At 38.5% G+C, this 57,671-nt stretch carries 58 protein-coding genes and 7 pseudogenes (2 of these 65 running past the window's edge); 18 read left to right on the top strand and 47 right to left on the bottom strand.

From position 1 onward, the window contains the following. Window positions 1-997 carry the 3' portion of an FG-GAP-like repeat-containing protein gene (locus QFZ72_RS14430; protein ID WP_307434379.1) on the top strand. 263 nt of this gene lie to the left of the window's left edge, so the window shows 997 of its 1,260 coding nt (coding positions 264-1,260); the start codon falls outside the window, past its left edge; its stop codon occupies window positions 995-997. Window positions 998-1,066: 69 nt separating this feature from the next. Here QFZ72_RS14430 and QFZ72_RS14425 read toward each other — a convergent pair whose 3' ends face one another. The 3 genes from QFZ72_RS14425 to QFZ72_RS14415 all read right to left on the bottom strand — a co-directional run bounded on the left by QFZ72_RS14425 (window position 1,067) and on the right by QFZ72_RS14415 (window position 3,665). Beyond that, window positions 1,067-1,912, bottom strand: coding sequence for a hypothetical protein (locus tag QFZ72_RS14425; protein WP_307434377.1), 846 nt, complete (start codon window positions 1,910-1,912; stop codon window positions 1,067-1,069). A 201-nt stretch (window positions 1,913-2,113) separates the two neighbouring features. Beyond that, on the bottom strand, window positions 2,114-2,407 hold the full coding sequence (locus QFZ72_RS14420; protein WP_307434374.1) for a hypothetical protein: 294 nt from the start codon (window positions 2,405-2,407) through the stop codon (window positions 2,114-2,116). Window positions 2,408-2,411: 4 nt separating this feature from the next. Next, window positions 2,412-3,665 (bottom strand): glycosyltransferase family 4 protein, encoded by a 1,254-nt coding sequence (locus tag QFZ72_RS14415; protein WP_307434371.1) that lies wholly within the window; start codon window positions 3,663-3,665, stop codon window positions 2,412-2,414. 235 nt (window positions 3,666-3,900) lie between these two features. On the opposite strand from QFZ72_RS14415, the gene QFZ72_RS14410 reads away from it, so the two are divergent. Together QFZ72_RS14410 and QFZ72_RS14405 are read left to right on the top strand one after the other, a co-directional pair. Next, window positions 3,901-5,199, top strand: a complete 1,299-nt coding sequence (locus QFZ72_RS14410; RefSeq protein ID WP_307434367.1) for a nucleotide sugar dehydrogenase — start codon at window positions 3,901-3,903, stop codon at window positions 5,197-5,199. Continuing rightward, window positions 5,196-6,158: a GDP-mannose 4,6-dehydratase gene (locus QFZ72_RS14405; RefSeq protein WP_307434364.1), complete on the top strand. Its 963-nt coding sequence runs from the start codon at window positions 5,196-5,198 to the stop codon at window positions 6,156-6,158. The genes QFZ72_RS14410 and QFZ72_RS14405 overlap by 4 nt, the downstream gene beginning before the upstream one ends. Window positions 6,159-6,291: 133 nt before the next feature. Here QFZ72_RS14405 and QFZ72_RS14400 read toward each other — a convergent pair. From QFZ72_RS14400 to QFZ72_RS14335, 13 genes and pseudogenes are all read right to left on the bottom strand, one after another. After that, window positions 6,292-7,012, bottom strand: a pseudogene (locus QFZ72_RS14400) (LutC/YkgG family protein). Continuing rightward, window positions 6,999-8,432: a LutB/LldF family L-lactate oxidation iron-sulfur protein gene (locus tag QFZ72_RS14395; protein WP_307434362.1), complete on the bottom strand. Its 1,434-nt coding sequence runs from the start codon at window positions 8,430-8,432 to the stop codon at window positions 6,999-7,001. The pseudogene QFZ72_RS14400 and the gene QFZ72_RS14395 overlap by 14 nt, the downstream one beginning before the upstream one ends. Window position 8,433: 1 nt before the next feature. Continuing rightward, a complete protein-coding gene (locus tag QFZ72_RS14390) occupies window positions 8,434-9,156 on the bottom strand; it encodes a (Fe-S)-binding protein (RefSeq protein ID WP_307434359.1) in 723 nt (240 codons plus the stop codon). A gap of 274 nt (window positions 9,157-9,430) precedes the next feature. Continuing rightward, window positions 9,431-10,126 (bottom strand): ribose-5-phosphate isomerase RpiA, encoded by a 696-nt coding sequence (gene rpiA, locus QFZ72_RS14385; RefSeq protein ID WP_307434357.1) that lies wholly within the window; start codon window positions 10,124-10,126, stop codon window positions 9,431-9,433. A 230-nt stretch (window positions 10,127-10,356) separates the two neighbouring features. Next, window positions 10,357-11,178 carry an SPL family radical SAM protein gene (locus QFZ72_RS14380; RefSeq protein ID WP_307434353.1) on the bottom strand — a complete coding sequence of 274 codons (822 nt, stop codon included), beginning with the start codon at window positions 11,176-11,178 and terminating at the stop codon, window positions 10,357-10,359. A 12-nt stretch (window positions 11,179-11,190) separates the two neighbouring features. Then, window positions 11,191-11,904 carry a 2OG-Fe(II) oxygenase gene (locus QFZ72_RS14375; RefSeq protein ID WP_307434351.1) on the bottom strand — a complete coding sequence of 238 codons (714 nt, stop codon included), beginning with the start codon at window positions 11,902-11,904 and terminating at the stop codon, window positions 11,191-11,193. Further along, complete coding sequence (locus tag QFZ72_RS14370; RefSeq protein ID WP_307434349.1) at window positions 11,897-12,430, bottom strand: methylated-DNA--[protein]-cysteine S-methyltransferase; 534 nt, start codon at window positions 12,428-12,430, stop codon at window positions 11,897-11,899. Before QFZ72_RS14370 ends, QFZ72_RS14375 begins: the two co-directional genes overlap by 8 nt. Then, the gene (locus QFZ72_RS14365; protein ID WP_307439770.1) at window positions 12,420-13,013 is read right to left on the bottom strand and encodes a bifunctional transcriptional activator/DNA repair enzyme AdaA; all 594 of its coding nucleotides are present in this window, start codon (window positions 13,011-13,013) and stop codon (window positions 12,420-12,422) included. The genes QFZ72_RS14370 and QFZ72_RS14365 overlap by 11 nt, the downstream gene beginning before the upstream one ends. Window positions 13,014-13,115: 102 nt before the next feature. After that, complete coding sequence (locus tag QFZ72_RS14360; RefSeq protein ID WP_307434346.1) at window positions 13,116-13,415, bottom strand: hypothetical protein; 300 nt, start codon at window positions 13,413-13,415, stop codon at window positions 13,116-13,118. A gap of 938 nt (window positions 13,416-14,353) precedes the next feature. Continuing rightward, window positions 14,354-14,947 (bottom strand): YdeI/OmpD-associated family protein, encoded by a 594-nt coding sequence (locus QFZ72_RS14355; protein ID WP_307434343.1) that lies wholly within the window; start codon window positions 14,945-14,947, stop codon window positions 14,354-14,356. An 82-nt stretch (window positions 14,948-15,029) separates the two neighbouring features. Continuing rightward, complete coding sequence (locus QFZ72_RS29490) at window positions 15,030-15,692, bottom strand: metalloregulator ArsR/SmtB family transcription factor (RefSeq protein WP_373464554.1); 663 nt, start codon at window positions 15,690-15,692, stop codon at window positions 15,030-15,032. Window positions 15,693-16,019: 327 nt separating this feature from the next. Beyond that, window positions 16,020-16,399, bottom strand: a pseudogene (locus tag QFZ72_RS14340) (cupredoxin domain-containing protein). Between the two features lie 104 nt (window positions 16,400-16,503). After that, window positions 16,504-17,115: an FMN-binding negative transcriptional regulator gene (locus QFZ72_RS14335; protein WP_307434340.1), complete on the bottom strand. Its 612-nt coding sequence runs from the start codon at window positions 17,113-17,115 to the stop codon at window positions 16,504-16,506. 147 nt (window positions 17,116-17,262) lie between these two features. Here QFZ72_RS14335 and pdxR point away from each other — a divergent pair, with 147 nt between their 5' ends. Next, complete coding sequence (gene pdxR, locus QFZ72_RS14330; protein ID WP_307434338.1) at window positions 17,263-18,642, top strand: MocR-like pyridoxine biosynthesis transcription factor PdxR; 1,380 nt, start codon at window positions 17,263-17,265, stop codon at window positions 18,640-18,642. A 264-nt stretch (window positions 18,643-18,906) separates the two neighbouring features. On the opposite strand, the gene QFZ72_RS14325 is transcribed toward pdxR, so the two are convergent. Then, on the bottom strand, window positions 18,907-19,179 hold the full coding sequence (locus QFZ72_RS14325; RefSeq protein ID WP_307434336.1) for a hypothetical protein: 273 nt from the start codon (window positions 19,177-19,179) through the stop codon (window positions 18,907-18,909). Between the two features lie 209 nt (window positions 19,180-19,388). Continuing rightward, on the bottom strand, window positions 19,389-20,393 hold the full coding sequence (locus tag QFZ72_RS14320; RefSeq protein WP_307434333.1) for a LysM peptidoglycan-binding domain-containing protein: 1,005 nt from the start codon (window positions 20,391-20,393) through the stop codon (window positions 19,389-19,391). Window positions 20,394-21,176: 783 nt separating this feature from the next. Here QFZ72_RS14320 and QFZ72_RS14315 point away from each other — a divergent pair. After that, window positions 21,177-22,037, top strand: coding sequence for a LysM peptidoglycan-binding domain-containing protein (locus QFZ72_RS14315; protein WP_307434330.1), 861 nt, complete (start codon window positions 21,177-21,179; stop codon window positions 22,035-22,037). Between the two features lie 191 nt (window positions 22,038-22,228). Next, the gene (locus QFZ72_RS14310; RefSeq protein WP_307434326.1) at window positions 22,229-22,519 is read left to right on the top strand and encodes a helix-turn-helix domain-containing protein; all 291 of its coding nucleotides are present in this window, start codon (window positions 22,229-22,231) and stop codon (window positions 22,517-22,519) included. Here the strand turns inward: QFZ72_RS14310 and QFZ72_RS14305 are convergent. The 3 genes and pseudogenes from QFZ72_RS14305 to QFZ72_RS14295 all read right to left on the bottom strand — a co-directional run. Then, window positions 22,461-22,946, bottom strand: a pseudogene (locus QFZ72_RS14305) (FMN-binding negative transcriptional regulator); the annotation flags it as partial. The gene QFZ72_RS14310 and the pseudogene QFZ72_RS14305 sit on opposite strands and share 59 nt — an antisense overlap. Window positions 22,947-23,011: 65 nt before the next feature. Continuing rightward, entirely contained in the window at window positions 23,012-23,530 is a 519-nt protein-coding gene (paiA, locus tag QFZ72_RS14300) for a spermidine/spermine N(1)-acetyltransferase (RefSeq protein WP_307434324.1), read from the bottom strand. 25 nt (window positions 23,531-23,555) lie between these two features. Continuing rightward, a complete protein-coding gene (locus tag QFZ72_RS14295; RefSeq protein WP_307434322.1) occupies window positions 23,556-24,008 on the bottom strand; it encodes a MarR family winged helix-turn-helix transcriptional regulator in 453 nt (150 codons plus the stop codon). 117 nt (window positions 24,009-24,125) lie between these two features. Between QFZ72_RS14295 and QFZ72_RS14290 the strand changes: the two are divergent. After that, window positions 24,126-24,332 (top strand): annotated as a pseudogene (locus QFZ72_RS14290) (DUF6198 family protein); the annotation flags it as partial. Here QFZ72_RS14290 and QFZ72_RS29485 read toward each other — a convergent pair. Next, entirely contained in the window at window positions 24,253-24,459 is a 207-nt protein-coding gene (locus QFZ72_RS29485; RefSeq protein ID WP_373464551.1) for a hypothetical protein, read from the bottom strand. The pseudogene QFZ72_RS14290 and the gene QFZ72_RS29485 overlap by 80 nt on opposite strands. Window positions 24,460-24,628: 169 nt before the next feature. Continuing rightward, window positions 24,629-25,030: a hypothetical protein gene (locus tag QFZ72_RS14285; RefSeq protein WP_307434319.1), complete on the bottom strand. Its 402-nt coding sequence runs from the start codon at window positions 25,028-25,030 to the stop codon at window positions 24,629-24,631. A gap of 166 nt (window positions 25,031-25,196) precedes the next feature. Between QFZ72_RS14285 and QFZ72_RS14280 the strand changes: the two are divergent. Continuing rightward, window positions 25,197-25,457, top strand: a pseudogene (locus QFZ72_RS14280) (DNA-3-methyladenine glycosylase family protein); the annotation flags it as partial. Window positions 25,458-25,697: 240 nt separating this feature from the next. Here the strand turns inward: QFZ72_RS14280 and QFZ72_RS14275 are convergent. The 14 genes and pseudogenes from QFZ72_RS14275 to QFZ72_RS14210 all read right to left on the bottom strand — a co-directional run bounded on the left by QFZ72_RS14275 (window position 25,698) and on the right by QFZ72_RS14210 (window position 44,411). After that, complete coding sequence (locus QFZ72_RS14275; protein ID WP_307434317.1) at window positions 25,698-27,479, bottom strand: L-lactate permease; 1,782 nt, start codon at window positions 27,477-27,479, stop codon at window positions 25,698-25,700. A 243-nt stretch (window positions 27,480-27,722) separates the two neighbouring features. Continuing rightward, entirely contained in the window at window positions 27,723-28,496 is a 774-nt protein-coding gene (locus QFZ72_RS14270) for an IclR family transcriptional regulator (RefSeq protein ID WP_307434314.1), read from the bottom strand. 74 nt (window positions 28,497-28,570) lie between these two features. Then, entirely contained in the window at window positions 28,571-29,347 is a 777-nt protein-coding gene (locus QFZ72_RS14265; protein WP_307434310.1) for a fumarylacetoacetate hydrolase family protein, read from the bottom strand. Window positions 29,348-29,362: 15 nt separating this feature from the next. Further along, entirely contained in the window at window positions 29,363-30,550 is a 1,188-nt protein-coding gene (locus tag QFZ72_RS14260) for an NAD(P)-dependent malic enzyme (protein ID WP_307434307.1), read from the bottom strand. 30 nt (window positions 30,551-30,580) lie between these two features. Further along, window positions 30,581-32,761, bottom strand: a complete 2,181-nt coding sequence (locus QFZ72_RS14255) for a malate synthase G (protein WP_307439768.1) — start codon at window positions 32,759-32,761, stop codon at window positions 30,581-30,583. A 117-nt stretch (window positions 32,762-32,878) separates the two neighbouring features. Beyond that, window positions 32,879-34,333 (bottom strand): FAD-linked oxidase C-terminal domain-containing protein, encoded by a 1,455-nt coding sequence (locus QFZ72_RS14250; protein ID WP_307434304.1) that lies wholly within the window; start codon window positions 34,331-34,333, stop codon window positions 32,879-32,881. Then, window positions 34,333-35,697, bottom strand: a complete 1,365-nt coding sequence (locus QFZ72_RS14245) for a (Fe-S)-binding protein (protein WP_307434302.1) — start codon at window positions 35,695-35,697, stop codon at window positions 34,333-34,335. Before QFZ72_RS14245 ends, QFZ72_RS14250 begins: the two co-directional genes overlap by 1 nt. Next, window positions 35,698-37,005, bottom strand: a complete 1,308-nt coding sequence (locus tag QFZ72_RS14240; protein ID WP_307434299.1) for an FAD-binding oxidoreductase — start codon at window positions 37,003-37,005, stop codon at window positions 35,698-35,700. Window positions 37,006-37,048: 43 nt separating this feature from the next. Next, window positions 37,049-37,759 carry a FadR/GntR family transcriptional regulator gene (locus QFZ72_RS14235; protein WP_307434296.1) on the bottom strand — a complete coding sequence of 237 codons (711 nt, stop codon included), beginning with the start codon at window positions 37,757-37,759 and terminating at the stop codon, window positions 37,049-37,051. A gap of 172 nt (window positions 37,760-37,931) precedes the next feature. Then, window positions 37,932-38,491 (bottom strand): annotated as a pseudogene (locus QFZ72_RS14230) (protein kinase family protein). A 184-nt stretch (window positions 38,492-38,675) separates the two neighbouring features. Next, window positions 38,676-39,812, bottom strand: a complete 1,137-nt coding sequence (locus QFZ72_RS14225; protein ID WP_307434294.1) for a GntR family transcriptional regulator — start codon at window positions 39,810-39,812, stop codon at window positions 38,676-38,678. Window positions 39,813-39,956: 144 nt separating this feature from the next. After that, window positions 39,957-41,102 (bottom strand): Gfo/Idh/MocA family protein, encoded by a 1,146-nt coding sequence (locus QFZ72_RS14220; protein WP_307434292.1) that lies wholly within the window; start codon window positions 41,100-41,102, stop codon window positions 39,957-39,959. Between the two features lie 928 nt (window positions 41,103-42,030). Further along, window positions 42,031-43,026, bottom strand: a complete 996-nt coding sequence (mgrA, locus tag QFZ72_RS14215) for an L-glyceraldehyde 3-phosphate reductase (protein ID WP_307434290.1) — start codon at window positions 43,024-43,026, stop codon at window positions 42,031-42,033. A gap of 131 nt (window positions 43,027-43,157) precedes the next feature. Continuing rightward, complete coding sequence (locus QFZ72_RS14210; RefSeq protein ID WP_307434288.1) at window positions 43,158-44,411, bottom strand: YeeE/YedE family protein; 1,254 nt, start codon at window positions 44,409-44,411, stop codon at window positions 43,158-43,160. 256 nt (window positions 44,412-44,667) lie between these two features. Here QFZ72_RS14210 and QFZ72_RS14205 point away from each other — a divergent pair, with 256 nt between their 5' ends. Next, entirely contained in the window at window positions 44,668-45,096 is a 429-nt protein-coding gene (locus QFZ72_RS14205; RefSeq protein WP_307434286.1) for a cell wall hydrolase, read from the top strand. 50 nt (window positions 45,097-45,146) lie between these two features. Here the strand turns inward: QFZ72_RS14205 and QFZ72_RS14200 are convergent. The 3 genes and pseudogenes from QFZ72_RS14200 to QFZ72_RS14190 all read right to left on the bottom strand — a co-directional run bounded on the left by QFZ72_RS14200 (window position 45,147) and on the right by QFZ72_RS14190 (window position 47,314). Continuing rightward, a pseudogene (locus tag QFZ72_RS14200) lies at window positions 45,147-45,686 on the bottom strand (GNAT family N-acetyltransferase). A gap of 65 nt (window positions 45,687-45,751) precedes the next feature. Further along, window positions 45,752-46,417 carry a GNAT family N-acetyltransferase gene (locus QFZ72_RS14195; protein WP_307434284.1) on the bottom strand — a complete coding sequence of 222 codons (666 nt, stop codon included), beginning with the start codon at window positions 46,415-46,417 and terminating at the stop codon, window positions 45,752-45,754. Window positions 46,418-46,429: 12 nt separating this feature from the next. After that, entirely contained in the window at window positions 46,430-47,314 is an 885-nt protein-coding gene (locus tag QFZ72_RS14190) for a carbon-nitrogen hydrolase family protein (protein WP_307434282.1), read from the bottom strand. Window positions 47,315-47,479: 165 nt separating this feature from the next. Here QFZ72_RS14190 and QFZ72_RS14185 point away from each other — a divergent pair, with 165 nt between their 5' ends. Continuing rightward, the gene (locus tag QFZ72_RS14185; RefSeq protein ID WP_307434280.1) at window positions 47,480-47,992 is read left to right on the top strand and encodes an ion channel; all 513 of its coding nucleotides are present in this window, start codon (window positions 47,480-47,482) and stop codon (window positions 47,990-47,992) included. A 26-nt stretch (window positions 47,993-48,018) separates the two neighbouring features. Here the strand turns inward: QFZ72_RS14185 and QFZ72_RS14180 are convergent, their stop codons facing one another. Both QFZ72_RS14180 and QFZ72_RS14175 read right to left on the bottom strand, forming a co-directional pair. After that, complete coding sequence (locus QFZ72_RS14180) at window positions 48,019-49,128, bottom strand: histidine kinase N-terminal domain-containing protein (protein WP_307434278.1); 1,110 nt, start codon at window positions 49,126-49,128, stop codon at window positions 48,019-48,021. Between the two features lie 410 nt (window positions 49,129-49,538). Beyond that, window positions 49,539-50,219: a cyclic nucleotide-binding domain-containing protein gene (locus QFZ72_RS14175; RefSeq protein ID WP_307434276.1), complete on the bottom strand. Its 681-nt coding sequence runs from the start codon at window positions 50,217-50,219 to the stop codon at window positions 49,539-49,541. A 90-nt stretch (window positions 50,220-50,309) separates the two neighbouring features. Between QFZ72_RS14175 and QFZ72_RS14170 the strand changes: the two genes are divergently transcribed. Both QFZ72_RS14170 and QFZ72_RS14165 read left to right on the top strand, forming a co-directional pair. Further along, window positions 50,310-50,732, top strand: coding sequence for a DMT family transporter (locus tag QFZ72_RS14170; RefSeq protein WP_307434274.1), 423 nt, complete (start codon window positions 50,310-50,312; stop codon window positions 50,730-50,732). Between the two features lie 13 nt (window positions 50,733-50,745). After that, on the top strand, window positions 50,746-51,195 hold the full coding sequence (locus QFZ72_RS14165; RefSeq protein ID WP_307434272.1) for a DMT family transporter: 450 nt from the start codon (window positions 50,746-50,748) through the stop codon (window positions 51,193-51,195). 14 nt (window positions 51,196-51,209) lie between these two features. Here the strand turns inward: QFZ72_RS14165 and QFZ72_RS14160 are convergent, their stop codons facing one another. Further along, complete coding sequence (locus tag QFZ72_RS14160) at window positions 51,210-51,692, bottom strand: CBO0543 family protein (RefSeq protein WP_307434270.1); 483 nt, start codon at window positions 51,690-51,692, stop codon at window positions 51,210-51,212. Window positions 51,693-51,817: 125 nt separating this feature from the next. Between QFZ72_RS14160 and QFZ72_RS14155 the strand changes: the two genes are divergently transcribed. Beyond that, the gene (locus QFZ72_RS14155) at window positions 51,818-52,060 is read left to right on the top strand and encodes a hypothetical protein (RefSeq protein ID WP_307434268.1); all 243 of its coding nucleotides are present in this window, start codon (window positions 51,818-51,820) and stop codon (window positions 52,058-52,060) included. Window positions 52,061-52,072: 12 nt separating this feature from the next. On the opposite strand, the gene QFZ72_RS14150 is transcribed toward QFZ72_RS14155, so the two are convergent. The 4 genes from QFZ72_RS14150 to QFZ72_RS14135 are packed head-to-tail and all read right to left on the bottom strand — an operon-like array spanning window position 52,073 to window position 54,887. Beyond that, window positions 52,073-52,549 carry a DinB family protein gene (locus tag QFZ72_RS14150; RefSeq protein ID WP_307434266.1) on the bottom strand — a complete coding sequence of 159 codons (477 nt, stop codon included), beginning with the start codon at window positions 52,547-52,549 and terminating at the stop codon, window positions 52,073-52,075. Beyond that, window positions 52,549-53,250 carry a Type 1 glutamine amidotransferase-like domain-containing protein gene (locus tag QFZ72_RS14145; RefSeq protein ID WP_307434264.1) on the bottom strand — a complete coding sequence of 234 codons (702 nt, stop codon included), beginning with the start codon at window positions 53,248-53,250 and terminating at the stop codon, window positions 52,549-52,551. The genes QFZ72_RS14150 and QFZ72_RS14145 overlap by 1 nt, the downstream gene beginning before the upstream one ends. Window positions 53,251-53,268: 18 nt before the next feature. Next, window positions 53,269-54,126 carry a DUF3307 domain-containing protein gene (locus tag QFZ72_RS14140; protein ID WP_307434262.1) on the bottom strand — a complete coding sequence of 286 codons (858 nt, stop codon included), beginning with the start codon at window positions 54,124-54,126 and terminating at the stop codon, window positions 53,269-53,271. After that, a complete protein-coding gene (locus QFZ72_RS14135) occupies window positions 54,123-54,887 on the bottom strand; it encodes a sigma-70 RNA polymerase sigma factor region 4 domain-containing protein (RefSeq protein WP_307434260.1) in 765 nt (254 codons plus the stop codon). Before QFZ72_RS14135 ends, QFZ72_RS14140 begins: the two co-directional genes overlap by 4 nt. A 281-nt stretch (window positions 54,888-55,168) precedes the next feature. On the opposite strand from QFZ72_RS14135, the gene QFZ72_RS14130 reads away from it, so the two are divergent. The 5 genes from QFZ72_RS14130 to QFZ72_RS14110 form a co-directional block, all read left to right on the top strand. Next, entirely contained in the window at window positions 55,169-55,378 is a 210-nt protein-coding gene (locus QFZ72_RS14130) for a hypothetical protein (RefSeq protein ID WP_307434258.1), read from the top strand. 65 nt (window positions 55,379-55,443) lie between these two features. Next, a complete protein-coding gene (locus QFZ72_RS14125) occupies window positions 55,444-56,223 on the top strand; it encodes a hypothetical protein (protein WP_307434256.1) in 780 nt (259 codons plus the stop codon). Continuing rightward, complete coding sequence (locus tag QFZ72_RS14120; RefSeq protein WP_307434254.1) at window positions 56,220-56,489, top strand: PqqD family protein; 270 nt, start codon at window positions 56,220-56,222, stop codon at window positions 56,487-56,489. Before QFZ72_RS14125 ends, QFZ72_RS14120 begins: the two co-directional genes overlap by 4 nt. Continuing rightward, window positions 56,479-56,922: a S24/S26 family peptidase gene (locus QFZ72_RS14115; RefSeq protein ID WP_307434252.1), complete on the top strand. Its 444-nt coding sequence runs from the start codon at window positions 56,479-56,481 to the stop codon at window positions 56,920-56,922. The genes QFZ72_RS14120 and QFZ72_RS14115 overlap by 11 nt, the downstream gene beginning before the upstream one ends. After that, window positions 56,919-57,671: the 5' end (the start) of an ABC transporter ATP-binding protein gene (locus tag QFZ72_RS14110; RefSeq protein ID WP_307434250.1), read on the top strand. 1,050 nt of this gene lie beyond the right edge of the window; only the first 753 of its 1,803 coding nucleotides appear in the window; its start codon is at window positions 56,919-56,921; the stop codon falls past the right edge of the window. The genes QFZ72_RS14115 and QFZ72_RS14110 overlap by 4 nt, the downstream gene beginning before the upstream one ends.

Raw genomic sequence — 57,671 nt, 5'->3', positions numbered from 1 at the left:
TGGTTATGCAGTCACACTTGGAGATATAAATGGTGATGGAGTTCAAGAAATAATGATCTCTTCCCCATATGAAGGAAATGAAGATTTAATAGAATGTGGGGCAGTTCGTGTTTTCTCAGGTGTTACAGGAAAACTAATAAACACGATCTATGGAAGTCAAAGTTACCAAAGATTAGGCTACACCCTGGCTGCTGGAGATATTAATCGAGATGGTATTGATGAAATTATCATAACGTCGTCTCTCTATGACGAAGAAGGAAAGAAAGATTCTGGTATAGTGGAGGTATATTCTGGCTTAGATTCTTCTTGCCTTTATTCATTTTCAATCAAAGAAAAAGAACAATTCGGGTATTCTCTTGCAGTTGCAGATATTAATATGGATGGTTATAAAGAGATTATTATCGGGGCACCTGAAGCATCAACAGAAGAAAAGATATGCTGTGGTAAAGTATATGTATATTCTGTAACGAATAGAGAATTATTGTTTCATCTCGAAGGAGTAAAATCAAGAGATCGCCTAGGGACATCTTTGGGAGCTTCTGACATGACCTTTTACAATAAAAGCCAAGCAGCTATTGTGATTGGAAGCGGTTTTGCAAGCTCTTATGGGTATATTCAAAATGGTCAAATTTCAGCCTATTCAGCTCAGGGTAAATTTTTATTTGGAATACATGGCGAATATCATCACGAATCATTAGGGAAAAAAATTGTCCTTTATGATATTGATGGTGATGGCATCAATGAAATTATCGGCGGAACCAATGGCAGTTATGTTATCATCCTAGATGGATCAACAGGTAAAGCAGTAAAGAAAATATTCGGAGAAGAGAATGTTTTTTTCAGTGCTTCATTAGCTGCAGGAGATATAAATGGTGATAATCAAGCAGAAATAATGATTAGCTCGTTAGCCACTAAATATAAAGGAGAATTGAGAGGAGCCATTTATTTATTTTCTGCAGACTCACATAATAAAGGTACTTTTAAAAATCAAAATTAAAAATTAGAATTTAAACAGCGCAAGGGTTTGGTTTTTAGACCAATTCCCTTGCGCTGTTTTATTGAAGTTTTATCTTTCTTCATTCTCTGCGATAATGTCATTTTCTACTGCTGCATCAATGTTTTCAAAGTCTGATTCATTATCTACTGCTGCATCAGTATTTTCAAAGTCAGATTCATTATCTACTGCTGCATCAGTATTTTCAAAGTCTGATTCATTTCCTCTTAACTTCTTGCCTTCAAATATTAACACTTCATTAAGAAGGGATAATTCACTATAGAATTGTTCCTCAACTTCTTCTAAACTTTCATCATCATCTTCATCAATTGCTTCTTTAACGTTAATAGGTGTTTCAGACGGCATATTCTTATACATATCTGTATTTTGATTTTCTAACCATGGTGCAGTCCCAGGACCTGTACCTGGAGCTGTTCCTGGTCCAGTAAAAGGGCCTGTTCCTAATCCTTTATTTTGAGGCATGATTGGAGCTTTATACATACTATTTTGTATGACTCCATTATCCTTTACCTTGCGGATCCAAGCTAGTTTTTCTTCGACAGTTAAACTAATGGGAATCAATTCTTGAATATGATTAGGAAGGTTTTGAAGCTCAGTATCTAGAATATAATCTACGAGTTTTTGAAGTTTTACTTCTCTTGAATCAAATGATTTTGAAAGTAGGGACAATACTTTCTCCACATTATTTCCAGCTTGATTTGTATAATATTGATTCATTCCTCCAGTAAATAAGCCCGCTTTTTTCGCTTTTAATATCCAGCCTAATTTATCCTCTGGCAATAACTGAGCTGGAATCAGCTCGTGGAAATGATCAGAAATTGCATCAAGTTCACCTTTTAAAATTTGGAGTACTTGCTGCTCAAGTTCTTTTGTGTTATCTTTCATACTTCCTGTCATTAAGCTTTATCCTCCTTTCTTATTATTTTTTATAAAGCAGCGTCAATATCCATAGTACAGGGATATTATATTATTAAGATATGATGCAAACTTATCTTTGCATGGACGAACGGCATGCGTTTTTCCTTTTTATTTGCAGTAATAACTTTTAAAAAATAGTCTGCTTGGTTGCAGACTATCTTTTTGCCAATTTATACGGCTTTACTTTATAAAAATGTTTTTCAGCCTTATAACATCAGGGATTAAATAATCCTCTGGCAGCAGGTGCTTTATTCTTTTTAATAGATCTTCATCTTCTTGCGAGATAATATCAGTATCACTTTTAAACCATTCTTGAACTGATATAGGTGATGGCGAAATCTTTGCTCGATGTAAATTTAAGAGCATCTCTGTATCAGGCAGAGAATAGGAAGAAGATAATTTGTTCTTTAATGCATTCCATTGCTTAGGGTCAGGCTTCGTATCAAAAGAATATCCAAAAATACTATTTCTCATATTATCACAATCCGTTCTTCTTATCAGGAGAAGAATATATAGTATGATGTTCCTTTAGAACCTTTATATATTCTTTTATTGTATTTACAGCCAATGCTTTAGAGGACCACTTTTTTCGGCCCACACGTTTTTCAATATCTTTTAAATGCAGATATAGCTGATTATCTCCCATAAGTCTTACTATTTGTTCCTTCAAAGCCAAGCTATTTTCTTTTTCGAATAATAAACCGGTTTCACCATCAATGATCATTTCTGGTATTCCACCTGCGGTAGATGCAATAACAGGAAGTCCAACAATCTGCGACTCCATGATGGTAAAAGGAAGATTATCCTGTAAGGAAGGCAATATCATAATATTTGCAATTCTCATTAATGATGGAATATCGTCACGGTCTCCTAAAAATTTAACATGTTCTAGCAGCCCTAACTCCTCTGTCATTGCAACAAGCCTTTCTTTTAAGTCCCCATCTCCAGCTAACCAGCATATAAAATCAGATCTTTCATTTTTCAGAGCATGCAAGGCATGCAACAATGTTTTATGCCCTTTTACCGGAACTAAACGTGCAGGGCACAATAAGATCCAGCGTTTATCATTTTTCATGTTTTCAAATTCATTAGGCCGACGATATCGTTTCAAAAATGATTCGATATCCATACCATAAGGAATAACTGATAAATGTTTTGAGGGTACGTTAAAGTTATTTGCTAATTCATTATGAAGCCATGTTGTAGGGACGATTGTCCTATTTGAGGATGTGGCACCATAAAATTCTTCATCACTCACATAAACCCACTGAACGCTGTCTTTTCCTGGAATATCCTCAGCTATCACATGTTCATTTGCCAGCAACCCATGAATCGTAGATATTAATGGAACATGCTTAGGTTTTACTCTCCACAATGCTCTTGTCGAAATAATATCTTGAGTATGAATCAAGTCATACTGTTCTAAATCAAATAAAACAGAGCATAACTCCATTGTATACCGCTCAATATCACGCCACCTGACCCAAGGTTCTACATGGGGCAAAAACCTTTGGTAAAACTGGTTGACTTTTTCATATACAATAGCTTTTATTTTCATTTTATTCTCTTTTTTATCGCCGTTTACTAGATAATAATCAACCATATCAGGATGTTGTGCGAGAACATCCACTTCATGACCTAAAAGTTCAAGTTCCTTTTTCAATAAGTTAACATACTCATTAACACCGCCAACATGTGGTAAGTACCAATATGTGGCTAATAAAATTTTCAAAACTTTGTCCCTCCTTTTTCAATACGTATTTGGTTCAGTGAACTATTACATATTATTCTATTGAATTTCAAGAGTAACGGCAGATTACCTGATATAAACATCATTTATTAAATTCCATCACAGCAAAAAAATCACAAGCCTATTTACATACTTCTAGTTAATTGTCTATGTCCATACTTGTTAGCTCGCATAAAATAAGTTGAGTAAACGACGAAAAATGCGAGGCGATTCTTAAATGATTGAAATAAGAAAAGCTAAATTAGCGGTAATTGGTTTAGGTTTTGTAGGCCTCCCACTATCTGTTACATTGGCTGAAAAAGGATTTCATGTGTATGGAATTGATGTTGACAAAAACAAGGTATCTGCTCTTAACAACATGACAAGTTATATAGATGATATTAGCCATTCCAGAGTTAGAAATGTAATTAAAGAAAACTTATTTTATCCTACAGTTGACTTTGATGTGATAAAAGATGCAGATGCAATTATTGTTTGTGTCCCCACTCCCCTTACTTCCTACAAAACTCCTGATTTAACATATGTAATAAATGCTGGAATGGAAATTTCCAAGAGGTTAAAAAGAAACCAGCTAGTTGTGCTGGAAAGTTCAACTTTTCCAGGTACTACCAAAGAAATCCTCCTCCCTATTCTTGAGAAAAAATCATTGAAGGCAGGAGAAGATTTTTTTCTGGCTTATTCACCTGAGCGTATCGATCCAGGAAACAAAGCTTATGATATGTCAAAAATCCCTAAAGTTATTGGAGGTGTTACCGAGAATTGCAAAGATGCAGCATACCATTTGTATTCTGAAATTTATGACCATGTTGTTCCTGTTTCTTCAACAGAAGCTGCTGAATTAACGAAATTACTCGAGAATATCTACCGATTCATCAACATTTCATTTATAAATGAAATGGCAGTGCTATCAGATCAGTTGAAAGTTAATATATGGGAGGTTATAGATGCTGCTGCTACCAAACCCTATGGATTTTCACCTTTTTATCCAGGTCCAGGAATAGGCGGACATTGTATTCCAGTTGATCCTTTGTACTTACAATGGAAGCTGCAACAGTATGAGGAAAGCAGTGACTTTATTAAACTATCTGATTCAATGAATGAAAGAATGGTTCAATATATTGTGAATCGTACAAAGGATTTATTACTTCACTCGAAAAATTTCACAAGTTCAAATATCCTTCTTTACGGAGTCACTTACAAAAAGGATGTTGCTGATACAAGGGATTCCACTGCTGTTGAAATATTAGAGAAATTCAAAAAAGAAGGAGCCTCAATTTCTTATCACGATCCTTTTGTGCCTGAATTGAAGGTGGGTGATCAACTTTTTAAAAGTGTTGAATTGGATGAAATGCTTAAACATAGAATAGATTGCGTAGTTATTTTAACTGACCACTCACAAATACCATTGAATCTTCTAATAGAACATGCTGACATCGTTTTTGATACAAGGAATGTCACCAAAGATATAATTGATCGATCGAAAATCGTACGATTAGGAGGAGGGGAAAATTTATGAGGATTCTTGTGACTGGCGGGGCCGGTTTTATTGGATCACACCTAGTAGAACAACTCTTAAAAAAAGGACACAAAGTTGTTGTAATTGATGATTTATCCAATGGGAAAATGAATAATCTAGAAACGATTATGTCGAGTTATGAAAATATATCTCTATTAAAAGGCAGTATTCTTAATCGAGAATTAGTTGATAAATTAATAAAGGATTGCGATGCTGTTTATCATCTTGCCGCTGTCCTGGGAGTTAAAAATACTGTTGAAAACCCATTAAAGGTAATTGACGGATGTATATTGGGGACTAGAAATATCCTTGAATCAGCTTATCTTAATAAAGTAAAAGTTATTTTTTCATCCACTTCAGAAATATATGGGAAAAATGATGTTTTACCATTTAAAGAGGATTCCAATCGGGTACTAGGCCCTCCTCAGACAAACAGGTGGTGTTATGCAACAGCAAAAGCCCTTGATGAGCATTTATGTTTTGCATACAGTGATATGGGATTACCCGTCACAATTGTAAGATTCTTTAATACGTATGGACCACGTCAAACCTCATCTCAATATGGGGGTGTTATTCCAAAGTTTATAGTTGCAGCCCTAAATAATGAAGTTATTACCGTTTATGGAGATGGTACACAAACAAGATGCTTTACTTTTATAAATGATACTATTGATGCCATTTTACCGTGTTTAGATGACTCTGCAAACGGTCATGTCTTCAATGTTGGATCAAATGAAAGAATATCTGTTTACGAGCTGGCTTGTTTAATAAAAAAACTTACAAATTCATCATCTGAAATAGTTAAAATTCCTTATGATGAAGCATACGGGAAAGGATATGAGGATATGCAAGATCGAGAACCTGATATTTCAAAAGCAAGGAATATGCTTAACTATTCACCTTCCGTAAATTTAACAGCAGGATTAACAGAAACTATTAATTGGTATCGGAATATCTAACCTTGCCCTTTTTATAATAATTGCTCAGACTATGTTTAAAATAAGGATTCAAATAAAAATGATCTTGTAATAAACGGAGATAAACCTATTGGTATTTTCTCCGTTTATTAATTTAAACAAGTATAGTGTTTACTTATTTATCTAATACAACGATATACGCTGCTTTAACTGGTCCATGAACACCTACAATAAGATTGAGTTCAATATCGGCACTGTTGCTAGGTCCAGTAATAAAATCAACACATGACGAAATATGATTCCCCTTTTGGAATTGGGCGCTTATGCGCTCTGCAGCTTGAGTCAATCTTGGTACAATCGTACTTTTTGAAATGATGCAGAGATAAGTTTTAGGAAGCAGATTAATGGACCTCCCTTTGTTTTCATCATTGAACACCACAACGGTTCCTGATTCAGCAAGGGTCAAATCACTGAAGGTGATCCCAATGTCTGCTTTCTCAGAAGCTTCGATATTTTTCTCTTTTAAAGCCGGATCCCATTCGTGAACATGTATGCCTGCCATCGGCCAAGCTTTCAAGATATCATTGGTCAAACGAAATTCTTGAAAGCGTTCGTCTTTAGCGATTACTGCTGTTTTAACATCATACTCGTTAAAAACATGCATGATTTTATCAGACAGCTGAGAAGAAGTCGTTTCAATAAATTGTGTATGAATTAACTGGCACTGTTTTTTTAAAAACTTCTACAAGTTCATCCGCATCCGCATTTATTAATACATCCCATTGAGGAGAAAGGGACCAATGGGGTTTAGTAACTGACTTTCTTCTTTCACGTGCTAGTTGTGCTGCAACTGTTTCAAGAAAAGGTTCCCGATTCTGTATCTTACCCTTTATCATTTCCGCTCTCCTCCCTTCCCTTCATCCAATCTCTGAATCTCTCTTTACTTGGAGCAGGAAAGTCTCGTACATCTGTCCACGGCTTGATAGGACCAGGTCCTTTTTTGATGCTGCCTGCGCTTGTAAATGGTGACATAACCGCTGATGCTGATTTGGTTCCTGCGCCGTATAAATTTGGAGAGCTTGCAGCCAATTGATAGCCTTTCATCGCAAGCTTTTCCCCAAATGTGGATTTCCCTTCATCTTCGACAATTTTTCGGCGATGCTTTATTAATAATTCGTGCAAAGGAATTTTCACAGGACAGGCATCAGTGCATGCTGCACATAATGATGATGCAAATGGAAGCTCTTTGTAATCATCATAGCCTCCAAGCAGAGGCGAAAGGACGGCGCCAATTGGACCCGCATAGATCGATCCGTAGGAATGACCTCCAATATGACGATAAACAGGACACACATTTACACATGCTGCACAGCGGATGCAATGAAGCGCGCTTTGAAACTCAGTGCCTAAAATTTTTGAACGGCCGTTATCTACTATTACAAGATGAAATTCTTCAGGGCCGTCAGCGTCCCCATCATTTTTCGGACCTGTTAATCCCGTGATGTAGCTTGTTAACTTTTGTCCTACTGCGCTTCTGCACAGCAAACTGACTAACACATCAAGCTCTTCCCATGCAGGAACGATGCGCTCCATCCCCATCACCGTTATTTGCGTTTTTGGCAATGCTGTTACAAGGCCAGCATTTCCTTCATTTGTAACCAAACAGATCGAGCCGGATTCTGCTACTGCAAAGTTGCACCCTGTAATACCCAGATCTGCACTCAGGAAATCCTTGCGAAGCTGTTCTCTGGCGAATAGAGCGAGCTCTTCAGGCATTTCTGATTTTTCGTAGCCCCGTTTTTCTTTAAATGTATCACGAATTTGTTCTTTGTTTTTATGAAGAGCAGGAACAACAATATGCGAAGGAGGATCGTGATCATCAAGCTGAAGAATATATTCCCCAAGATCTGTCTCGATCACTTCACAGCCTGCTTTTTCTAAAGCATTATTTAAGTGGATTTCTTCTGTTACCATTGACTTTGATTTGACAACCTTTTTCGCCTGTTTTTGAACAGCAATGTCTGTTATGTATTTGTTAGCTTCTTCTTTTGTTGCGGCAAAAAAAACATGTCCGCCGCGTTTTGCCACATTTTCGCTTAACTGCTCCAAATAATAATCCAGATTTTCCATCGTATGTGTGCGGATTTCTTCCCCAAGTTTCCGCCACTCTTCCCAGTTTCCAAGCTCTTCCGTTGCCTGCAGACGCCTTCCCTGCATGCGTTCTTGTGCAGAAGCAACTGCATTTCTCATGAACGGATTATTTACCCCTTTTTCAACCCGGTCGAAAAAAGCTTCGTTTCCTATTTTCATTGGCATGTTATTTCACCCCGCTATTCAGCACTTCTGCAATATGCATTACTTTAATAGGTATCCCTTTGCGATTGATTCTCCCGCCGATATTCATCAAACAGCCGCAGTCTGCACCAATTAATAATTCTGCATCTGTATCTTGAATATGCTTGATCTTCTCGTCTACCATCTGCTCTGAAATGGAAACCATTTTAACGGAAAACGTTCCGCCAAATCCGCAGCAATCATGACTGTTAGGAAGAGGTGTTACATTTAAACCGCTTACATTCTTAAGTAATGTTTCAGGAGCATCGGTCACACCGAGGAGCCTGGTCATGTGACACGATTTATGATAAGTAGCATGTGCATGAAGAGACGCATTTACATTTTCAACCTTCAGAACTTCAATTAAAAATTGCGTTAGCTCATATGATTTTTCAGCAAGCTGATGCGCCTTTTCCCTCCAGTCACGATCATTTGCAAACAGTTCCTTATATTCATGCAGCATGGCCACACATGAACCGGATGGCCCTACAACATAATCAGATTGCTCAAAAGCTGTGATCATATGCTTTGCCACTTCTCTCGTTTCCTTATGATAGCCGCTATTATAGGCAGGCTGGCCGCAGCAGGTCTGACTTTTTGGGAAATCAACTTCACAGCCAAGCTTTTCAAGTAATTCAACCGTGCTTTTGCCGACATTTGAATAGAATACATCTGCTAAACATGTAATGAACAAAGATACTTTCAAAAAAACTCCTCCTATTCTTTAGTGTCTATTCCTTTATTATACACTATTTGAATATTTGAATATTTCAAAAAGGTCCAATATAGAACCTTTATCTTCATTATTCAGTTTCCATCGATTCAATCAGCAAATCGGCCAGGTGAATGGCACGAGTATTTTCTTCAAGTCCTTCTCTAAAAATTCCGAGTTTCATTTGCAGGAGTCACATTCAGAGAAATGAAAGAAACCGTTTTAAAAAAAATATATAAAAAACCAAAGATAAAAAAACATGTGCAGTCTAATCAAGCACATGTTTTTTCTTGTTTTTTTCCTTCATTAAAACTGTTTTTTTATTTGCATCTAAAGTAATGATGACATCAGCCATTTTTGTAAACAAACCATTTTCGACTACACCAGGGATCATATTAAGAACGGTTTCCAATTTATTTGGCTGTGAATTTTTAGGAATCTCACAGTCGAAGATATAATTGTGATTATCTGTTATATAAGGATTCCCATTCGAGAGCCGCATTTCAGGGACACAGCCAATTGAGCTGATTTGTTTTGCAGTCCGCTCATATCCAAATGGAATCACTTCAACCGGAAGCCGAAATGAACCCAGTTTTGCTGACAATTTAGATGAATCTGCTACAACTATAAAGGTATTAGCTGCAGCAGCAATGATTTTTTCCCTTAATAATGCTCCACCGCCTCCTTTTATCAGATTCAGGTCTGGATCCACTTCATCCGCTCCATCGATGGCTACATCAAGATAAGTGACTTCTTTAAAACTTGTAAGAGGTATTCCGAATTCATGTGCCAGTTTTTCTGTGGCCTTTGAAGTAGGGATCCCTTTAATTTGGAGTCCTTCTTTGACAAACTGACCAAGCTTCTCAAGCGTATAGTAGACAGTTGAGCCAGTACCAAGACCCACGATCATGCCGTCTTTAACGAATTCAGCAGCTTTTTCACCGACTAGTTTTTTTTCATTCATTGGTTTCTCCTTAAACATTTGAAATAATAATATCTCATTTCTTTTAAATCCCTGTTTTCTAAAATGGTTCTTTACAATTAATTTTGTTTAATTGAAGGGTAAGTGGTGTTGACTGAATGTTATTGGATCTGAGCAAGTTGGTTCTTTTAAAATATATAATGCTATATTAATCGCACATCAAGCAAAGCAAGCCGCAGGCAGATTGATTATCAGTACAATCTTTAAACGATTCAATTGGGCGAAAACCCTTTTTGACTCAAGAATATCTGCTCTTCAGGAAATACTTTTTTAAATCTGTCATATACGATTTGATAAGATGAAGGACTAAACCATTCTTCTAAACCCAGTTCTTTATACTTTAAATCCACACCTAGATTTTTGGTTCTTTTTCCACCGCTGCCGTCCCCCATAAAGTAATCGTCAACACAAATACGATTTACTATATTGTCTAATTTTACCGGAAATTCTTCACTGCTTGGCAAGACTGGTGCTATTGTTGCTTGTACAGGTACACCTGCATCTGACAAAAGCTGAAGGGTCTTTAACCTGCCTTCAATCGGAGGAGCACTTGGTGTAAAATATTTTCGAATGTCTTCTCTATCCGTTTCAATGGTCATGCTAACCCGAACCTTATCCTTAAGTTTTGTAAATAAATGAATGTCTCTTTTAACTAGCGGACTTCGCGTCTGCACAAACAAAAAGTCAGGTTGATTGAGTACCATGACTTCCAGTAAAGAACGTGTAATTTTTTCTAAATACTCTGCTGGCTGGTAAGGGTCAGTGCTTGAAGACATAAAAATGGTCACTTTTCCTTTAGTTTTTGCCCGTGAAAGCTCTTTGTCCAATAAATCAGCAGCCCCTTTTTTCACATCAACCCAGGTCCCCCATTCTTCTTTCCTGAAGATTGAAACGGGCATTTTCCTTACATAACAGTATGAACAGCCGAATGAACACCCGGTATAAGGATTTAATGAGTGGCTGTAGTCAGATAAAAAACCTGTGGCTTTGTTAAGAATTGTTTTAGGGTTTTTATATAATAATTGAGTTCTCATCTTACATCGCCTTTACTTTGCATCGTGAAAAATAATTCCCATTCCATATCGCGTTCCAGATAACAAAGTGCTGACCCCGTGTCGTACCGTATTTTTGTAATAGCCCCGCTTTCCTTCTACCGGCCGGTGGTTTGCAGGAAAAATAAGTGCTTCCCCTTGTTCTAATGTAATCACATGCCCCCTGCTCTGTGCGCGGGGACGCTGTTCCACAAGAATTGATTCGCCTCCAGTGTAATCCTCTCCACGCTTGCTTAACGTAATCAGAACTTGAAACGGAAAAAATACATCCCCATATAAATCTTGATGCAGACAGTTATAACCGCCTTCTTCATATTTCAGGATTAAAGGAGTTGGGCGGTTCTGTCCTTTTTTATGGCAAACTTCTAGAAATGCAGCCAGTGTATCTGGGTAAACAGCTTCCTTGCCTAATAGTTCTAACCATCGATTGGATGCTTTTGCCAGTTCCGGGTAGAATGAAGTACGCAGCACCTGCAATAATGAAGGTAATGGAGAATCAAAATATTTATATTCCCCTTCGCCGAAGCGATAACGACTCATATTTATTGTGCTGCGATACAGGTCTTCTTGTTCATACAGCCTCATAAACTCTTGACATTGTTCAGGATTAAGGAGAGGGGGCAATTTTACAAACCCCACCTTGTCTAATTCCTGATGAATTTTGTACCAGCTGAGTGAATTAATTTTAGAACTCACTTCATCATGCATTTGGCATCCCCCCATTTTGAGATTCTAATTGGAGCAGATATTGTTTCATCTCCGTGCCTCCCCGGTAACCTGTTATAGCTCCATTCTTTCCAATTACACGGTGGCACGGCACAGTGATCAAAACTGGATTGGCACCAATCGCTGTTCCAACAGCACGAACCGCTGAAGGTCTTTGAACGAGCACAGCTATATCTGAATAGGAACATGTTTTCCCATAAGGAATTTGCTTTAAGGCTTCCCAAATCACTTCTTGAAATGGTGTGCCTTTTACATCTACTCTTAATGAAAAAGATTGCCGAACTCCTTCAAAATATTCTCTCAGTTCATTTATATATGGCATTAAAGCTTCTTCATTAACGGTCAGGCTCGCATTAGGAAAGCGTTTTTGAATCCAGGCTTTAAGCTCTTCAAACGATTGACCTGGTGAACCTATATAACAAAGTCCTTTTTCCGTCTTTGCTACATATAATTGCCACTGGCCGTATTCCAGTATAGCCCAATTAATGATTTGTTTTTCAGTGTTCATCTCTATTCACAAGCTCCTTCTTCAAGTTTTGGCGGAAAGCTATTCGATAGCCTGAGGGTGTATATCCCAACTTCTTTTTAAATAGCGTAATAAAATATGGTATGCTTGAGAATCCCACAGCAAGGCCGATGTCAGATATCGATAACCCGGATGTCTCAAGCAGATAGATTGCTTTTTCCAGACGAATTTGCTGAACATATTCAGATGGTGTTATGCCTTTAACACGTTTAAACAATCGCTGCAGGTGATAAGGACTGCCATGGGATACCTCCGCCAATATTTGCAATGTGAGAGACTCAAAATAATGCTGATCAATCCATTGAACAATTTGTTCAATCCATTCCTCAGCAGGCAAATGCAAGCCGTCAGGTTTACATCGTTTACATGGTCTGAATTTTTCTTCTAAAGCCATGTATGCATTCTTGAAGATGCGAACATTTTCTTTATTAGGCTTCCTTGATTTACAGGAAGGACGGCAAAAGATGCCAGTCGTTTCTACTCCATAATAAAACTTGTCATCATACGCTGAGTCACATTCCGTAATAGCCTTCCAGTAAACATCAGAAATGTTCGGTTTATTCATTTTCAACACGTTCACCTCCGTTTTCAGTATATACTTATAACGTTGGGAACCAAACACTTACTCAATATAATAGCAAGATAAAGTAATTTAATAATAAGAAGATTAAAAGCATATTTTATATGATTCTTTCGCTTTTCTTAGCATCCGTTCAAACGTGAATCGACTTTCGCCAAATCCCTTCAATTTTTCATTGATGACTTTTACTAGCGTTCCAATCTTGGCGTTGGCCACACCTGCATATTTTGCAGAGAACCGGACTAGGCGTTTGAACGCGACTAATTCCCCTTTGGTGAAATCCTTTTTATGTTCGGCTAGGAACATTACAATGGTATTGTTAAACTCTTTTATACTGCTAAACTTGCTGTACTCTTTGAAGTTTTCAATTCTTCCTGCTACCAACATTGCTTTTCTTCCTTTCTGGAAGATAAAAGAAAAAGGCGAACTTTACCCCTTATTACAGACAGATAAGGAAAAAAAGGAGAAATCGAAAGAAATGACTTTGCATAAGCCTTTGAACGAAGTGGCGCTAATGTAATGTTTATGCAAATCGGTAATAAATCCAACATATGCAGCAGGAAGTAAATCGCTTATCTCAATTAGCAGAAAAACAAAATGAACCAAGATTACTTGAAGATGGCAAAATAAATAAGCTACAGGAGGATAACGAGGTTCTAAATTTGGTAAAAGATTTAATTAGTTCGGATCAATATTTAAAAGATACCTTTAATGTGTACATAAAGAGCAAAAGAAGGAGGAAATAAATAAACAGGCTGAATTAGAGGATAAGAGTTAATTGAGACTCAACTGATCAGTAAAAAGAAAGAGAAAAAAGGATTGTTATCCAAAATTTTTGGATGAAGCAAAACGACGCACATTAATCTCATATCTTTAACAATTTTATAGAATGTGTCTTTTTTAGATACTAAACCTTGGAATATTTAAAATCCCAAGGGCTTACACCTTAAACGCTATTTATTCTTAAATAAGGTTATTTTTTCACTTCATTTGAATGTATGACTTTGTAAATGATCGTACATTTCATAAAGCCGCCGATGGGCGGCCTTCTTATGACGCTAATTCACCCGTTAGTTCAAGAAAAGCGTACCTTTCAGCAAAAAGCCAAAGGGTACACTTTTGTGTGCAGTATTTTTCTTTTCTTATCTGGTAATGCGTATAGCCTGTTACACGTTAGTTTGCTTATACTCTACGAATCACTTTTTTATTTTTTCCATTTTAAATTATTTGATTGAGTGTTACCTGCGATCTAAAAAGGACTTCGAATGAACGCAAAGTCAGGTAATATCTTAAAGTTTGATTCATTTATTTTCTTATCGAATATACTAATCATTTAATCCCTTTCCATTGAGAATTTTCTGCATACATTTTTCAACCCTTGACTCTCGAGTTTTGGATTGTTTGGGTTGAGAAAAATAAAGAATGTATGCTCTTTGCCGTCCCGGGGTCAATGCTTCAAAAGCAGTTTTCAAAGCAGGGATTTCACCGAATTTATTTTGAAGTTCTTCAGGAATTATGAATTCTGTATTCTTTTTAAAATTCACTTCCAAACCGGCTTTTTCAACTTCAATGGCTTCATAAATATAGGCTTTCAAGATGGTTTCCATTTCAATTATTTCTTGAACATTGGTGAACCGAATCTGGCGCGCCGCCTGTACATTCTCCGTTTGTTGGATTAGAATCCCATGGGGATCCTGTAACAAGGCACCTTTGTGAAACAGAAGCGCGCAATATTCTTTAAATCCATGTATTAAAACGATGTTTTTGTTCTCAAACATGTAACAAGGATGCATCCACTTAATATCTTCGGTCAGCTCACAGTCAAGAACGATATTTCTCAACGTCTCAAATTCTTCCTTCCACTTTTTTGTTTTTCTTAAAAATCCATCAACCTTACGATTCTTTCTACTATTTGTCATCAAGGAACACCCCTATTTCCGAGCAGTTTGCTTTTTCCTATACGTTAGCTAAATACTAAAAAACAGGTTCAGAGGTTTGGTATTACATTTCCTCTAACAATTTTTTAAGTTCTTCGCCCATTCTCGCCCAACCATATTTCGCACCATTGAACGCTTGATCTTCTTTTTCGAATCCTGTTTGTTCAAGATGTAAGTAGGTTGTTCCATCCTCGTGCTTTAATGTCCATGTGACTGTAGTGTTTATCCCACCACCTACCCAAGTGTAAGATAACTTATAAGGCTCTTCCACTTCAAGAACTACGGAATCAATAATTAAATTCCACTGTTCATTCCGAAACTGAAATTTATGTCCGACGACAGGTTTAAAATCATTAGCCATTATCCATTTCGCAAGAGTATTTGCATCCGTTAAGGCGAGCCATGCCTTCTCGATCGGGCTCTTAAAATTAAAATCTTGTGATACTGTCCAGAATTTCCTGTAAAACGATACCCAATCCTCAATTTCTCTCAATGGGGCAGCATTCAGCCGATAACGCGTTTCCCTGCCGACCTTTCTGCTGATTACGAGACCAGCCTCTTTAAGGATTGCCAAATGCTTTGAAACCGCAGTACGACCCATTTCAAAATGAACGGTCAACTCATTGAGTGGCAATTCTTCCACGTCCGCCAACAAACGTAGCAATTTACGTCTTGTTGGGTCAGCGATGGCTACATAAATATCACGCTCTTGATTTTTCTCGTTCAAAATCACCCCCCCCCTTTAATTGGACACTAATTGGTGTCTTAATTATATGACACTAATTGGTGTCCTGTCAATTTTATTTTTGACATCATGGTATTTGTTTTATTCTCCTATCATCAAGTTTATAGGTTCCTTCTTTATTATTTGTTCAATAGATTAAGCTTCAAACTTATTAAATCCTTTTTACAACTAAACTCACCCTTTACTTTAAAAAAGTGAGCATTTCACTTCTTAAAGGAACATCCTTTTGTGGAGGAATGTTAGGGGGTTTTAATAATAAGCAAGTTACCGTTGCCTATTAAAAAAGCAAGGCCCGATTGGCCCTGCTTGTTATTTGACTATTACTGTTCCAACCATTCCTTCCTTGAAATGGTACCGACATATCAGTTCATATGTACCGGACTTTTTCGGTTTTACAGTAATGGTTTTTTCTTTTCCTGGCTGGACTTCGGCGTCAATTCCGAGCTTTTTCACTGTGAAGGTGTGTTCTTTCTTACCTTCGTTTTTCAATATCAACGGTGTCGTTTTTCCATTGAGAAGAGTGATGACTTTCGGATTAAAGTAATCATCGTTCAACTTGACCTCAATTGCTTTCACCGTCTCCAATGAGTTACGACACCGGATTCGGCAAATACGCCGAGTGAGCCTAAACCTTCGTCATTAGCCCATCGTATTCGTTCAATGAAATCCCTTCTTCGGAGTTCTATCATAAGTATTTTTAATAAACTAACATAGGAGCAACGATTTAGATAATAAATGTTGCTCCATTCAATTATTGCACCCGTTAGCTCAACAAGACAAAGTTAAATACTTTTCATTTTTGTAGATTTTTCTTCATAAGAGATGCCACTTGTAGATTATCTTGATTAGAAGTGTTTTCTAGATGCTTAATAATTAATTCTTGACGTTCCACAGGGTGATTTTGACTTAATTTAGCTTTTGCTTCTATTTTTGTGATTTTTATTTTAAAAGCTACAATTCCTTTACTCATTCCCTCGATAAAACTAGGTTCTACATTTTTTAAATTGTATGGACTATCTTGGCTTTCATATTTATTTACCATATCATTTAAAGAATCGAATATTATTTTTTGATCTTCGACAATCTCCATCGTTCCATATAAATGGATAGACACATAATTCCAAGTAGGTACTGCCTTCATTGTTTCGTACCAAGAAGGTGAAATATAACAGTGGGGACCCTGGAAAACCACAAGAACTTGTTGGTTTTCTATATCCTCCCATTGTTTGTTCGGGAGAGCAAAATGACCATATACAGCACTTTCACCTTTATTTAATGTGAGTGGAAGATGTGTAGCGTATGGTTCTCCGTTGTGCTGAGAAAATAAAGTGGCAAAGCTGTATTTTTCGATAAAATCATAAATCATTTCTTCATCTTCGAGTTTAAAATGTTTAGGTATATACATGATTTAGTCCTCCTTAATTAAGCCTTTGAAATTGGTGGTTATGTGAAACTTTAAAAATAAAGATTCGATATGAGATATTGTATAATGCAAACTGACATCTAAAAAGGTACAATTATTAATAAAAGAGCATGTCAAAGGTGATTGTAAATGAAAAATACCATTTTTGCCTTTAAGGATGACTCTTCCAAATACAAACAAATCTACGAGCAGTTTAAATTATTTATTGAGCGTGAAGACATACCGGCTGGTGATCGATTGCCCTCCATTCGTCAACTCGCAGGCTCCCTTCAAGTTAGCCGCAATACGACATTAATGGCATATGAGCAGCTTGTAGCTGAAGGCTATATCCGAGGAGAGGGTCGAAAGGGGTATTTTGTAAATGAATTAGAGCCGCTTTTATTTCAAGATGCCTTAGTTCTTCCTAATAAAAAGCAAACAAAGTCGGGGACACCAGTCCTAATAGATTTCCGAGCAGGAGCTGTAGATCAAGCCAATTTCCCCCTGAAAATTTGGAGGAGAATAGCAAATCAAGTTTTAACATTACAGGAGAGTTTTCGATACGGAGAAACCTTTGGTGAAGTGTTCTTGCGTGAACAAATCGCCACATATTTACTCCAATCTCGTGGGGTGAAAACAGATCCAAATGCGATTATAATCGGCAGTAGTACCCAACAAATGCTGATCAATCTTGGACAAATTCTGAAGGATGATTTCTCTGGCATTATCGTAGAGGACCCAGGGTATGATGGAGCTAGGGAAGCTTTTCGATTCCATCGTTTAACGCTTGAAACTTTACCAGTTTATGAAACAGGTACTGAATTTTCAAAATTAGAACAAATGAGGTCACGGTTAATCTATGTAACACCCTCCCATCAAAGTCCACTTGGAGTAAGCATGTCCATTCAACAAAGGCAAATGCTTATTCATTGGGCTAACAAGATGCACGGATATATTATTGAAGACGATTATGATAGTGAATTTCGGTATACGCAACAACCATTTCCTGCACTTGCATCGATTGATTCAACAAGAGTTATTTATCTAGGGAATTTCTCAAAGTCCTTTCTTCCAGGAATCCGTCTAAGTTATATGGTGCTGCCACAGCGACTTTTAAACCGTTATAAAAACCAATTTCTGAATTTCGAATGTACCACTTCCCTTCTTAGCCAGCTCACAATGGCTAAATTTATGGAAGAGGGAGAATGGATTCGCCATATTAAACGTATGCGTCTTGTTTATAAGAGAAAAATGCAGTGCATAGTTTCAGAATTAAAAAATCAATTCAAACAAAATATATCCATTATTGGGGAGCAATCTGGTTTGTACTTACTAGTTAAGATACATCTAAAACGTTCAGAGGAATGGCTAATCGAGCGTGCTTCCTATTCTGGTGTAAAAGTGTATCCTACCTCCATTTATTTCATAAAAAATCATTCTGATGATCCAATTATTAAACTTGGGTTCAGTAATCTTTCTTGTGAGGAAATCCAGTTAGGCGTGAAGCTTTTAAAAAAGGCTTGGTCATAAAAAACACCCTTTATAGTCCTACACTTACAAGAAACGGTGAAGTAAAGCTTGAGGATGCAGTTTTATGCTGCATCCTCAATTATTCCTCTTATTAAGCTAACCTCCCATTTCCTAATCAACTCATCACCTAAAAGCAACGCTATAGCACAAAGAACCAAAAACCACCAACCGTAACCTTTCCAGTATGTTGTGGCTAAAACTGACATTGTAAAATACCACGTAAATTTTACTAACCAATATAAATACCTCATTTTAACGCCCTTCCTAAAGAAGATTTCGCGCACATGTAGTTAAAAATTTAAAATTACTGAGTAAATTAATAATAACCCAAATAAGATTGTAACGGGTTTTAAAAACATACAAAGGAAGGATTACTATTATAAAGAAAAAAATAAAGGCGAAAACATCACCAATAAAAGAACCAGATGAAGAAAAGGAATTATCAATAAACTTTTCATTATGATATTTTTTGTTATACCAAATACCCACACAAACAATAAAAATACCAATTATAAGAACAAGTATTTTTCCAATCATATTCCACTCTCCTTCGTATTGAAAAATCGTACCCGTCACATGAATTATTTTTTGGTCTTTACAAATTTAAAATGGATTTTCAGGAAAAGCATCAAATAAATCCTTTTGCTCTATAAGATAACTTGTATAGCCTTATGTATTCTTCTACCAACCGGATTTTTATTCTAAAAGAAACAAAAAATGCTCAGTGTGACTGAGCATTTTTGTAACTATTGCATAGTTGCCAAAATTTCATGCATTTTTTTATCGACTAGAGGATAAAAATTATTTTTTGCATCGTCCGTGGAGTTTCCACCAAAAAATCCAGTACCAGGGCAAGTTTTGATAGCATGTCCGTGACCTGCATCCAGCACTCTTTCCCCTGTATTTATATCCCACCAGTGATGATAAGTGATAGTGTCGACCGTTGGCTGCAAGCCGTATTTCAACATGAGCAAGGCGGTAACGGTAATAATGGTTTCCCTTTGCTCGGCTGTCATGTGTTCAGCATCGAAGTTTCCGACATTTTCAATCGCTAGCGCATCTTTTTCGATTTCGTGCATGACAACTTCATTTAGCAGCCCAAATGAACCTTCGGGAGGTGTGTTGAACGGTCTACCGAGTGCCACTGTACCGTCTGGGAATGTGGTCAATTGCTGACTGATATTGCTCCAATTCATGCCTGTTACATGATAATCCTTCATCCCCTGCATTAACGTAAAATGATTGGATCCGTTGAATGACTGATAAGATGGCTGGTACGTGTGATGCTGTTGGACCTTCCCCACTCTTCTCGTGAATTTTTGGTTAAAAATCCAGTCTTTGAATTCCTCTCTTGTCATCAGGAAAAATTGTCCTTGCATTTTAAGCTTTTTCGGAGGAATCTTTAACTTTTGACCGACATAAATCATATTCGAAGTAAGACCATTTGCTGATTTGATTAATGGAACTGTAGAGGAAAAGGTCTGGGAAAGCTTCCAGAGCGTATCCCCGGGAACAACTTCGTAATCAATGGGAACCCTTAATTTTTGCCCGACTAATAGTAAATCTGTTTGTAAGCCGTTGATTTGCTTCAGGTCCTGCACAGTCGTCTCATAGGTCTGAGCGATCTTCCATAAATAATCTCCTGGTTTTACCTCATAAATGTTTCTCGGGTTATTTTGGGCGTGGACAGGAGATAAATATATGAACATGAATGAGATAGTGAAAATGAGGAGCACAAGATATTTTTTCATACTCTCTGTCCTTTCTGGATGTTCATTGATATTTTTTCATTATCTTTTTATTAGTGTGTAAAACCAGCGAGAAATATTCTTACTCTTTGTACTCCGGATGATGATCAAAAGTACAGCCAAACTAGATAACATCCAGGCTGAAAGGGTTTTTCAAAGATCATCCTTGGAATATAGCCTGATTAGAGTTATTCGAACATTTGCATACTTTTTCTTATCATCATTTCATTCTTTTATGTATGATTGTTTATATTCTTCAGACCAATCCTCTTCCTCTTATTTATGATGATATAGGAGATGGTAAAGCAACTGTTAGAATTGCAGTTGATGAAATGTTTCTACATGTAAGTAGGTGTATATTCACGCCACCTCATATTAGTTTCCGTTAACAAAAATGACTTATTCCATTATTTTCCTCGTGTGTTGAGGAGGCATCATTCGCTAAATTAATTAATTCGAGGAACTTAAAGACGACCTTTACCTTCCCTTGAATCGGAAGTTACCGAAGAAATTAGAAAAGTTGGATAACTCAAAGCCTTTTTGATATTTAACAATATTTTCTCTGTCTTCACAATGGTTTCTTCCATATTCTTTTTTCTGCCTCCCGTAATGGAATCGTACCGTAACCTTACAACTTGATTCCCTTTTCCATTTAATTCGTTATTCTTTTTAACTGAGAGAGTCAATTAACAAAAATCTTTTCAGGTATTCCAAAAAAGCAACATTTCATCTTATCGCTTCCCATCGAATATATATAAAGGATGTTATACAGGGGAGGGTTTTGTAATGCCAACTTATGTCGTGCAGCCAGGGGAAAGCTTATGGCAAATTGCACAAAACTACAATACATCTGTACTAGAAATCATTAGGGTGAATAACATCCAAAACCCAAATACGATTTATCCCGGAACTGCACTAAATATTCCTGAAAGAACCGTCGCCGTTCAGAATTACTACCTTCCATTGCAAAACTCAAAGCCTAGAACAGAGAATATAACGCATGTGGTTATTCACTTCATATCCAATGCAGCTAATAATCCACGTAATCCTTACAATGTCCAGGATATTTATCGTATTTTTTTAAATGGCGGGGTTTCTTCACATTACTTGATTGGAAGAAATGGAGAGATTTATCGACTGGTCGATGAAAATCGAGTTGCGTATCATGCAGGGAAAGGGAACCTTCCAGGATTTCCAGGATACGAAAACCGGTTAAATGAATATTCAATCGGGATAGAATTAATGGCAATTGGAACCCGCAATGAGATGCTTCCCTTTTTTTCATCCAAGACATACGATTTGATTTCTCCCTCAAATATAGGATACACGGATGCTCAGTACCGCTCTTTAAATTTGCTTCTTGATGAAATCATTAAGCGCCATCCCTCGATAGTAAGAGACAGGCAGCATGTTGTAGGACATGATGAGTACGCCCCGGGCAGGAGGACCGATCCGGGAGGGTTGTTTGATTGGTCACGATTAAGGGTTATAGGGCAGTTCGTTCACATTGTCAGAAGGGGTGAAACATTGTGGTTAATCGCCCAAAGATACGGTACTACAATCAATGCCATTTCCCAGTGGAACAAAATTAATCCAAATGCTTATTTATATATCGGTCAAAGAATATTGATCCCAGTTAGATATTAAAAAAAGCAACGCATTTTTCGTGTAAGTAGTTCCGATAACGTGGAGAAGTAAAAAAAACTTTAAAAACATATTAAATAGCACCGAAAATCGCATATAAAATAACATTATAATTAGCAATAAAAAACGCTTGGAGGTTTGAACTGCACCCCAATTGTTAGACACCATCTAACAATTGGAGGTGCAGTTTTTCTATGGCTAAATTTAATACAGAGGATAAATTAGCGGCGGTTCAATGCTATTTAGAAGGCAAAGAGAGTTATCGTTCGATTGGCTCATCTATTGGGACATCTGAAAGTGTGGTAATGAACTGGGTAGCGCAATACAAGCATCATGGTATAGAAGGGTTATTTAAAATATCCTATACAAGTTATTCGGGACAGTTTAAACTAGACGTACTTAATTATATGAATGACCATGGGACGTCTCCGATTCATTTCGGTTCTGACTTAATTTATATGCAGCCTGAATTTCTCCCACCTTAATCTTAAATCAAACTATACCTTTCAGTTCACTTTCTAAGAGATGAGGAGAAAGTTTATCCCATAAAACAGGATTTTCACGATTTTCTTCATATTTTTCCAGCATTATTGTTAATTCTTCTATTAATTCATCTTTCTCTAAAATGCTTACTTTACCATATACATGGACGGCTTGATAATTTCCATGTTGGAACTTCTTCATGCCCATACCAAGAAAAAGAAATGTAAGCGTTCGGTCCCTGAAACATAACAAGCACATATTCACAGGTTTCAAATGTTCTCCACTGAGGATTTCCATAAGCCATATGCTCAGTATATAGTAATCATCACCTTTTTTATTTAACCCCAAAGGCTAATGAGTGGCAATTGGTTTCCCTTGTTCTGTTGTGACAATCGTGCCAAAAGAGTTTTTTTGAACAAAACCCCAAATTTCATCAACATTTGTGACCTTAAAATATTATGGAATATACATAATAATCCACCTTTCAAAAAAAGTTATATGAGTGTTTTGGTCATTATAAAGTCCATTTGTTCTTCATCACCCATATAAAAAGAGTGGGCTCCAGTTTGAACAAACCCCATTTTCTTATAAAAAGCAATAGCATTTTCATTTTTTCCCCATACGCCTAGCCAGATTTTCTTTTTATTACGTTCCATAGCAATTTCCATAGCTTTATTTAGCAGATATTTACCAATCCCATGTTTTTGAAATTTGTTCTTTATATAAATCCTCTCGATTTCAAGTGATTCATCACCCATTTCTTCAGACTGAGCATCATTGGTATTGACCTTTAAATATCCAGCGACTTCATTATTAAAATAAACAAAAAAGAATTGCGAAGAAATATTGGATAATTCTTTTTCTAATTGTTTTAAGTTAAATGCCCTTTCCAAATAGGCATTCATATTTTCGGGTGAATTCTGATGCTTAAATGTCTCATTAAATGTTTCATAACTAATTTCTTGAAGTTTGCGTGAATCTTCAAGGGTACACTTTTTTATATTTATAGTCATTTAAATATGTCGCTCCTTTATATAATCAATAATTTCTCTTGTTTCCCTTTTTTACAAATTCCCAGTCTTTTTCTATATTTTTTCTTACTCTTTGAAGAAGATTGAAAATGGTTTCTACTTCTCTTTCGGAAAATCCCTCTAAGGCAACGATATTGGAATAATCATTTTCTCTTTTTATAAAAGGATAAACATTTTCCCCTTTCTCTGTTGGAAAGAGTTTTTTAATTTTTTTGTTATGTTTATCCTCTTTCTTTTCAATAAAGCCATTAATTTCAAGTTTTTTTATAGCACGAGCTGCTGTTGTTCGATCTACTTTTATCATCTCAGCTAACTTTTCTTGAATGATTCCTAGGTTTTCACATATTCGTACAAGGTACAAATACTGCCCTTTTTTAAGGTCATATTCTATAAATTCTATATTACTTATAGAATCTAATGCCCTTGCTATCATTCCAATTTCTCGAAGAATTTCCTTCATAATTAACTCCTTAGTACATATTTTTGTTGGCAAATGCAATAAAAATGGTATATGTTAAATTTAACCTAACTTTGTTGCATTTGCAACAAAAAAATAATGATAAAGAGGTCGAGTAAAGTGAAATATGTTTTTTATGTATTAGGAATTTTAATATTACCCCTTGGTATTTCTTTCACTATACAATCAGACCTTGGAACTTCACCTTTTGATGCACTTTTGGTAGGACTGTCCATAAATGTGGGGCTTACTGTGGGAAGTTGGGAAATAATAATAGCTTTAATATTGATATGTTGTAATTCATTTTTAAAAAGACAAAGACCAGAAGAATAGAAAGTTCTTCGATTGTACGTGTAATCGAAAAGAATTCGCCTTTGCCACCCCAAGATGGTATCTCCTCTGTTGGTGGAAATTTCACAACCGAGAATATCGTGTCCAATATGACTAAATTCATGTTTATCACCCCTTGGTTAGAGTTGAATATTACACAATAACAAAATTTCATTTATTGCACAATCCTGCCTGGATACTTGAATAAGAAAAAGCGATCCTTAGTTATTTAAGAATCGCACCCATTAGTTTAAGTGCATTTTTTCACAAACTTGTTAATTTAAGTGTTAATGCTATCTTGTTTCAATCGCCATACGCAAGTTCGAGATGACTCCAAGAAGCAATATTAACGAACAAACTATTTTTTCAAAAGCTGTTCCAAATAATTGCAGTATAAACCCAAATGACCAAAGCACAACAAAAAACCAACATATCACGGTTATTCCTCTTTTGTATTTATATAGTATATTTCTGCCAACTATCAGCGTAAAAAATCCTCCAATAATAGAAATAATGGTATTGATAATAGAAATTGGTAGCTGAGTAGCCAGAGATTCAGACCGTCCACCATTAACCCATGTCAATGGAATAATGCCGTTAATAATAAGAACATGGATTAAGATAGTCAAAGAGTAAAAACTAATCCCCATAAATACAGCTGTTTTCATATCAATTTTTCTAAGTTTTTCTAACATGCAATCACCTCATTTCTCCCCGTTATCATTTTATTTAATTTAGTAATGTTCTATTCCTATATCTACTTCCGTATGACACGTTACCCTTTTGTGCTCAAAACCCCTCCGAATATTTATTCTTACTTAAGAAAAGAGAGTAATGTGTCACAACTGCTGGATCGAGGTGAAAGAGGGGCTTCTGACTGCCAAAGATGTAAAAGAAGCTGAAAAAATGCTGACTAAAATTCGCGGAATTGGTCCTTGGACAGCGAATTATGTATGAATGCGCTGCTTACGTTTCCCTGCAGCCTTTCCAATAGATGATGCAGGTTTGCATAATTCGATGAAATTAATCATGGAGACAGAAAAAAAACCTACGAAAGATGAGATTCTTAAATTATTTGCAGCTTGGGCAAATTGGGAGTCTTATGCGACTTTCTATTTGTAGAGACTTCTTTATTAATTATTGCCCGTTTTTTAATTCAAGGCAGATTTTAGTTTTTAGATATATCTTTGTATTTTCTACAATGATGTAAGTTCATACGATAAATGATTTTCTAGTATGATTCCAAAATAGCCTCGTTAAGGCTTTGCGTATTCTTTCGTCACCTTCTCACTTTCTAAAAAATGATACTCATTTAACATAAAGAAGCTGCCATCAAAATGGCAGCTTCTGCAAAGATAAATCCTATGATTTCATATTTCGATCGGTTTCCACAATCAATGCTGCCCGTTTCTGATTCGTTGCCACTATGTAAATGGCCGCCATTGCAATCGCTGCAGCAACATAGGAGCCAAGATTGAAGATTCCTTTTTGTGAATACCATACAATCGAATAGCCGACTGCACCAGATAAAAGAGCATAATAACAGAATGGAAATAACGTTTTCCGAATCACAATCCCTTCTTTTCCTATTAACCCTACTACCGCTGATGCGGCAACGACATTATGAACACAAATCATGTTTCCTGCAGCTCCGCCTACGGCTTGAAGCGCTACAATCCAAGTGGGATCTACACCAATTTGTGAGCCAACATCATATTGAAATAAACTGAACATCATATTGCTGACCGTGTTGCTTCCTGCGATAAAGGCTCCGATTCCGCCGATAAAAGTAGCGAAGAACGGCCAGAATTCTCCTGCAATTGCAGCTGCACCGTTAGCAAGTTCTATCGGCATCTTGTCAAATCCTGCAGCTCCGCCTCCTGAATTAATAAAAACCTGTACCATTGGAACTGTAAATACAAGAGCGGTAGACGCAGCAACCGTCGTTTTTGCTGACTGAGACCACGCATTTTTGTATGCGCTTCCATTCATTCCGTGCAAAAAGAATGTAATTAGTGAAACTAAGATAAATATCGTTCCCGGCAAATAGAGAGGCTGAAAGCTTGCACTGACTTCAGAACCAAACATGTTAGGGAAAGATACAACCCATGATTGAAGCCATCCTAATACTGGAAGCGTTTTCAATCTTGAAATGACCAGGAATACTCCCACCAGAATATATGGGGCCCAAGCTTTAAGCATGCTCATATTTCCGCTCTTGTGAGTAATATCTTTTATTTCAAGTGAACCCGTCCATTCCGGATCCCATTTAGACTTTTCTTCAAAATCCCACGCTTCTTCTTTCGGCGGCATTAAGAAACCCTTTTTTGCGGCGAAAACTACAATTGCAAGTCCTGTCAATCCGCCGACCATTGATGGAAACTCAGGTCCTAAAGTATTGGCAACGATGACATAGGGAATCGTCATAGCAAAGGCAGAGAATAATGCAAATTTCCAAACCTTCAATCCCTCAGAAAATGATTTGTTTTTTCCGAAATATCTGGTCATCAATGCGACTACAAACAACGGAATCAGCGTTCCGGCAATCATATGTAAAATCGCGACCTGACCTCCAATTTCTGTAACAAGTGCAAGAAAATTATCTGTAATGCCTGCATCTGCCGATAAGCCCGTTTGCACGCCTACAAGCATCGGTGTTCCAACTGCACCAAATGAAACAGGTGTACTTTGAATGACCATTCCAGCGATAACAGCGGCCATTGCTGGAAACCCAAGCCCGACCATCAGCGGTACTGCAACTGCTGCCGGTGTTCCAAAGCCTGATGCACCTTCAATAAATGAACCGAACAGCCACGCAATGATGATGACCTGAATGCGTCTGTCCACTGAAATATCCGTAAAGCCCTGACGAATGGTTTTTATTCCGCCGCTCTCCTGCAGAGTGTTTAACAGAAGGATCGCCCCGAAAATAATATACAGCAGTGTAGCTGCTACAACCAGTCCATTGACAGAAGCGGCTGCAACTGTTGCTCCAGGTACTTTCCATACAAAAAGCGCAAGTCCTATCGCGGTTAAATACGATATTGGCATGGCTTTACTTGCGGGCCATCTAAGTCCTACCAAGAAAATTCCAACAACTAAAATCGGCAGAAGTGACAAAAATCCTAACATCCCAGTACTCACAAAACATTTCCCCCTTTTCGTTTCGTAATGCGCAATACCATTTCTGTTTGTTTCCAGTGAAGAAACATGTTATACAACAATATTAAACATTGTTGTATAACACCAATTGCCACAAATTAATTATACTAACTCTCACTTTAATTTCAATAATATTTAGAAAATTTAATCTCTTGTTTTCTCCAAAAAAAATTTGTCCGGTATACCTTTAAAAAAGTGAACGCGAACAAATCTTACAATTATAGCTTATTCTATTTTTTCATAGCCAAGTCTTGAGGATATTTGCCTGCCGATATTCTGCATCCGGGACTGGAGCTGTTCCAGTCTTTCGTTTGTCATCCGAATAGTTGGTCCAGAAATACTGACAGCTGCAATGGCATTGCCCATATGATCAAAAATCGGCACGGCGATGCACGTAATCCCGTTTTCATTCTCCTCCAGGTCAAGAGCATATCCCTTTTGTCTGACAGTATTAAGTTCCAATAGGAAATCATCTTTATTAGTAATGGTTTTGTCAGTATGCATTGGCAGGCCTTTCCGCTCTAAAATATCCAAAACCACACTCGATGGAAGATGAGCAAGAATCGCTTTTCCAACGGATGTACAGTGCATTGGTGCACGCTTGCCCACTTTTGAATGCATTCGCAGAGTTTCACTGCCGTCAAGCTTTTCTATATACACAACTTCACCCTGATCATACACGACTAAATGGATGACCTCGTTTGTTTCATTTTCAAGCTCCTGTAAATACATTCTGGCCTCAGCTCTAAGATCAATTGATTCAAGCAGCTTTGAACTGATTTCCAAGAATTTATAGCCAAGCTTGTACTTTCCTGTCTCAACATCCTGTTCTACATAGCCGTATTGGACTAAAGTAGACAAAATCCTGTAAACGGAGCTTTTATTTATGTCGATTTGATTTGCTATTTCGGTAACGCCAAGTCCGCCCTTTTTTAAACTTACGAGCGTGATGATATCCAGTGCCCTGCTGACGGACTTTACCATATTTTCTCGATCCAACCCTCTCACCTCTGGTGCAAATTGTCTTTAACTCTAGTATATCATGACTGATTCCGGGTAAAGAAAAGGATCCTCTAGCTTTTAACGCTTTCTCGTGCTTCGGCAAAAGAATTCCTTAGATTGCCGATTTCCTTAATTTCACATTCAATGACATCACCTGTATTGACTAATTCTGCCCCAACAGGACTCCCTGTTAATATTACGTCCCCTGCATTTAGGGTCATAACGCTGGTCAAATAGGAAATCATTTTTCGAATCGGAATGATCATGAGTTCGGTCGGGCTATCCTGTTTCAAAGTCCCGTTTAATCTCGCTTCCACCTTCACATTGAATGGATCCAGCTCTGTTTCAATCAATGGTCCTAAAGGCGTGAATGTGTCAAATGATTTTCCGATTGTCCAATGTCCGTCTCCGTGGAAAAAGGCAGGAGCTGTCACGTCATTTCCAACTGTGTAGCCAAACACATAGTCCAGAACATCTGATTCAGGAACGTTTTTAGCTTCTTTTCCAATGATAATTGCAAGCTCTGACTCGAATTTTACCTGTTTAGCACCGGCAGGAATGACAATTTTTTCTTCCGGTCCAATAACGGATGATGTCGGCTTGAAAAAAAACACCGGAATTTCAGGCAGCACCTCAGGTATTTCCTTCTTATCTGAAACGTAGTTTGCACCTATTCCGATAATCTGATTTGGCTGTAAGGGTGCAAGAAGCCGAACCTGCTCTTTTTGAAAAGAACGGCCGGTATACTCCCAGTCTTTAAACATATCACCTTGTATTTCTTTGATTTCAGACTCTTGTAAAACTCCATGATAGATAGCTGACTGATCTGTAAATCGGACAAATTTCATATGGCTGTACTCCTTTCAAACAGTTGATTTGCGGGCAGCTCCTGATCTGAGGGCTGCTTTTGCAACAGCTTCTGATACTGCGGCGGCAACTCTTTTATCAAAAGCATGCGGAATGACATACTCATACTCAAGCTCTGATGGTGTAATTAAATCAGCAATGGCATAGACAGCAGCCAATTTCATTTCCTCATTGATTTCAGTGGCATGAACCTGCAGGGCGCCTTTAAAAATCCCCGGAAATGCAAGAACATTATTGACTTGATTAGGCAAATCTGATCTTCCTGTTCCAACGATCACCGCTCCAGCCGCTTTTGCAGCTTCAGGCATGATCTCCGGATCTGGATTTGCCATGGCAAAAATAATCGCATCCTCATTCATCCCTTGAACCATTTCAGATGAAACAGCTCCCGCCGCAGAAACGCCAATAAAAACGTCCGCATTCTCTAAAGCCTCGCCAAGCGATCCTTGGAATAAGCTTTTATTTGTCAGCTCTGAAATCAATTCTTTCATCGGATTCATGCCGGCTGATCGTCCTTTGAAAATAGCGCCTTTCGTATCACACATAATGACATTTTCTGCTCCCATTTCAAGGAGCAGCTTAGTAATCGCAATTCCGGCAGCACCGGCGCCATTTACAACGATTTTCACTTTTTCAAGGCGTTTATTAACCATCTTTAGAGCATTAATCAGTCCCGCCGCTGTTACAATTGCTGTTCCGTGCTGATCGTCGTGGAAAACCGGGATATTCATTTCCTGTTTTAAACGTTCCTCAATGATAAAACAATTTGGAGCTGAGATATCCTCTAAATTAACTCCGCCAAAAGTAGGTTCCAGCGCTTTTACAATCGCAATGATCTCATCAGGATCATTCGTATTCAAACAAAGCGGAAAAGCATCAATATCGGCAAATGCTTTAAATAAAGCGGCTTTACCCTCCATTACAGGCATTGAAGCGGCTGCTCCGATATTCCCTAAGCCTAATACAGCTGATCCATCTGAAACGACAGCTACCAAATTGCCCTTCATCGTATAGTCGTATATTTTTTCCGGATTTTGATGAATTTCTCTGCAAGGCTCTGCCACCCCTGGGGAATAAACAAGACTTAAATCATGTGAATCTTCTACGGAAACTTTAACAGTAACACTTAATTTCCCATGTGAGCGCTTGTGAAGTTCCAGCGATTTTTCCCGAAGGTGCTGCATTGCCTCATCTCCTTAAAATTAATGAATAGGTTATTGCTTTACTGCAAATTTAGCTTTAGCTTCTAAACGGCGTCGATGAAGGATTGGTTCTGTGTATCCATTAGGCTGATCATAGCCTTCAAAAACAAGGTCGCATGCAGCCTGGAAAGCAACCGAATTTTCGTAATTAGGCGCCATTGGCATATAAAGTGGATCTCCTTCATTCTGTTTGTCTACAACTTTTGCCATGCGTTCAAGAGTTTCTTTCACTTGTTCTTTCGTGCAGATGCCATGGTGCAGCCAGTTTGCAAGATGCTGACTAGAAATCCTGAGCGTTGCACGGTCTTCCATCAGTCCGACATTATAGTAATCTGGCACTTTTGAGCAGCCGACGCCCTGTTCGACCCAGCGAACAACATATCCAAGTATTCCTTGTGCGTTGTTATCAAGTTCCTGCTGAATTTCCTCCTTGCTCCAGTTTGCTTTTTCTGCAACAGGAATAGTGAGGATGTCATTTCTTAGATCTTTCACATCCTCCTTAAGCTGATTCTGGACTTCTGTAACATCTACCTGGTGATAGTGCAGGGCATGAAGTGTAGCTGCTGTAGGTGAGGGAACCCACGCGGTGTTTGCTCCTGCTTTTAAATGGCCGGACTTTTGCTTAAGCATCTCTGCCATCAAATCCGGCATCGCCCACATGCCTTTGCCGATTTGGGCACGGCCCTGGAAGCCGCTTTCAAGGCCAGCATAAACATTTGATTTTTCATAGCCCTGAAGCCAGGCTGAAGATTTCATATTATTTTTAGAAATCATTGGGCCAGCTTCCATAGAAGTATGAATTTCATCGCCGGTGCGGTCCAAGAATCCTGTATTAATGAATGCGATTCGGTCTTTTACTTCACCTATTGCTGCTTTCAAGTTTAGAGACGTTCGTCTTTCTTCATCCATGACCCCGATTTTAATGGTATTGCGTTCAAGCCCGAGTAAATCCTCGACTTTATTAAAAAGAGTGTTGGCAAAAGCAACTTCTTTTGATCCATGCATCTTCGGTTTAACAATATAGACAGATCCTTTTGAAGAGTTCTGATATTGTCCGGTTCCGAGTAATGAGTGTTTTGCAAGCATTGCAGTCATCACGCAATCGAGGATGCCTTCTTGAATTTCATCACCGTTTTCATCAAGAATGGCATTGTTCGTCATAAGATGACCTACATTTCTTACAAACATGAGCGATCTCCCTGAAAGAGTAAATTCTTCGCCATTTACTGAGGTATACGACCGGTCAGGATTTAAGGTGCGAGTTATTGTTTGATTGCCTTTTTTAAAAGATGACGCCAGGTTCCCTGTCATTAAGCCCAGCCAGTTGCGGTACACAATCACTTTGTCTTCTGCATCAACAGCTGTAACGGAGTCTTCACAATCCATGATGGTAGTCAGGGCTGCTTCAAGCAGGATATCTTTTACGCCGGCTAAATCTATTTTGCCGATTGGATGGCTTCGGTCAATTTGAATTTCAAAATGCAGTCCGTTGTTTTTCAGAAGAATGGCAGCTGGTGAATCTGCCTCTCCCTGGTATCCAGCCAATTTTTCTTTGTCTTTAAGACCTGTTTTTTCACCGCTGCTTAACGTAACCGATAATGCTCCATCAATAATCGCGTATTCCGCAGCATCTTTATGGGATGCATCTTTTAGAGGCACTGTTTCATCAAGGAAATTGCGTGCAAATTCAATGACTTTTTCTCCGCGCACAGGGTTATATGATCCTTCGCGGTGTGCACCGTCCTCTTCACTGATGGCATCTGTCCCGTATAGGGCGTCATACAGGCTGCCCCAGCGTGCATTTGCTGCATTGATGGCGTAGCGCGCATTATTGACCGGCACGACTAATTGAGGTCCTGCCTGAACAGCAATCTCATCATCAACATTTTGAGTTGTAATCTTAAACTCATCTGCCTCAGGCTCCAAATATCCAATTTCATACAAGAATGCTTTATACGATTCAAAATCAAATGTTTTATTGTTTTCCCTGTGCCATGAATGAATTTTGTTCTGAATCTCATCGCGGATTTTCAATAGTTCTTTGTTTTGGGGAGTCAGCTCCTTAACAATGGCCTCAAAACCTGACCAGAATGCATCCTGCTCTAAACCTGTCTGCGGGAGTGCTTCTGAATTAATAAATTCATAGAGAGTGTCTGCTACCTGGAGATTGCCTTTTTGAATATAGCCTTTCATCATTCGTTCCTCCTTGTGTTTGTTATTACGAAACATCGTTTTTCTTTTTGTTAAAAAAATAATAGCATGAAAATCAAAGCGTTTACAATCATTTTCAGAACATTTTACCAATTTATTTTACAGCGCTGCAGCTTTCATTTCTTTTTTCACTTCAGCACACCGTCCCGGACTTGGAAATAATTTACCTGCATTTAATAGATTATCAGGGTTAAAGACTTCGCGGACTTTTGTTTGGGCTAAAATCTCTTCATCCGTAAAGACAAACCGCATTTCTTCTCTCTTTTCAATACCCACCCCATGTTCGCCTGTAATGGTTCCGCCAACTTCAGCACAAACCTTTAGACATTCGCTGCCGGCTTTTAAGGCTGCTTCTGTTTGACCGGGAATCCTTGAATCGAACAAGACAAGCGGATGCAGATTGCCGTCTCCGGCATGAAAGATATTGGCGATCCGAAGACCCGATTCTTTGCTGATCTGATTGATTTTTTCAAGGACTTCTGGAAGTCTGCTTCGCGGAATGACTCCATCCTGTACAAGATAATCCGGTGAAATAGCCCCCATCGCTCCAAATCCTGTCTTTCGGTTTGCCCACCATCTTGCACGCTCTGCTTCACTTTCAGCAGCCTTTACTTTACGGACATTCCATTTTGTGCACACCTCAAGAATCTGCGATATCTGTTCATCGATACCGGCGGAAATGCCATCTACTTCTATTAATAAGACAGCTTCAATGTCTTTTGGATGTCCTACTGGAAAAGCTGCCGCCTCAACGCCTTCAATTGCCGTTTTATCCATCATTTCAAGAGCTGCAGGAACAATTCCTGCTGAAATAATGTCCGAAACAGCGCCGCTGCCGTCTGACACACTATCAAAGTAAGCAAGAACCGTTTGCTTTGACTCCGGGTTTTTTAAGATTCTTACAGTGATCTTTGTGACGATTCCGAGCGTTCCTTCTGATCCGGTTATTAATCCCAGCAGGTCGTAGCCGGGAGAATCTGGAATTCCATTTTTTCCAATTTCAATAATCTCTCCATTAGGCAGGACAACCTCCAGACCAAGAATATGATTTGTTGTTACGCCATATTTGAGGCAATGGGCGCCGCCTGCATTTTCAGCAACGTTGCCTCCGATGGTACAGCAATATTGACTGGAAGGGTCCGGTGCATAGTAATAACCTTTATCTGCAATTGAGTTGGTTAATTTAAGATTAACAAAGCCGGGTTCAACGACTGCCCGTCTATTTTCGAGATCTACGCTGATCAGCTTTTTCATTTTTACGAGACTGATAATGACTTCACCGTTAATGGGAATGGCGCCGCCGCTTAAACCTGTTCCTGCACCTCTCGCAAGGAATGGCAGCTGATTTTCTGAACAGTATTTGACGATCGCCGCAACTTCCTCTGTATTTTTCGGAAAGACAACCGCTTTTGGCAAATGCTTGTGAATGGTAAAACCATCGCAATCATAGGCAATTAAATCTTCCTTATGATAGAGAATGTTTGATGGGCCGCCGGTCAGCTTTGCAAGGCTATGAATATGTTTATCTTTCGTTTTAAGTCTTTTAACAGCCATTACAGTTCCTCCATTCCTTTTTCTTCCATTTGATAGGCCCAATCCAGCAGCTGCACAGTATGAACAACCTTCTGATTTCTTCCGTACTTTTGAACCCCCATGGCCATTTGCAGCATGCAGCCGGGGTTGCCCATTGAAATCATCTCAACGTCATCCGGAACATTTTCCATTTTACTTTCAAGCACTGCCTCTGCCATTTCAGGGTTGGTTATGTTGTATATGCCCGCACTTCCACAACATCTGTCAGCGTTAGGCATATGGACCATTTCCACGCCTGGAATATCCAATAAGATATCGCGCGGCTCCTGGCGCACTCCCTGTCCATGTGCCAAGTGACATGCATCGTGATACGTGATTCTAGTGTTTAATTCAGCTTTAGGTTTTTCATAGCCGTTGTCATGAAGATATTTGGAAACATCGACAACTTTAGCCGCAAATTCTTCTGCTTTCTCATGCCATTCTGTATCTACTTCTCTGAACAGTTCACCGTACTCCTTAAGCATGCATCCGCATCCTGCTGCATTCACAATGACTTTATCCGAATCTTTAAAAGCCTCAATGTTCTGCTTTGCAAGCTTGCGGCCCGTATCTCTGTCTCCGGCATGAACGTGAAGAGCTCCGCAGCATGTCTGAGTTTGCGGAATCGTGACTTCATTTCCGTTCTTTGTTAACACATTTATTGTGGATTCATTGATATCACTGAACATAACGTCCATTACGCATCCTGTCAGGAAGGATACTGCAGTCTTTGTTTCCCCCTGTGCCGGAATGACAGTCTGATTTTTGTACTTTTTGCGGACCGGCTGCTTGATCTCCGGCATAATAGCTTCCATTTCAGCCAGATGCTTTGGCATGACCTTCAGCATCCCCGTTTTGCGCACAGCTTTTTGCATTCCGCTTTTTTGATAAAATTTAAGCAGACTTCCCACAGTGTTCAAACGGTTTTGATAAGGGAACAGCCCTTTTAAGAAAAGTTTGCTTACGGTTCCTTTTACACCTGTTAATGGCATAGCCTGACGGATTTGGCCCCTTGCTTCTTCAATGAGACCGCCGACATCAACATCTGCCGGACATGCCGTCGTACAGGCTCTGCAATCAAGACAGGCGAAGACAGGATCCATGAATTGTTCGTTTACCTGAAGCTTTCCATCTGCGACTGATTTGATCAAATGCACCCGGCCTCGCGGAGAATGCTGCTCCTGACCGGTAATCTCGTATGTAGGACAGGACTCCAGACACATGCCGCAATGGACGCAATCTGCCCACTTGCTCTCATCCGGATGATCCTTCCATAAATAATTGCTGAGACTTGTTTCCTTGCATGCCGGGGATGCTTGCTTTAAGTCGCTTTCTCTTATGCTCACTTAAATCCCTCCCAAGTAACGTTTGTAATTCAGGACTGAATGTGGATCAATTGCGGTTTTAATTCCTTGAATCAGAAAGAAGCAAGATGGCTTTTCTCCCCATACTTCCGTTTTGTGACGCAATGCGTAAGGCAGATGCTTAATGATTGTATAGCCTCCCAATTGAGATGCAGCTTGCTGTATACGCTCAATTGCATTCATGACGTCATTGCTGCTTCCCTTCAGGATGACTTGGCATAATCCGTGTCCTAATCCGCCATGAGCTTCAATAGACGCCGTCTTGTGCAAATCGGCACATTCCTTCAAAATTTGGAAAATATCCATGTTTTTTACGCCTATTTTTAAGCAAGCTTCCGTAATAGAACCAGGCTTTGAGGTAACACCATTAGGCGCTGTCTTGTAAAACGCATCCCAAAACAATTCAGCTTCCGCTTGGGGCAAGAGAGAAAACAGTGAATCCGCAGGCACAATGCTTTTAATAAATTCTTCCTGATAGCGGACTGATGGCTCGAAATCCTCAAAACTGATTGCAAGCGTATACATATCGTGATTTGTTAAACGTTTAGATAAGGCAGGGCTCAGCAATTCTAAAGCAATGGGCTCCATCATGGAATCCAGCAGTTTAATCACAAACAGCCTTATTTCTTCCTGAAGTTCAATGGGAAAAGATAAAAGAATAAGACTTTCGTATTTTGGGATCGGCCTAAGCTTTAAAGTTATCTCCGTCACAACTCCAAGCGTGCCCATTGATCCTATAAAAAGCTTATTCATATCGTAGCCAGCAACGTTTTTTACCACTTTTCCGCCAGAGCGAATAACGCGTCCATCAGGATAAACGATTCTAAGACCAATAACTGAATCTCGTGCTGATCCATATCCAAGCCGTTTGGGACCGCTTTCATTTGAAGCGATAATTCCTCCAATAGTTGAATACTCCGGCCAAGCTGGATCGAGTGAAACTTTCTGCTGATGCTTTGCTAAATAATCCTGCAATTCTTTAAATGTTGTCCCTGCTTTTACGGTTACTGTCATATCACCGGGAGTATGCTCTGTAATACCGCTGTAATGAGCCATGGATAATTGGATATCAGCATATTCTGTCAATCCTCCAAAACCGCGCTTTGTCCCGCCGCCGATTATGGAAACTTTTTTGCCATTCTGATCTGCAAATTTAAGGACTTGTATGATTTCCTCTTCTGTAGTCGGAAAAACAGTCATTTTGCCATTATTCCCAAGCAAGTGATTTGCCTGTCCCTCTGTTTTTACTTTTTCTTCAGGTAAAAGAGAGATTAATTCTGTCAGTATCAAAACCCCACCTCCATTTGTTTTGTAATACCAAACAACGTTTCGTTTAATTTTCAAAAAAATTCAGGCTGTTCTGCTGAAGACTCTTGTGAAGGATAGATTCTACGAACGTTAAATGCTGCAGCATGTATTCGTTTGATAGATTGGGCGTTCCGGAAGAAATGCTTTCGAAGATGCGCTCATGGTGTTCTGCAATGGTTTCTATCGCCTCAGAATCACTTTTGATAAATTGGTGAAAATCAATCATTGCATGTTTAATCGTGGTGGAAATAACTTGTACAAACTGAATCAGCAGCGAGTTTCCGGTTGCTTTTGCAATCGATAAGTGAAACTGATAATCATCTTCCCAGGGGGCATCTGTCTGAGTTGTTAAGATCTTTTTCATTAGCGTAAGATCTTTTTCAGAGCGATTACATGCAGCCATTTCAGCCATGCCAGTTTCGACGATTTTTCTTACTTGAAAAAGCTCAGTAATATCATTCGCATTTGGAAGCATGACAGCTTTGTTGAAAATCTTTGAGGAGTCAAACTTGCTGACGTACGTTCCCTCGCCCTGTTTCACTTTTACAAGGCCTTTTCCTTTTAAAACAGTGATGGCATCGCGTACGGCTGATCGTCCTACTCCAAACTTCTCGCAAAGCTCTCTTACTGATGGAAGCTTCTCGCCTGCAGGTATCGAGCCGTCTAAAATCATTTTCTCGATTTGCTCGCTGACCGTATCTGAAACTTTCTTTGTTGAAATTTTTTCAATTAGCACCTATTCACAGCCTTTCTTTTCAGACATCACATATCTGACAAGTGATCTGTTATAGTTACATTTAAACATTATGAATTACATTTTTCAATTAATTTTTAGAATTTACTGAATAAATATAAAAATCAGCATAAAAAAGCAGCCTGCTGTTATGCAGACCGCCAGAAATAATTTTTTATAAACCCAATGCCTGTTTGGCCATAATATAATGCTCCTCTGCCCCAGTGGTTAAAGCAAACTCAGCAATATCGATGCCATAGGCAGCCTTATATTCCATAATATGCTCTCTCATTTTTGGCCATACTTTACCGCCGGATTTTTCATACTCTCCCAGTAAATTGCCGAGTTCTTTTTCTCCAAAGATAGTAGCAAACAAGACAAAATCCTTCCAAGGTTTTCGGTGTTTATATTAAAGACATAGTTACGAATGTTCATATCAATCGAACCAGTCTGGATTCCCGGAACCGTCGGATAGGCAATTAATTCAGGGGTATTTAATTTCCACTCTGGCACACTCACAGGGAGGTGTTTTTGAACTAAATTCAAAACTTTCCCTTCATTACCACCTCTTTGAATAACATCAGGACGTCTCGGCTTTCTGAGAACCCACGAAACGCCTCTCTCATCTTCTGCAAATAAGACCTGAAAATCCATTCCTGACTCATTCAATACGGCCGTTTCTTCAATAAGGTTTAAACCATTCTTACGTGCAAGCTTTAATATATCAACAGTCATTCGTTATCTCTCCTCTTTAAGATCGAAAGAGGACCCGCCTTTGACCGAAACTTTTTTGCACAGCAAAAAGAGGCAGAAAGCCTCCCTCTTCTTTAAACTACTATATTAATAGCTTCGGAAATTGTAAGTCAATATATTTTTCAGAATTTTTAAAAATAAATAAAAAAGGCCTGATTATTCAGACCTATTTCATAGAAAAAGCTTTCGTTGTTTCTCCTTCAATAATCGTGTGAGGAATAAATATCTGCTGCACAGCAAAGTCTGAATCCAGCATTTTTTCTTTCAGAAGATTTACCGCTTTAATAGCAATACTTTGTTCATCCTGTTTAATATGAGTAAATTGAATTCTCGAATTCTTCGGCGAATCAAAACAAACTACAGACACCTCATCCGGCATTCGCCTTCCAAGCCTCGATAACCCAGCTGCAACTTGTTCTCCAATAGAATGTTCGCAGGCTACTATGGCTGTTATATTGTGATGTTTTTCCAGGAAATTGTCTAAAATCATGCTGTCCTCTTTAAAAACGTGTGAATCTGTTATTTCGTTTATTGGCATACTATTTTTAATTTCAGTCAAGATATAGTCTCTATTTAGCTTCACGCCTTGTTCAGAATGGGCAATATGAAAACCCATCACTCTCTCCTCAATAGCTGTCGTTCCCTCTGAAGGAGGAGTAATGAACCCGATTTCTCTGTGTCCCATTTTAATTAAATGATTCGTTAACTCTACCGTTGCTTTTCTGTGATCAGTACATACAAACGATGCAGGAATTCCTTTTATGAATCGATCAATCAAAACGACGGGAAAATTCTTTGAAACCAGCTCAAGAAGTTTATTATTTACATGCTCTCCGTGTACCGGAAAGACAATCAAACCTTCAGCTCCCATATCCAGGAAATCATTCACTGCCTGTTCCTCAATTTCCTTCCTTCCATAGCTGAGTTTCAAAAGAATCGTAAAACCAAGTTCACTGCATCTCTTTTCAATCCCCTTTACAAGTTCTATTCCATAGCTCTCATCAAAACCCGGCAGAATAAATCCGATTAAATGGCATTTTGAACTATCCTGCTTTGCAGAATTAGCAGCATCAATAGTAGTGTCAGGATGAATAACAAATGAACCCTTCCCTTGAATTCTTTCTATATAGTTTTCTTCTGAGAGAAGATCCAATGCTTTTTTGGAGGTAATACGGCTTACTTCAAATTGATCTGCAAGCTCTTTTTCAGAAGGAACCTTATCTCCCTGCTTTAATTTTCCGCTCTTAATTTGGTTTAACAGTAAATTATACACTTTTAGGTAAAGAGGATTAAAAGTTGTCATAGCGTCACCTTTCAACGGTTGATATATTCAATATAACAACTATTTCTTCTACAGAAAAGTGTTTTGTATGATAAATAAGTATATTCATGCATTATTTAAAGAAAAACCTCAAAAAAACATAAAAAAAGCAGGATTCCTCCCGCTTTAGCTCAATAGTTCAATTTTCTTTGGAATGGAAATCCATTTCTTTTCATTAGATGAACGCTCAATAGCATCAAGAATGAGCTGATTCTGCAAGCCATCATAAAAATTAGGCTGTTTATGTTCATCGTTTGAAATCGCTTTCATCAATTCAGATATTAAGTTCACAAATGTATGTTCATATCCTATAATATGACCTGCGGGCCAGTATGCATGGGCATAAGGGTGCTCTTCTTCCGTACAGTTAATGACCCTAAAGCCCTGCAGGCCTTTGTCATCTTCACTTAAGTACACATGCAAATTGTTCATGTTCTCAAGATCCCATTTGATGGATCCAAACTCAGCATTGATCTCAAAACAATTACGATTTCTATTTCCTGCTGCAAAACGAGTTGCTTCAAATACTCCCATTGCTCCATTTTCAAATTTTGCGATGAAAGAAGCAGCATCGTCTACATCAACCTTCCCTTTTTTCCCTGCTTCCCCTTCAATCGACCGCTCTTTTATAAATGTCTCCATTGCACCAACTACCTCTGAAATCTCACCAACTAGAAATCTTGACAGATCAATGATATGTGCCCCGATATCACCCAAAGCCCCAGACCCAGTGACCTCTTTTTTTAATCTCCATGCAATCGGGAAATCAGGATCCATAATCCAGTCCTGAAGATACGTTGCACGAACATGATAGATACGCCCAAGCCTGCCCTGCTGAATCAACTTCTTCGCATATTGAACAGCTGGAGCAAACCGGTAATTATGCGAGATCATATGAATGACCTTATTTCGGGTCGCTGCTTCAAGCATCCTTTCAGCCTGATCAACATTTAATGCTAAAGGCTTTTCACATATTATATGTTTTCCGGCTTCGGCTGCTGCAATTGCTATTTCTGCATGAGAATTATTTGGAGTGACAATATCAATTAAATCAATATCATCTCTTTCTATTATTTTTCGCCAATCTGTTTCATAGCTTTCAAAGCCGAGCTCATCAGCTGCCTTCTTAACACTCTCTTCACTGCGCCCGGCAATTGCCTTGAGTACAGGCCTTGCTGCTCCCGGAAAAAAGAATGGAACATTCCGATAAGCGAGACTGTGAGCTTTTCCCATAAACTTATACCCAATCATTCCAACTCGAATCTCTTTCATCACAGATCACCAGCTTTCATATATTAGTTGTTATAAAAATGCTGTCATTATAATCACTAATTAGTCTTAAAAAGGAAAAGTCCTCTTTTTCTCGCCACAATTTTTTGATTTGAATCAATAAGACTAGATTTCATAAGAAAAGCGCAAGTGCAGTTTAGCCCTGACAGAAAGAGAAGAATCCGGCAGAAAGGTCCGGCTTGACTTTTTTGACGGATTTGTACTGGCCAAGGAGTTGAACGATGGAGCTAGACAACAATGACAAACTATTATATTTCTTATTTCTTAAAAATCTTATCAGACGCAACAGCGGCCGCTGGCATACTTTTAGCTGATTATTAAAGTTTCACTGAAAAAAGTGGATTTTGAGGATTTGTTGATATTCTATGATGTACTTTTTTCAGGGAGGAGATCGACTTTTTTGCACCATTCATCCTTTTTATGCACCTTTATATTCACTGATGCACTCTTTCTGCTCCATTCACCCGCTTTGACGCAGTTTTATATTCACTGATGCACTCTTTCTGCTCCATTAACCGCTTTGATGCACTTTTTTCTTCCAAGAAACCCTTTTTCTTCTCCATTCACGTTTTGATGCACTTTTTCCGGAGCATAGCGACTTAATTACGGCCAAAAAGAACCTGGGTTCTCCGACACAACATAAACGCTCTATTTAGCATGGCCCAAGCCACTTGTTCCACAACAAGTGGCTTTTTGAACAGTTTCTAGTATTTTAGCACGATAAGAAGAGGGGTAAGGTTCAGATTTCATATCCCAATACCCAGAAAAAAGTCTTTAAGAATTAGACTTCATACACTATCATTCCCCCTATTTTAATCCCAACATATTATTGAACAATTATCTAGGAATAGATTATTTTATTATTTCCTACCAATAAAAAAAGCCTTGCTTAAAAAGCAAGACTTGTCCTTTATTTATCGGCCAATATATCTTCAATTCTATCAAGCTCAGCCGCAGTAAACTCAAGATGATTCAGCGCAGCAACATTCTCTTCGATCTGGCTTACTCTGCTTGCCCCAATAAGTGCTGAGGTCACGCGTCCTTTTCTCAAAACCCATGACAATGCCATTTGGGCAAGGTTCTGGCCGCGGTCTGCTGCAATCTCATTCAGCTTTTTGATTTTATGTACCATTTCTTCAGTCACACGGTCTTCATTAAGGGCGCCAGTTGTTTTGGCAGCTCTTGAATCAGCAGGAACTCCAGATAAATATTTGCTTGTTAATAAGCCCTGTTCCAGAGGACAAAAGGCAATTGAGCCTATCCGATTTTCCTGAAGAACATCCTGGAGGCCATTTTCAATCCACCGGTTCAGCATCGAATAACTTGGCTGATGGATGAGCAGCGGTGTGCCGAGACGGTTTAAAATTTTTACTGCTTCTTCCGTTTGCTCAGCCGTGTAGCTTGAAATTCCAACGTATAAAGCTTTTCCCTGACGCACGATTTGATCTAACGCCCCCATTGTTTCTTCAAGAGGTGTATTTGGATCAGGACGGTGGGAATAGAAAATATCTACATAGTCCAGACCCATTCGTTTTAAGCTTTGATCTAAGCTAGCAATCAAATATTTTTTTGAACCCCATTCACCATATGGGCCTTCCCACATGTGATATCCTGCTTTTGAGGAAATGATTAATTCATCCCGGTATGGTGCAAAATCCGTTTTCAGAACTTGTCCAAACATTTCTTCTGCAGATCCAGGCGGAGGTCCGTAATTGTTTGCAAGATCAAAATGAGTAATCCCGAGATCAAATGCGCGGCGAAGCATAGCGCGGCCATTTTCAAACGAATCTACTCCGCCGAAATTGTGCCATAACCCAAGGGAAATAGCCGGAAGCAGCAAACCTGAATTTCCGCACCGATTGTACTTCATAGATTGATATCTTTCTGAACTTGCTCTGTATGTCATTTCGATTCCTCCCTTAATGTTACTTTCATTTGTATAGTAGTTGAAGAAAGCGGTTTCGTAAATGAATCTGTCTTATTTTTTCAACATTTAGTCCTTTTGAACTAATAAAAAAAACCCTCATAAGAGGGTTCTCAGCAAATTGAGTCTGTAGATTTAGGATTTTTCAGACCAAACAGCGGACGAATAAATAGAGCAAGAAAAGTACCAAGCATCGCCATGATCATCCAAACCCAGCCATGGAGACTGAATGAGGCAATCCCGCCAAAATAAGCACCGATGTTGCAGCCAAATGCAAGACGGGCACCATACCCCATTAAAAGTCCTCCAATAATAGAGGCTCCTGCTACGCCCGGTTTAATTTTTCCCGGTTTGAAGGTTCCTTGTGCTGCAGCTGAAATAAAGGCTCCAAGAATAATGCCAAAGTTCATGACACTTGTCGAATCAGCCAATACCGTTTTAGTAAGTGCCTCACCGTTTGCACCTGTAAAATAACCCCAAGTTGAAACGTCAATGCCGGTTGCCATTAACGTCTTCCCTCCCCAAAGAGCAAAAGCTGATGTAATTCCCCATGGATTGCCTCTAATTGTAAGAGTTAAAGCATTTAAAAGTGCCAGAATAATAGCTGCTGCGAACAACGGCCATGAACCTCTTATGATTTTTTTAAAGCCTTTCGCAGTTGGCAGTGGCTTCATCATTGGAGGGTTTTTCTTTCTAGCAAACTGCACTGTAATCCAATAGATAAGCGCGAATGCTGCTAATTGAACAAGCAGTGCTCCGAAATAACCAAGACCTGTTGAAGTCGCCAGTGAAATAGGTGGTAATGAAGGCATATCTTCCATCCAAAATGTAAAGTGATAAGCGCCAATAACAGACCCCGCAATGAATGAGATCAGAGTTAGAATCATTGAAGAGGAACCGCCGCCAACAGAATAAAGTGTTCCAGAAGCACACCCATTCCCAAGCTGCATCCCAATTCCAAAGATAAAAGATCCGAAAATAACACTTACACCAACTGGCGAAACATATCCTGCCGGAGTTGTTCCCGTAAAGCTAAAGCCGGTGCTTAGTATAACAGCAAATAATGTTGAAGCAATGGCAAGCATAAGCATGTGAGCCTGGAGACCTTGAACGTTTCCTACGGACATCAGACGCCTGAAGGCAGATGTGAAACCAAAGCGAGCGTGCAGCAAGGTAGCGCCAAGCATAATTCCAATAATATATAACACAGCTTGAGTCACGTTAGTTGTACTTAAAATCGCAATGAATAAAATGATAGCTGCAAGTAATCCTGCCGCAACAAGCGGCTTTTGTATCGGATTTAGTTCCGAGATAACAGTTGTTCGCGGTTTATATACAGAATTCCTATTTAAAGTCGTTTCAGACATCATATAATCTCCTTTTCTTATGTGATTAGTCGGATTAAATCCATCTCTATACAATACCCTTTTTAATTAAATCTGTAAACGAATTTGCTTCTTTAAAAAAAATGGAATAGCACGAGAGGTCAGAATGTAAGCCATTTTCCGATATCTCATTCATCAGTACTTTTAATTTTCCATTATTTAAAAAATGAAATTGAAGCGTCATTCAGCGAGCCTTCTAGAATATGATAAGAATATGCACGACAATGGAGGCGAAATCATGGCAGTTGTAAAATCATCAAACTCAGATATTGATTTAATGGCCAGATTGCTTCGGGCTGAAGCGGAAGGCGAAGGAGTAAGGGGCATGCAGCTTGTAGGAAATGTAGGGATTAATCGGGTTAGAGCGGATTGCTCAGACTTTAAAAACATTCGTACCATCCCGCAAATGGTCTATCAAGCGCACGCTTTTGAGGCTGTTCAGCACGGTTATTTTTATCAAAGAGCAAGAGAAAAGGAAAAGAGGCTGGCGAGGCGGAGTATTGCCGGAGAAAGGTATTGGCCCGCAAAATTCAGCTTATGGTATTTCAGACCGCCAGGAGACTGCCCTCCTACTTGGTATAATCAGCCGCACGTCGCACGCTACAAACTGCATTGTTTTTATCAACCTAGAGCTGGTGAATGCGATAATATTTATAACACGTTTTAGAACGAAAAAATCCTCGTCATCAAACGAGGATTTTTTCGTTCATCATAATATCAGTAAGCCTGCTTTTCTTTTGTCTCCAAATTTCCGATCATTTCTGCCCACGCTTGAGGTTTATTTGTGAGCACGGAATAATATCGTATTAAAAAGCTTGCCTATTCTGTCATTGGATGCAAGATCAAGTCCTGTCACTGCTTCACCATCATTGTTCCAAGATAGATGAACTAAGCAAAGTCCAGACGTTTGTATCCCAGGTGGCCTAATACCTCACGGCGCACATAAGGATCCATTGGCTTAACGCCGCCAAACTCGTAGTTTTCCACCTGATATGGATCATAGATTTCGGCAAACATTCAAGCTACTTTCATTCCGTTTTCAGCTGCTAATGTGCCAAAAATGGTCTAATTCCATGGCATGGCTGGCCGATAATTGTAAAATCAGTCATTGCTACATTAAAATCCTCATAGTAACGGTATTTTGTTGCACCCACAACCTCTCCATTTTTAACGGCAACAAAACGCGAATACCCGGATCTTCAAGCCTTTCCAAAGATCAAATTCAAGTACTTCCTCAGGAGGGAAGACCTTTTGCATTCATTCATGCATGGATTTGAACAACGGGTCGGCAATGCTATTTATTTTTTTATATTCCATACTTCTTATTTTTTAAAAGGATTTTTCCATTCCATTAACGTGCCGTAATTGCACGATTCCTCGTCCTCTAAATAATTGGGTACAATTTGGACAGGCGTTCTTCCGCAGCGCAGCAAGAATGAGATAACTGGATCTTTTAAATTTCCCTCTACCACACGATCAATATATTGCTCTGGCGTCCATTTATCTGAATGCTGCTGATAACCAGGCATTCTTCCCCCGCCAAGCAGCCTATCCAATCCCATGTGTACAACCACATCATACATGGAAAACATCAGCCATTTTCCAAGTCCTGCCTTTCTGTAGGCGGGACGAACACCAATATCAACTACATAAAGAGTATTTCCGTTTGGATCATGATTGCGAATATACCCATTGTCTGTGATCTCTTCCCATGTATGCACAGGGTGATTTGGATCAAACTGAACAAGCAGTCCCGTCATGGAACCCGAGACTTCTCCATTTATTTCAATGCAAAGTGCGCCCTCTGGAAAGAGCGTGATATGATTTGTCAGCTGTTCTTCATTCCACCACAGCTCAGACGGAAACGGAGGAGGAAAGCTCTCCTGCTGAATGCCTATTAATGCATCAAAATCCTTTTCAGTGTAGTTTCGAACGACTGCTTTAACAGGCTTGTCACCATCAAAAACAAAAAATTCTTTTACATACAAGAGAACTCCTCCTTATAGCAGAGTCCGATCCCCCTGCTTTGCTTCCCAATCAGGATATAAATCTGTACGGCGATCACGCCATGTTGTAACTGAACCGCTCGCACGGACTTTATAAAGAAGCTCAAGATCAAGATCTGCCGTTACAATCATAGGCTGATTGATTTCACCTTCAGCCGCTATCCCTTTCGGAGGAAATGGTACATCATTTGGTGTAATAACAGCTGCTTGACCAAAGTTCCCTCTCATAAAGTCAACAGTTGGAAGGGATCCTACAGTACCAGTGGTTACTACATACACTTGATTTTCGATTGCCCGGGCATGACTGGTATAACGAACTCTGTAGAAACCGTGACGATCATCGGTACAGGATGGACAAAAAATAACATCTGCACCTTTTGCTTTTGCAATACGGACTACTTCGGGGAACTCGATGTCATAACACGTCAGCATGGCGATTGTTCCTTTTTCTGTTTCAAATACTTCAAGATTGTCTCCAGGCGTCATATTCCACTCATGAACCTCTGTCGGTGTAATGTGAAGCTTTGCCTGTTCAGCCACTCTTCCATCCGGATAAAATAAGTGAGCAACATTATAAAGGCGATTTTCTCTTTTAGTAACATGCGTCCCTCCAATAATATGCATACCAGTTTTTTGCGCAAGGTTTATAAATAATTCCCGATATTGATCTGTAAAATCAGGCAATTCGTTTATGGTTAAAGCATTTCCCTCTGCATCTCCTATGGACATAAGCTGAGTTGTAAAAAACTCCGGAAATAAAACGAAATCAGAACCGAATTCCTCTGCTGTTTTCATATAATGCTCCACCTGATCTGCAAATTCTTTAAAGGAACGGATGCTGTGAAGATCATATTGTACTGCGGATACTCTAAGTTGCATGAAAACCCCTCTCTTTCTCTTTCTCTTTTTCTTAATAAAAACATTATTAGATAAATAAGCAAATTTAACAAGTACGCACTTTTGTGTTAGTTAGTAATAAAAGTATACTGTATGAGATTTTTTTGAAAGGAGAAAATAGTAGAAATCCATTATAACGAGGGAACTATGCTGGCAAAACATGAATTTAATAAAAAAAAACTGTATATATACCTTGCTCTAAACGTATTCATGATCACCCTGCTTTTGGCAGAAACATTTTTAACACTAAATATTCCTCATTACATACTTTTTATAGCTTTATTATTTATGCTCCTCATTTGTTTGTATTTTCTTTTTGAATTTATTATCACTATCCCGAAAACAGAGGAAAGCCTTCAAAACATCTTTACAGGCTCTGGCTTTCTTCTCTCATTAATTATTACAACTTATGCAAATCTTTTTATGCAAATATACCGGATTAAAGGAGAAAAATCCTTTAAGTTCTCGGGAAAAGAGCTTTCAGGTGATGACTTTTTGTACTACAGTATTACGACGTTTACAACAACTGGATTTGGAGATATTACTTCGATTGGTGTAATCTCTAACATGATTGCTGCTTCTGAAATGCTGATTGGATTCATTATCAGTACTTTATTTATGGCGATTATCACTTCAAAATTAATAAAGAATTTAAAATAGACCTGGATTCTATTCCAGGTCCTCTTTTATGCGGTAATATGCGGAAGTGATAAGGAGAACCGGGTCGATTGCTCATCAGAAGAACATTGAATCGCCCCTTGATGACTTTCAATTATTTTTCTGCAGATATAAAGGCCGATTCCCGTTCCTAATTCTTTTGTAGTGAAAAACGGTTCAAAAATCGATTGAATTTGCTTCGGCGGAATCATTGGACCATTGTTTCCAATATGTATATATGTCATGTTATCAATCATTTCAAATTCAATCGTAATCGTACGGTCAGACTCTATTTTCTGAAGCGCATCAATGGAATTAAGCAAAAGATTTAAAAAAACTTGCCTTAATTCATCTTTGCTCGCCATAACCCTGGTTTCTCTTTTGGAGATTTCCTGTACTTTAACGCTGCCGTCAAGAAGACTGGGATACATAAATGATAGAACTTCATCTAATAATTCACTGAGGTCAAGCAGTTCACGTTTACTCTCTATCGTCTCTTTTTTGGATGCATGGAGAAATTGTGACACCCTAAAATTCAGCTGATCAACCTCATGACTGATGATGTCCAAATACTTCAAATCAGGATGATCATTTTGCATCAGTTTAATGAAGCCTTTTACTGCTGTCAGCGGATTTCTGAATTCATGGACAAAGCTTGATGACATTTGACCCAATATGGTCAGCCTCTCTTTATGGCTTTGATCAATGAATGAAATTTTTTCCTGCAGTATTTCTTCTTTCACCTCAGTGTATTTTTTCACAGCAAAATAAGAAAACTGATCAAAAAGAACATTGATTTCTTCAATATAAGGCTGCAGGTCATTTCGCGGAATTCCAGAACTGACAATATACCCGATCACTGCACGTCTTCCAAGATTCACATTATTTATGAAATCACCAATGTTTACATTTGCTTCTACTCTTTCTAGAGCTACTTTACTAGCCAAAATATCAATTTCATCTGAGCTTAACGGCCGCTGAATGGTTTTTTTTACCAAGTCATACATCCTCATCCCGTTTTTCTCTACTTCTTCCTGATGAAGATCGTCATCTGAAATCGTAATATTTTGCCGCCATACAGCGATAAAAGTAGAAATATTATCATCTAAAAACCGAATTAACTCGTCTGAAGCTGTCATAAGTAAAAGCACCCCTAAATTCTTGCAGAAGAATCATATGTATTTCTATTTTTGTTTAGAAGAGGAATAATAAATAGGGCTAAAGTTTGGAATATTCCTGCTAAACAATACAATTTACATTCTATCATAATATGAATTAATACGGTATTTCCCTTTTCACTTTTGGTACAATCGAATGTGCTGATGGAAGTGAATACCATATACGATAAAAATCTCAAGCTTCACTTTTTGTAATCGCTTTACAAATTTACTTTTCTTATTATAAGTCTGACTATATAAGTTAGTCTAATGTTGAAACCCCGTTTTCTGAGCCGACTTAACACTATGCAATACTGAAGTCCTCAGAAAATGTCAGTCCCCACATCATTCGAAACGTTCACTGAATGTCCATTCATTCTTTATCTACTCACCTATCTATAAATATCCCCTGCAAGCTTTCGCAATTCACTTTCATTCATCACTTCATAAGCATTCTCTTTTTTTCGGATTGTTCCTCTTTTACAAAGCATATCCAGCGTCCGCAGCAGATGACGATAGCTTGTGCCGAGCATTTCAGAGAGGTACGTCAGGTTTTCTTTAAACAGGATGCTCTCCTTTTTCACACCAGTAGCTAAAATATAGCTTGAAAGTCTATGTTCAAGCGGATAATACAGATTGATGGAGCTATTTTTTGAAAGCCTGTTCAGCTTGTCGGATAGAGAATATCCCATAAAGGTTAAAAAAACAGGATCCCGCAGCAATTTTTCTCTTACTTGCGGCAAATAAATGCCAATACAATATGTATCGTCAATAGCCTGAACACTTGATGCTGCTCCCCGCACTTGGAATAGTTCTACATCTCCCAGCACTTTAAATCCCTCATAAAATGAGAGCAGCAGGGATTTCCCGTTGCTTAATGTCGTGTAAACCTTCGCACGTCCATCTACAAAAAAATAGAGATAATCCATTTCTGCTCCTTCCCGGCATAAATATTCATTTTTTGAAAAGACGTACAGTTCCATCCATTCTTTCATATCCTCGGAAAAATACCCGGCAATTTTGTTCACCGCTATGTACTCTTCAAACAATTTCTGATTTTGTAATTTTTTCATAAAAAACCTCAACTATGTGACATATGTCATCATTATATCACTTTTATATATGGATAATGAAACAAGACATCTAGAGAAGGAGTGAATATTTTGTACAACCTGATCTCTGCTGCAGTTGGCGCTTTTATTGCCATCATGATTGTATTGAACGGAGAACTCTCAAATGGCATAGGAAATTACACCTCTAGTGTTGCCATTCATTTCGTCGGGCTTCTTGCCATTTCCGCAGTTTTTTTCTTTATAAAAAAACCTATTCATTTTCAAAAAGGACTGCCGCTTTATTTGTACAGCGCTGGTGCCATTGGAGTGCTTACCGTCCTTTTTTCAAATATCAGCTTCATGTCACTTGGGGTATCTGTCACGATAGCCCTTGGATTGTTAGGGCAGTCCCTGGCTGCCATTATCATCGATCACTACGGGCTTTTAGGAATGAAAACCGTAAAATTCAACAAAACAAAATGCATTGGTCTGGCATTTATTCTGCTGGGCAGTGCCGTTATGACGTTTTATTAAGGAGGTATTTACAATGGTCTACTTGATTATTTCTATTTTAGCGGGAGTTTCAATTGTTATCGCAAGAATCATCAATTCCAACCTTGCAGACAAAATTGGCTTACTTGAAGGCACGCTCATCAATTTTGTGACAGGTCTGATATTATCCCTGGTTTTTCTTTTATTCAGCAGCGAGGCTGTTTCCTTTTCGGCTTTAGACTTATCTGAAGTTCCAAGCTGGGCTTACTTAGGCGGTGCAGCAGGAGTCATAGTCATTTTTCTTTCAAGCTACCTCACGCCAAAAGTATCTGCTTTTTATTTAACCCTCTTTATTTTCATTGGGCAGTTATTTACGGGTATTGTGATTGACTACTTTGCACTTGGTGAATTGTCTCAAGGGAAAATACTTGGAGGATTGCTTGTATTATTTGGTCTTGTCTTTAATTTGAGAATTGACCGGAAAGAAGAAATGGGATCTGCATAAGATCCCATTTCTAATTAATCTTCCTGATATGTATATTCATTTTTATCTGTTCTTTTCACACCTGCTGCAAGTGCTCTTATCGTAAGAAGCGTAAAGCTGATACTTGCAAAGGTATGAAAGACAGACCACTTCTTCCATTTAAATAAACGGGTCGTTTTTTCCATATACCACTGAGCAATGGACATCGGCACACTCCAGGTTAAGCTTTTCAACAGGATCCCCGGTAATTTATCTTTGTAAGATTGACGGACCCAAATGACACTTAATAACGGAAAAAACACCAAATCAAACAGAATATTTGTATTGAAAATCTTTGAAAATGGCCTTACAGGGTACTTGACTCTTTTAGTATTGACAACATAAGCATCAATAATGGTAGACAATATACCTTTGGCAAAAAAGACAATAAGCATTTCCTTTACATTTGGCTTTCGTATTACAAAAGGGAACAATACGGCACAAAGTGCAAACAGTCCTTTGATCATCGTTTTTTCCATCTTCAACATCCTTATCATTTTTTTGATAGTATCTGCTTTTATCAAAAAAAATAATACGGATTATGCAGGAACTTAGCCGTTTATCCTGCATATGCTAATGATGATCATAATGAGGAGGTTTTACATTGTATCATTACATGCCATATCCATACGCACGATATCCTAAGCCAGTCATGCAAAAACTAAAATCATCCACATTAAGTGCTGTTCACCCATTTGTACAGCATGGTTTAAAAGAAGCACATTTCACTTCGTACCAGCATGCTCTAATGGAGGTAGCCGCCATGTCCTATCTGCTCGGAAAAGGATATGATTACAATGCTGCCTATCAATTAGTAGAAGCCTGGGAAGTGAATGAATCTTTTTAAAAGGCTGGATATCTAGCCTTTTTTTTCTGGAATGAACCCTCTGCCTATAAAACTTGCTCCAACAGGCTCCCTCCCCATGTCTCTTGCCCAGACAGACAGCTGTCCCGCGTGATGAATTTCATGGGCAATGACATGGCGGATGATTTCCCCTTTTTTATAGGTGCCGTCCAACCAAGGCGGAGATACATTTTCATTTTCCCATGCGATGTTCCAATTCTGGAGATACGAGATCATTTCTGGCTGCAGTTCTCTGGATAATCGGATAATCTTTTCTAGTGAGTCGTATTCCCTGATCGTATAATCGATGACCGCATCACCCTTAAGTACATTGATCCAGCTGTATTCTACATCAATGATATGAATCAGTGTTTCGATAATACTCCCCACCCCTCCTGACCGTTTTTGCTGCAATTCTTCGCCAGTCAGGTCTTTGCACCATTCAAACCACTCTTCTCTGACGCGCCAATTGTATTTAAAAAATAGCTGCATTACTGAATACCCAGATATAAGGGAATTTTTTCTTCTTCGTATATTGAATCTTCTGATTTATTGACAAAATATGCTTTAGCTTCCTGTCTGGAGCTGACGATTTTATAAATTTTTTCATCTGTAAAGTGAACCGCAGCACCATCATCAAGCCCGTATCCTGGTTTCATTTTTCCGGATAAAATATGTACCTGATAAGCAGGTCTCCGTTTCTCCTCCCCATCATAATGAGGGCAGCAGCTGCCATGCAGGAAGCCAAGTCCGTTTAATTTATACAGCGGAGCGTTCATGGGGTCTGTCAGCCCCTCTTCAAACCAGCAAATAGCTCCCGCACTCAAGCCTGCAAGAATGGTCCCGTTCTCATAAGCCTTTCTAATAATCGAATCCAAACCCCACTCTTTCCATAAAACAAGCAAGTTTCTCGTACTGCCGCCTCCAACATAAAGAATATCCTGCGACATGACAAAATCCTCCAGATCATGAAAATGAGGATCAAACAAAGCTAGATGATCAGGTATACATGGATGAGAATGAAAGGCATCATAAAACCGTTCGATATATTGATTCTGATCTCCGCTCGCAGTCGGCACAAAACAAATTTTCGGAAGATCCTTCATACTTTGCTTTAATATGTATTGATCAAGCAGCGGATTTTCAGGCTCCATCGAAAACCCTCCGCCCCCCATCGCAATAATCTGCCTCACTGACAACATCTCCTCCTGTTAAATTAAAACTTCCCTCAGCAGCAAGCCAAAGAAAATGCCAAGAAACATAGATGTTAATGTCCCAAGAAGAAAATACTCAGCCCAATTCCGGTCGTCCATCTGCTTAAATCGCGCGATCGACTTAGCCGTTACAATAAATGCAATCGCAGGATAAGCACTATAAAAAGTTAAAATTATGACAAGCAGCCTCTCGATGTACCCAATCAGCTTTCCCCGCGATAGATCATGCTTATTAAAAGTATAATAATTGTACTCCTCTACAAGTCCCCCGGCTGAATTCATCTGCTCCTCTTTCCGCTCATTCTTAAAAGCATACCTGCCCTCAAACGAAAGCAGCTGAGCCGGCAGCGTTCCGAGCAAGATCCGTATTATATGCCCGCTCACACTTGTCACCAAAATCAAAATAATGATTATAAAAAGGACGGAATTCAGTATACTTAAAGAAGAATTCTCTATTAAGAGCTCAATTCCTTTTTCCAGCAGTTCAGAAAAAGTTACCTTAAAAAATAAATGACAAGCAATGATAATCATTGCCAGATGGATAATCTGATCTGCAATAAAATAGAAAAGCTTTTTCATATTTTGCTGGCCGGTTGTTTTGTCCAGCAGGTTTATTTTTAGAAAATCGATCAGAAAATGAGTGCCTAATAAAAATAAGATCGGCAAAACGACATATTCCAGAGGCTTTGCAAAATCAAAGGACAATGCCCAGAACACAAGCGTTACCGGTAAAAGGACTATAAAATGATGCAGCATATGCTTTTTCAAATTTTTCAGCTTTTCCCTCACCATCTCATCCGATTGGAGAAAAAAATCAGCAATTAAATGAGCCAGAATGAGACATAATAAAATCATGTGTTCCCCTTTCCTTCCTCTTTTGAATACCATTCGCTGATGTGCAGCTGTAAATGGGTGCGGATGGACTGCTGCAATTTTGGCAGAGCTGGATGTGAATCAGGGAATTCTTTTTGCTGAAGCGAGTTCAAAACAATGATCAAATTATTGAAAATCATTTTCAAATCATCTCCGCTCCCTTTCTTAAAGTGACTTGATATCGTGGATGGGGATTTGCCTAAAATTCTTGCCACTTTTCTCTGCTGATTGAAAATCTCAAATAAGGAAAACACGCGCTTCTGCAGATCTGTTTGTTCATTCACCAGCTTTTGATGCATCATCAGCAGGGAATTCATCAAAAGTTGAACCTCAGCCCTGTTTTCTTTTATATAAAACTTGAATTGAGATCTGTCATCTCCCTCTTTTTTCAGAGATTCATTGGCTTCCCTCGCAAGCTTGATCATGGGATGAATCCACGTTTCAATATCAATCTCTTTTAGTTCTCTATTGATGTCTCCAAAGGAAACTCCGAAATATGGAGGATTGTCTGGCAGGTTCCATATGACGCTGATGAAATGGGCAATTTCATATGCAGTTGAATACCCATTTGCAATCAAGATGATTTCATCTCCTCTGCGATGTTTCACAATCACTTCTTCATTTGTCCAAGTCTTAATCCATTTTACCATTTTTTCTAAATAGGCTGATAATTCTTCACCCCTCCCCTCTGCTGAGGAATTTTGGATGTCCATGATGAAAATTGAGGCTGGGTGTTGGGGCATTTAATGAAACCTCCTAGAAATTCGATTATATAAGCAAATATATCAATAATTCGATTATATAGTCAAACTTTTATAATGTGCTGCTATTTAGACGAATAATCATAATTTCTTTAAAAAATGTGAAAATAGTACTGTTTGTCGAAAAATAAAACTACCAACGTACGTTAATAAGAACTATAATTTATTTTATAAAGAACAAAAATCTTCTATGTGATTCTGAAAAAAATAACTACAAGTATTTTGTTCTTTATAAAGAATTACATTGAGAAATGAGGCCTACTATGAAGAATGAACATGAAGGAAATGTATCACGTCCTATGGTTTTAAGTCACCAGCCGGTTCGGTTTGAGACAGCTCAGAGCTGGAATAAAGGCCATGGCAATGTGGATCACCCTGGAAATGGAAATGGCGGGATTCATTATCCTAATCCGCCATATACCGGTCCCCGCCATGATAATGGGGGAGGGAAAGGAAAGGGAAAAGGAAATTAAAATCCACAATAAAGAAGGTCCATATGTCTTATGGCCTTCTTTATATGATGATTGAGGAGAACTATATGACCTTTATAAATACTAAAATTGGTGAGCATAACATAAGACTGCATTGTGAAAATAAGAAACTAGTTAAATTTTTAACTCACCAATTCCTATTAATAGATAATGGCAGAAAAATAGATTTGTCGATATTTATTGCGGAAGGATACGGTCAGCCCTTTAAAAATTATGATGTAGAGATTTCTGAAACCCAAAATTCCATCACTTTTAAAAGAGCAGACTACAAAATTACAGTTGACCCAAATTACACGCAGGCGGAAGTGCACGTTCACAATGAACTCGCACTAAAACACGCTTTAATGAACCTATACAGTTCTTTTATTGTTCACAAAAACTGGGGCATTCTTCTTCATTCGTCTTGTGTCCTTGAGCAAAAAGGAGCACACATTTTTACAGGACATTCTGGAGCAGGAAAATCCACAGCAGCAAAACTGTCTTCTCCCCGCCCGCTTTTGTCGGACGAAGCAACAATCATAAAAATCGATAAAGACGGTATTCTTGCCTATGACTCACCATTTAGAAGTGAATTGCATGGACATGCACCTGTTTCTAATATAAAACTGCTGAGCATTGACCTTCTCCATCAATCTCTTTCAATAGAAAGAAAACGGGTTGATAAATCATCTGCCCTTTTAGCGTTATTGGATAAAGTATTCTATTGGCCCAGTAATAAAAAAGAAACAAAAAGAATTCTCCCCATGCTGAGATTTCTCGTAGAACAAGTTGACATTTATGATCTTTATTTTCAAAAAAATAATCGATTTTGGGAGATGATTTCATGACAACTTATTATAAACAAGCACCAGATTGCGAAACAATAGAAATCGATGGAGAATGGATGATTCTCCACTCCGGGCAATTCACCATTACGAAGTTAAATGAACCTGGCGGATTCTGCTGGTCATTGCTAAAAGATGCACACACTGTAGACGAACTGGTTCTGTCTTATCAAACACAGTTTAATAACGACAATCAGGAAACAAAAAATGAGCTTCAATGCTTTCTAAAAGAACTGGAACATTACGGATTGATTGAACATGCGGTTTGATCAGAATACAATCAATCTATTGAAAGCGACTATTGATAAACACGGATGGATTGACTTGCCTGCTGAAGGCTTCAGCATGTATCCCTTTATTCAAAAAGGTGAAATTTGCCGATTTACAAAATTCGATAAAAGAAACCTTAAAAAAGGGCAGATCCTTCTCTTCTATTCAAAATCAGGGAAGATGATTGCCCACAGATTTTACCGCTATGAAAAGGGCCATTACTTCCTAAAAGGCGATACAAACGAATGCCTTGATGAGCCAGTATCACCTGCTCAAGTGATTGGCTGCCTGGAATCTGTTCAAAAAAAGAAAGGCATGATCAGTATGTATAAGCCATTTGCATTTCTTTATAGTCAGGCAGTCGTATCATCTCCCTTCTCAGCACGGCTGTTCCGCTTCTATTTAAAAAGAAGACTCGGTAAAGCGCTATGATCACAAAGAAATGGATCACATTCAAAAACATGTTTTTAATAGAAGATATCCGCAGGACATTCACTTTGCTGGGTCCCTATCTATTAAAGTACAAAAGTTCCTACATATCTCTTTTTTTGATTATGCTCTCTCAAATTTTATTAACGATCGGTTTTGCCTGGTTCTTTGGAACGATCACAGATGCTGCCGTTCAAAATGAAACGGATAAACTAAAATGGCTGCTGCCGCTTGGCCTTGGTTTACTAAGTATAAGTTTGGCAACGACGTACTTTTACACTTATTTAGAGTCCGTAACGATCAATAAAGTAAAACTTGAACTCAAAGAGCAAGTTTTAAAGCATCTTCTTCTGCTGCCAGTGAAAAAAACATCAAACATGCGAACTGGAGATTTAATGACTCATTTCACAAACGATGTCAACTGCATCGAAGGAGTCATCGGCAGCAACCTGCTTTATCTCATTCAGCTCCCTTTAACATTTGCTGCTGTTTCTGTTTACATGTTTATCATCAACTGGCAGATGGCATTAATAGGTTTTACTGTGATCCCTCTTGCCATTGTAATTGGGACTGTTTTTGGCATCCTGCTCAGAAACAACAGCAGAAAAATGTTTACTCAAATCAGCGATATAAACAGTACACTTAATGAAATTTTCCAGGGTTTATCCGTTATTCGATCTTTTCTTTTAGAGAAAAAAATGGCTCAAAAGCAAAACAGTCAAAACCAGGAACTCTTTACATTAGAAATGAAA

Source organism: Bacillus sp. V2I10, assembly GCF_030817055.1.
Taxonomy (GTDB): Bacteria; Bacillota; Bacilli; order Bacillales; family Bacillaceae; genus Bacillus_P.
This window is presented reverse-complemented; position numbering and strand designations above follow the sequence as displayed.

Excerpts from the sequence above, each read along its gene's own strand:
- QFZ72_RS29485 (WP_373464551.1), bottom strand. The coding sequence starts at position 24,459 with ATGAATTTAGTCATATTGGACACGATATTCTCGGTTGTGAAATTTCCA.
- QFZ72_RS14320 (WP_307434333.1), bottom strand. The coding sequence starts at position 20,393 with ATGAAAAAATATCTTGTGCTCCTCATTTTCACTATCTCATTCATGTTC.
- QFZ72_RS14255 (WP_307439768.1), bottom strand. The coding sequence starts at position 32,761 with ATGAAAGGCTATATTCAAAAAGGCAATCTCCAGGTAGCAGACACTCTC.
- QFZ72_RS14115 (WP_307434252.1), top strand. The coding sequence starts at position 56,479 with ATGCGGTTTGATCAGAATACAATCAATCTATTGAAAGCGACTATTGAT.
- QFZ72_RS14140 (WP_307434262.1), bottom strand. The coding sequence starts at position 54,126 with ATGATTTTATTATGTCTCATTCTGGCTCATTTAATTGCTGATTTTTTT.
- QFZ72_RS14295 (WP_307434322.1), bottom strand. The coding sequence starts at position 24,008 with ATGAAGGAAATTCTTCGAGAAATTGGAATGATAGCAAGGGCATTAGAT.
- QFZ72_RS14370 (WP_307434349.1), bottom strand. The coding sequence starts at position 12,430 with ATGAACACTGAAAAACAAATCATTAATTGGGCTATACTGGAATACGGC.
- QFZ72_RS14165 (WP_307434272.1), top strand. The coding sequence starts at position 50,746 with ATGGTCTACTTGATTATTTCTATTTTAGCGGGAGTTTCAATTGTTATC.
- paiA (WP_307434324.1), bottom strand. The coding sequence starts at position 23,530 with ATGACTATAAATATAAAAAAGTGTACCCTTGAAGATTCACGCAAACTT.
- pdxR (WP_307434338.1), top strand. The coding sequence starts at position 17,263 with ATGAAAAATACCATTTTTGCCTTTAAGGATGACTCTTCCAAATACAAA.
- QFZ72_RS14410 (WP_307434367.1), top strand. The coding sequence starts at position 3,901 with ATGATTGAAATAAGAAAAGCTAAATTAGCGGTAATTGGTTTAGGTTTT.
- QFZ72_RS14335 (WP_307434340.1), bottom strand. The coding sequence starts at position 17,115 with ATGTATATACCTAAACATTTTAAACTCGAAGATGAAGAAATGATTTAT.
- QFZ72_RS14405 (WP_307434364.1), top strand. The coding sequence starts at position 5,196 with ATGAGGATTCTTGTGACTGGCGGGGCCGGTTTTATTGGATCACACCTA.
- QFZ72_RS14285 (WP_307434319.1), bottom strand. The coding sequence starts at position 25,030 with ATGTTAGAAAAACTTAGAAAAATTGATATGAAAACAGCTGTATTTATG.
- rpiA (WP_307434357.1), bottom strand. The coding sequence starts at position 10,126 with ATGAATGAAAAAAAACTAGTCGGTGAAAAAGCTGCTGAATTCGTTAAA.
- QFZ72_RS14205 (WP_307434286.1), top strand. The coding sequence starts at position 44,668 with ATGGCAGTTGTAAAATCATCAAACTCAGATATTGATTTAATGGCCAGA.
- QFZ72_RS14315 (WP_307434330.1), top strand. The coding sequence starts at position 21,177 with ATGCCAACTTATGTCGTGCAGCCAGGGGAAAGCTTATGGCAAATTGCA.
- QFZ72_RS14130 (WP_307434258.1), top strand. The coding sequence starts at position 55,169 with ATGAAGAATGAACATGAAGGAAATGTATCACGTCCTATGGTTTTAAGT.
- QFZ72_RS14260 (WP_307434307.1), bottom strand. The coding sequence starts at position 30,550 with ATGCAGCACCTTCGGGAAAAATCGCTGGAACTTCACAAGCGCTCACAT.
- QFZ72_RS14175 (WP_307434276.1), bottom strand. The coding sequence starts at position 50,219 with ATGAAAAAATTACAAAATCAGAAATTGTTTGAAGAGTACATAGCGGTG.
- QFZ72_RS14310 (WP_307434326.1), top strand. The coding sequence starts at position 22,229 with ATGGCTAAATTTAATACAGAGGATAAATTAGCGGCGGTTCAATGCTAT.
- QFZ72_RS14365 (WP_307439770.1), bottom strand. The coding sequence starts at position 13,013 with ATGAATAAACCGAACATTTCTGATGTTTACTGGAAGGCTATTACGGAA.
- QFZ72_RS14190 (WP_307434282.1), bottom strand. The coding sequence starts at position 47,314 with ATGCAACTTAGAGTATCCGCAGTACAATATGATCTTCACAGCATCCGT.
- QFZ72_RS14220 (WP_307434292.1), bottom strand. The coding sequence starts at position 41,102 with ATGAAAGAGATTCGAGTTGGAATGATTGGGTATAAGTTTATGGGAAAA.
- QFZ72_RS14210 (WP_307434288.1), bottom strand. The coding sequence starts at position 44,411 with ATGTCTGAAACGACTTTAAATAGGAATTCTGTATATAAACCGCGAACA.
- QFZ72_RS14250 (WP_307434304.1), bottom strand. The coding sequence starts at position 34,333 with ATGGCTGTTAAAAGACTTAAAACGAAAGATAAACATATTCATAGCCTT.
- QFZ72_RS14380 (WP_307434353.1), bottom strand. The coding sequence starts at position 11,178 with ATGAGAACTCAATTATTATATAAAAACCCTAAAACAATTCTTAACAAA.
- mgrA (WP_307434290.1), bottom strand. The coding sequence starts at position 43,026 with ATGACATACAGAGCAAGTTCAGAAAGATATCAATCTATGAAGTACAAT.
- QFZ72_RS14180 (WP_307434278.1), bottom strand. The coding sequence starts at position 49,128 with ATGACAGCTTCAGACGAGTTAATTCGGTTTTTAGATGATAATATTTCT.
- QFZ72_RS14355 (WP_307434343.1), bottom strand. The coding sequence starts at position 14,947 with ATGACAAATAGTAGAAAGAATCGTAAGGTTGATGGATTTTTAAGAAAA.
- QFZ72_RS14185 (WP_307434280.1), top strand. The coding sequence starts at position 47,480 with ATGCTGGCAAAACATGAATTTAATAAAAAAAAACTGTATATATACCTT.
- QFZ72_RS14425 (WP_307434377.1), bottom strand. The coding sequence starts at position 1,912 with ATGACAGGAAGTATGAAAGATAACACAAAAGAACTTGAGCAGCAAGTA.
- QFZ72_RS14225 (WP_307434294.1), bottom strand. The coding sequence starts at position 39,812 with ATGACAACTTTTAATCCTCTTTACCTAAAAGTGTATAATTTACTGTTA.
- QFZ72_RS14125 (WP_307434256.1), top strand. The coding sequence starts at position 55,444 with ATGACCTTTATAAATACTAAAATTGGTGAGCATAACATAAGACTGCAT.
- QFZ72_RS14360 (WP_307434346.1), bottom strand. The coding sequence starts at position 13,415 with ATGTTGGTAGCAGGAAGAATTGAAAACTTCAAAGAGTACAGCAAGTTT.
- QFZ72_RS14395 (WP_307434362.1), bottom strand. The coding sequence starts at position 8,432 with ATGCCAATGAAAATAGGAAACGAAGCTTTTTTCGACCGGGTTGAAAAA.
- QFZ72_RS14150 (WP_307434266.1), bottom strand. The coding sequence starts at position 52,549 with ATGCAGCTATTTTTTAAATACAATTGGCGCGTCAGAGAAGAGTGGTTT.
- QFZ72_RS14135 (WP_307434260.1), bottom strand. The coding sequence starts at position 54,887 with ATGCCCCAACACCCAGCCTCAATTTTCATCATGGACATCCAAAATTCC.
- QFZ72_RS14120 (WP_307434254.1), top strand. The coding sequence starts at position 56,220 with ATGACAACTTATTATAAACAAGCACCAGATTGCGAAACAATAGAAATC.
- QFZ72_RS14375 (WP_307434351.1), bottom strand. The coding sequence starts at position 11,904 with ATGCATGATGAAGTGAGTTCTAAAATTAATTCACTCAGCTGGTACAAA.
- QFZ72_RS14160 (WP_307434270.1), bottom strand. The coding sequence starts at position 51,692 with ATGGAAAAAACGATGATCAAAGGACTGTTTGCACTTTGTGCCGTATTG.
- QFZ72_RS14325 (WP_307434336.1), bottom strand. The coding sequence starts at position 19,179 with ATGATTGGAAAAATACTTGTTCTTATAATTGGTATTTTTATTGTTTGT.
- QFZ72_RS14265 (WP_307434310.1), bottom strand. The coding sequence starts at position 29,347 with ATGAAATTTGTCCGATTTACAGATCAGTCAGCTATCTATCATGGAGTT.
- QFZ72_RS14420 (WP_307434374.1), bottom strand. The coding sequence starts at position 2,407 with ATGAGAAATAGTATTTTTGGATATTCTTTTGATACGAAGCCTGACCCT.